The following is a 57,671-nucleotide window of genomic DNA, read 5'->3' on the forward strand; positions in this document are numbered from 1 at the left end:
TGGATCATGCTCCGGTATGTTCACAGCAAACTCCATGAACTGTCTGGCTGAAGCGATGGGACTGGCGATGCCAGGTAACGGAACCATCCTGGCTGTTGCTCCTGAGCGTCGTGAGTTTGTTAAACAATCTGCTAAACAACTGATGGAACTTATCAAAATGGATCTGAAACCACGTGATATCGTTACTGTAGAAGCGATCGATAACGCGTTTGCTCTGGATATGGCGATGGGTGGATCTACGAATACAGTACTGCACACGCTGGCACTGGCTCATGAAGCGGGCATCGAGTACCCAATCGAACGCATCAATGAAGTAGCTAACCGCGTTCCGCATCTTGCTAAACTTGCACCAGCTTCCGATCTTCACATCGAAGACGTTCACAATGCAGGCGGCGTAAGCGCAGTGCTTAACGAATTGCTCAAGAAACCAGGCGCGATTCATGGGGATTGTATTACGGTTACTGGTAAAACGATTCGCGAGAACGTTGAAGGAAAAGAAATCCAGGATACCAATGTCATTCACCACTTGGATAACCCGCATTCCGAAAAAGGCGGCCTGGCTGTATTGTTTGGTAACCTTGCACCACAAGGCGCTATCATCAAAGTTGGTGCGGTTGATGCTTCGGTTGGTGGATACCACAAAGGTCCTGCTATCTGCTTTGACTCCCAGGAGCAAGCGCTCGAAGGCATTGCTAACGGCAAAGTAAAAGAAGGACATGTTGTTGTCATCCGTTATGAAGGACCAAAAGGCGGACCAGGTATGCCTGAGATGTTAGCTCCTACTTCCCAGATCGTTGGTATGGGGCTTGGTGCCAAAGTTGGTCTGATCACCGATGGACGCTTCTCTGGCGCATCCCGCGGAATCAGTATCGGACATATCTCACCAGAAGCAGCTGAAGGTGGTCCAATCGCCTTTGTTGAAGAAGGAGACATCATCGAGCTGGATCTGAACAACCGTATCATCGAATTGCACATCAGTGACGAAGAGTTTGAACGTCGTCGCGCAGGTTGGAAAGGCTTTGAACCGAAAGTAAAAACCGGTTACCTGGCTCGTTATTCCAAACTGGTTACCAATGCAAGCAATGGTGGCGTACTGAGTATCTAATTTACGTATTCCATACTTGACCTATTGGAAACAATCTAATAAATAAAGGGTTGCTCTTCTGCCAAATCTGGCGAAGGGCAACCCTTTTCTTTTGCTGGTTGGTGTAATTAGTCCGTTTAGTTCCGCTCTGGCAATATCTCTTGTTCAATTAACAACGATTCATCTCTGGATTCTTCTATCGTTGCAGCCACCTGTGTCGTATGTTGACCGTAACGTTCCAACAATATATCCAGCGGCATGGCAATCATCTTGGGTACCAATTGTTCTGTACGCTGTTTCAAGCGTTTGGTTCCTGCCGGATGGATCACACTTAAGAGCAGTTTCAGGTATACTTTGGATGCAGCGCTGAACGGTCCAGGGGGCAATTCTTGTATGGTAAATCCAAATTTTTCAGGACCTCTGTTTATCATACTTACACCGTATATGGCTTTGGCAGAGCGTAACTCAGGATCGAGCGCCACCATATGTGCCAAATCCGGCAGTTGCTGTTCCATCGTGCGGATCATACGAATAGCCAAATGCATACTTGAACGCGAAGTCACCCCAAGTTCGAACAACTTCTGATTGTCAAAATGCAATTCAATGACCGGATCTCCGTTTTGGATGACATGGCCATCGCTCATCTCCATTCGTGCTCCGTGATATACACGAGATCGAAAGTGTAACATGGGATCTTCAGGCGAAGCCGTCCGCAGATGATATACCCAGTGGAACAATTTCTCCCAGCCAAGCCATAAGGCAACAACGATCCGCTTCCATAGCTTTAACGTTGTCTGTGGCTGATTCTTGTTCTGAGATTCGCTCACTGTAACACCTCCCATCAACGTATCGACACGTACACTTTGCAGGCCCAGCCTTTCAGCTTCCTGCAATACGACCTCCAGCGCCTGAAGCATCTGCTCCGGCGCGTGTGCATCAGCACCAAGAGTCGTTCCTCGATCATGCAGCAGCATGACCTCTCCGCCTCTTAACTCCTTCAGCATCCGTTCGGTCAGTCGCTGGACACCTACTCGGCTTCTCCAGTCTTCAAACATGGAAGACCACAGTACAATCTTTCGTTCTTTCTTGCTGAAAAAATCAAACAGATTCATAATGCCCCATGGTGGACGATAAAAACAAGTTTTAACACCGGTTACTTCATGGATAATCTGACCTGTTCGCTGAATCTGGTCACGAACCGTACGCGGCCGCATGAGCCAGTTCGTTTTGTGAATATAATTATGAATGCCAATAAGGTGGCCTTCGTCATGTATGCGCTGAATGAGTTCAGGATGACTCGCGGCATGTTCTCCCACGACAAAAAATGTTGCTTTTGCTTGATGCTGACGAAGCAGATCGAGCAATCTCGGCGTATACAGCGGATCTGGCCCATCGTCAAACGTTAATGCAAATTGTGTATCACTTCTCCCCCGTCTAAATACACGAAAACCGAAAAGCCTGCTGATCAAACTTGGAATAAAGGCGTAAAAGGATGAAAGATACAATAACCACAGTAGAATACTCTGAAGTATCGTTGTCATGTTGCAAGCTCCCCACTTCTCCTGCTGAATTACGGTGCGCTATGGCACTATCAAAAATAAACCGCCTTTAATTTTATCATAGTTCAGACTTTTCTTGAATCCTGTTTTCCCAAAAAGATAGCTATCGTGTACAATATATACATTATAATGATCTGCCTGCAAAGGAGCCATGTCCATGCTACCGCTTTACAAAAAATACGGGCGAACTGTCTTTGATATCGCTTTACTCGTATTAACCGTGTACGTCATCATGTACAGTTTTAGCCAATTATATCAAATCGCTGCACCGGTTTTTCTCTCATTTATCGTGTACTGGATGATTGAGCCATTAGCCAAATTTCTACATCGCAAAGGACTGCCCAAGACGCTTGGAGCTGCCATATCCGTCCTGTTATTTCTCGCGATAATTATCGCGGCCTTTTTTGGTGTGGGCTTGATTATTATCTCACAGATATCCAATCTTCAAGATAATTTTCCTGTATACATTGAAATGATACAGCGTGAGTTTACCAATCTGGTGTTATTCATCCAGGACAAGTCAGACGCTCTCCCTGATGGAATTATGGATAAAGCGAATGATTATTTTGCAACACTGACCGGCTTTCTTTCCAAATGGGTAACGAGCGGAGCGCAATTCATTGTAGGTTTCCTCAGTTCATTCTCTTCATTTATTACGAACTTCGGAATTGCGATTATTCTGGCCTTCTTTCTCAGTATCGAGATTGAATCCTGGCGCAAGTTTGCCCGTGCGAAGACGCCCAAAACCTTGAAGTTAGCTATTGAATTCATGCGTAATCACGTGTTCAAGACGATCCGTTCGTATCTGAAGGCACAGATGATCATGATGCTCATTACGTTCGTATTGATTTATGCAGGTTTGTTGATTTTGGGAACCTCTAACGCCTTTACCATTGCAGTCGTCTGTGCAGTTTTTGATCTGGTACCATTGCTAGGGGTTCCTGTTGTATTCATTCCATGGATTATCTACTTGTTCATTATAGGCAATAGCAGCCTGGCCATCGGCCTGATTGTGATTCTTGCAGTGACGATGCTGACACGACAATTGTTGGAACCGAAGATATCGGGTAACTCGATTGGTGTATCTTCGGCGTACTTGATGCTTTCGTTCATGCTAATCTCCCTTTCGATCTTCGGCCTGGCTGGTGTAGTGTTATCTCCAGTGCTGCTGATCCTTTTGAAAGAACTATTACAACAAGGGTACCTGCAAAAGTGGATTCACCTGCCAAAAGATGAATTTGAATCTTCTCCATTGGTTATGGACCCGCCCGTTAGCACGGCCTCAACGAGTTCTGCCGAGTCCGCGATGCATACGCCTGTTCCTGCGAAGGATCACGAGGACCCAGCCAAATAGTCCATGACCTTCCTGAAGAGAGCTGTCGCCTGATGATGGCTGTCTGGAGAGACATTTTGAACAAGCACAGCTACGGCGTACTTGGGTTGTTCTATCGGTCCGTAACCGATGAACCATTGATGATTACGCTTCTCCCCATGTTTCTGTACCTGAGCTGTACCTGATTTCCCTGCAACATGCCACCGCGCACGCTGCAGGGATTTTCCTGTTCCCTCACGGACTACCTTATTCATCCAGGATAACAGTTTATGCGCAGTTGCGGGAGCAATCTGCCCTGCGGCTGAAGGAGAATCATGCAAGGGCATCTCGAGCATGGTGCCACCATCCGCATATCGGATTCTCTTAACGAGACGTGGGGCACTAACCTTTCCATCATGTAACAGTGTCACAATAAGATTGGCGGCTTGCAGCGGTGTGACCAGCACATCTCGCTGACCGATGGCTGTCTGTATTTTCGCACCTTCATCACCAGAAGAAACAGCTTCTGTTCGCACACGCCCGTGATCTTCGTGATCAAAGTGTCGCAAGACGGGCATTCCTGCCATCTTTTTCCCCTCCCAACCAACAGGTCGCGCCAGTCCCAGACGATCTGCCGTGTTCTCCAGTTGCTCCATACTAAGCCTGCGCGCCGTTTCCGCGAATACGATGTTGCAAGACTCCGCAAATCCTTGTTCCAGATTCAGGTTACCATGCCCATGCTCTTTCCAGCAGGACAAACCATACTTTCCATACTCACCACCACAATGAAATTCTTCTCCATGAGAAACCGCATGGTATTCCAGCGCAGCAGCCGCAGTGACAATTTTGAAAATGGAACCCGGGACGGCTCCCTGTACTGCACGATTTCCCCAGGCCGATTGTTTGGGGTCCACATGTTGTGGCTGATAGAATGGACTTGAAATCATGGCGCGAACATCTGCGTTAGCCGCATCTAACACAACAACGGCCCCTTCTTGTAAGCCAGCTTCTTCTGTCAACTGCTCCAATCCACGCTGCAACTTGGCATCCACAGTCGTTTCTACACGTAAAGGATAATGGCCATTGGCCGGTGCAATAACGTGCGGCTGAATTTCAGGGATAATCTTCCCACTACCCGAGACCATACGTGATACAAGCGTAGGACCAATTCCCCTCAACAGGGGTTCAAGTGTCCTCTCCAGTCCAGCTGCCCCTGATTTCATGGAAAATGGCTGTTTTACTTCATCCTGATGCCCAGTTAGAGCTCTGGAGGACTCAGGCTGTTCAGCCAGATAACCCATCCACTGCATTCCCGTATGCCCCTGAAGATACCTTGTCATCATTGGATAGATACCCGCTCCTTGCAGGTGCAGATTACGCAGACACTCCACCTGAGCAGCTGTCAAATGAACAGGCTGAGTTGCACCTGCTGTCCAGAAATGAGGTGCATTTTCCCGATTCCATTCCTTCTTCAATTGATCCAGATCGGTATGTAATATAGCTGCCAACTGCGTCATCTCTGAGCCTTCTAATGCCTCTTGCTTGCGTAGTGTACCTGATGGCACTGCCTGTGGGAAAAGAACCAAGCCCCATTGCAGCTTACCCGTCAATGCCTCACCTTTGTAATCCGTAAATTGTCCACGGCCCGGATCTAACATCACCCCGCGTTCACGCTGCAATACGGACATTTCACGTACCGTTCGGTGAAATCCAGGCATCGTCTGATTCACCTGAACGATCTGGACCCATCCCAATCGCAATATAAGCAATCCAAAGACAAGAGTTAGCATAATACAAGCTATATAGATTCGCCGTTTCGCAAGGAGATGCATCCCAGTCTCACCCTTTGTCGTTTTGACATATTATTGCTAATACAGCTTGGAATTATCCGGTAAACAGCAAGAAGGCCTGTCCCATGTACGGGACAGGCTCCTTAGCAATATTAATCCGCATATTTCACGGATATGCTTTATTTTTTTGTTACACCGTAAAGCGTGACAACGTTTCTTTCAGTTCCGTGGACACATTCTCCAGCTTACCAGACAGATTTACCAGCTGATTACTGATATTTTGCTGTTCACTACTCAAGGAAGCTACTTCTTGGGACGTTGCAGAAGATTCTTCAGCTACAGCGCTAACATTGCTCATGGCTTCAGACAACGTAGCTTGAGATTGGTTTAATTCTCCAATGGAACCTGTCACCATGCCCAGACGCTCCACAAATGCCCCCATCTGTTCCTGCACAGAAGCAAAGATGACGTTGGTATCTTTAACCGCATCCATCTGTTCCTTAAATAACGGATAGGCTTCAGACAAAGCATCCACGGTCTCGTTCATTTCGGTCATGATTTTGTCTGTGATCTCTCCAACCATTTCAATGGATTGTCTGGATTGAGCCGCGAGCTGTCGGACCTCATCAGCCACCACCATGAATCCGCGTCCGGCTGCACCGGCACGTGCTGCTTCAATGGTTGCATTCAGGGAAAGAATATTCGTCTGTTTTGTGATATTTTGCAGCACTTCAAGCACTTTAAGAACAGAGGATGTACTCTCTTTCAGCGAATCTACCTTATTCACCAGTGCACCAATCATTTCTTCTGTCTTCTGAGTTTTGGTCATCAACTGATTCAGATGTTGTGTTCCTGTCTGACTGGACTTCTCTACATGACGAGCAGAATCACCCATCTGTTCATTAGTAGCGATTACACTCTGCATCTGACGAGAGATATTGTCCGTTAATTCATTGCCACGTTCCGCTTCGGTTGCCAAACTGCCTGCACCGCCTGCGATCTCTTCTGTGGCTACGGCAATCTCCGAAGCGGATACAGCCGTTTTCTTGGATGCACTGCTCAGCTCAGACGCCGTATCCAATACTTCCTGCGCAGAACGATTCGTTTGTTCAACCAGCTTCGTAATCTGCTCCATCATCAGATTAAAGGCGGTAGAGAGCTGACCGATTTCATCTTGGGAGCTGTACGGTGTTCGAACTTTAAGATTACCTTTAGCACCTTCCTGCATCAGGTCTTTCAGTTTGCCGAGTGGACGAGCAAACATACGCACCATCCAGACCCCGATCAATACTGCAATCCCCGCATCAACCAGCGCCATCCACAAGGTCAGGGTCAGAATGCCTTTTGCATCCTGAACCAACACAGAGGTAGGTATCATACCAACCAGTTTCCAATTGGATGTATCCATCGTGCTGTATACAGCCAGCATTTCCGTAGATTTTCCATCTACAAGATACTTCGTATTCGTGCTACCTGCTGGTTCGGTCAACTCTTTGACAAATGCAAGATCTGTATCTTGTCCCGTACCATCCGAGATGGAGGATGCGACCACTTTATTATCCGGAGCAATCAGTTGAAGAACAGCTCCTGGCCCCAGATCAAGCGATTTCAATTGTTCCTCCAAAACTTCCAGCTTCAGCTCAATAACCAGAACATACGACTGAGTAGTCCCCTGCAAGTTTTTCATGGAACGTGCAATTTTGAACGTTGGCGTTGAGCCATCTTCCTTGACCTCGGTTGGAAGCCAGCGATAACCGCCCGACTCAATCAACTCAGTGTACCATGCTTCCTGACGAATACCGCCCATGGATGAACTGTTGTTGCCCGTACCCATAACGGACTTTGTTTCGTCTGTAGGCACCAAATAAATCGCTTCCATAGATTTATTTGTAAATGCAACATTGGACAGTTGCTTGTTGATTGAACTTGAATTCACAAATGTATCATACGCAGTCAGATTCTTATCTGACATCTTTTGCAGCAAGGACTGCATTTCCGGATCAAAGAAAATCTGTGTGGATGTATCCACAAATCTCTCCAAAATAATGTCCATTTTTTGTTTGGTCTGATCAATGGTCTCCTGATTGGCACGCGAAGCATTTTTCTCTATCGTACCCTTGGCTTTTGAATAGGATAATAGACCCAAACTCACTACAAAAATCATGATCCCCGCAAAAAAGATCAAGAACAGTTTAACCCCTACGGATTTTACCGGATTTGCCTTCCTAATTTGTTTAAAAGAAGCTCCCCCAAGGTTTTTCCAATCCCGGTTTTTGAATTGTTTCTTTACCCAATCGGTCTTGATCCAGCCCAGCTTCAGTTTACTACGATCAAGCTTAAGTAATTTTTTCCCATTCCCTGTAATTTTACTTTTACCTACTTTTTCTTTCTTCACTTTCTGAACCTGCTCAGGATTAACCTGCTCATCTTTTGTCACTTGCTCTCCACTGTCTTTCTGCTTCTTTTGAACCAATCCCATTCACCTGCCAGTTATTTACTTGTTAGATTTTTGTGTCTCTCCCCTATAATTATGTAGTATTCGACAGCTTTCTTCGTTCACCTTTCATTTCCCAGAAATTTTTTACAACTTTATTCCTATTTTTCTATAAAAAAAAGACCCCCATATGCCGATAACGGAGGTCCTTCCTGTTGATTTCATAACACTATTTTGTTAAATCATAATACTAAATTGGCTCATTGTAGGTATTTGAACCTACTTCTTTTTTCTCATCATGTCAAAATACGAAACCGGCTGATCCACTTTCATTTTAACCAGCTGTAAAGGGTGACGAGCAGCATCTAGAACATTGCCTTCTTCATCCTGTATTTCGCCGACCACCTGTTTGAAAAAGTGACCTCCCGGACCAAAAAATTCGATTTCCTGTCCTGGTTTGAAGTGATTGCGTTGTTGAATGGTTGCCATTCCTGTTTCGGCATCATACCCCATAACCAATCCAGCGAAGTCAAAAGGTACGGCTTTTTCTTCCGGTTCATAGATATGATCTTCATGGTCTGGTGTATCATAGAAAAACCCGGTATTCAGCGGGCGATTCGCCGCTTTGTTCATTTCTTCAACCCACTCAGGTTTCAGAACATAATTCTCCGGATCTGCCATATAGGCATCGATGGCTTGACGATATACGTTAACCACGGTTGCCACGTAGTGAATCGATTTCATACGTCCTTCGATCTTGAAACTGTCCACACCCACATCAATCAACTCGGGAATATGGCCAATCATGCACAGATCCTTTGATCCCATGGAGAATGAATTATCCTGTTCCTGAAACAGGGGAAGCTGGTTCTCACCCAGTTTGAATGGTGCAGGTGTCTTCATCTGCATGTCCTCTTCGCTAACCCACACTGCATCTTCTCTCGCATCCTCAAACAAATCATACTTCCAGCGGCAAGACTGGCAACAGCCGCCCCGGTTGGAGTCGCGATCCGTAAAATGGTTGGAGAGCACGCAACGTCCGGAATACGAGGAACACATTGCCCCGTGAATAAAGGCTTCAATTTCAATATCCACATTTGCCTTGATCTCTTCAATCTCTTCGAAACTGGTCTCACGTCCGAGAACAACCCGTGGAAGTCCTTCATCTTTCCAGAACTTCACAGCCTGCCAGTTGAGTGTGGATTGTTGCGTACTCAGATGTACCTCAAGACCTGGCACAGCACGCAGGGCTACTTCAATAATAGCCGGATCAGCTACGATGATCGCAGAGATTCCAGCATTATAGAGATTTTGCAGGTATGTTTCAATACCCTCAATATCCTCATTATGTGCATAGATGTTCGTCGCTACGAACACTTTGGCTCCATACTTTTTGGCAAACTCCACACCTTCACGCATCTCTTCAAAGCTGAAGTTGTCCGCGTTGGAACGCAGTCCATAGGCCTGTCCACCGATATATACGGCATCTGCACCGTAATGGATTGCAAATTTCAGTTTTTCCAGATTACCCGCCGGAGCTAGCAGCTCCGGTTTGTCCAGACGGTTACGTTTACCCGAGAACTTCCGCTGTACCGCCACTGTTTCCATTCTGTTCACCTCGTCTATTAATACACTTGTTCTTTATAGAAAAATCCAAACGACAATTCACGTTCAGGATCCTGTAACTCCCGTACCTCATCGAGCCACTCTTCGGAGAACGCATATGCGTCAGCATCGGCAACATAACTGTCAATCGCTGTCCGATATGCACGTACAACAGCTTCATTGTAGGCTAGTGATTTTAGGATACCTTCAATTTTGAAACTGTGTACACCCGCCTCCATCAACAGATGAAGATCTTCGAGGATACATATATCCTCCGAACTCATAATATGTGTGCCGTTAATGTCTTCATAGATCGGGAATTTCTCATCCCGGCGTTCAGCCTCGATCAGGAACAATCCACGTTCTTTGCCCAGATGTCCCTCGACTGGCCGTCCTTGATGAGCCATATAACTTTGCACCAGGCTACGCTTGGAGTGATATATATTCGTCATGCCATGTACCTGAACCTGAGCTTCCACCTTGAGAAAAGGAACCATCTCCGTCAACTCGTCCATATTCAACTCACGGGCAAGCACAACGCGACTCGCTCCTTTGGTCCCCCAATAGTTAGCTGTTGCATAGTTCGTCGAAGTCATCTCCGCATTCCAATGCAGCTTCACATGTGGAGCATATTCCTTCATGGTAGCCAGCACGGATGGATCATTAAATTCCACACCGTCAATACCGATTCTGCCAAGTGATTGAACATATTCGGGCAATTCTTTCAACAGCTCGTTGGACATCAGATTCGTCATGGATACATACACCCGCGCCTGATGTTTGGCTGCAATGGCAACCACCTCTGCTGTCTCCTCCACGCTGAAGCTGCCTGGAAGACGCATACCGAATCGATCATCTCCAATGACCAGAGCATCTGCTCCAGCCTGGAGCAGCACTTCTGCCTCTTTCACATTCGCTGCTGTAACGAGCAGTTCATGTTTCTTACTCATATAATCCCCTCCGCTTATTGCGCAGCCTTACTTTTGGCTATATTTTGCTGGTGTTCCTTATACGTTTTGGCAAATAGATGTCCAGACGAGCCGTCCTTTTTTGTCACATAGAACAGATACTCCGATGCTTCCGGATTTAGTGCTGCTTCAATGGACGGAAGACTTGGACTCGCAATTGGACCCGGCGGCAGGCCTTTATTCAGATACGTATTATAAGGACTTTTCACCTTCAGATCCTTGTAATACAATCGCTCCTTTGGCCTGTCGAGCAGATATTGCACGGTAGCATCAATTTCTAGCTTCATATCCTGATTAATCCGATTGTAGATTACCCCTGCAACCAGTGCACGTTCCTCATCCACTACAACTTCTTTCTCCACCAGTGACGCAATGGTCAGCAGCTCGTGCAGGGAAAGATTCTTCTCTTGGAGCTTGGCTTCCAAATCCGGGATAGAATTGATCTTGGTCTGGAATTCTTCCAGCATACGTTGCATCACATCATGCGTGGAACTTCCCTTTTTCAGCTCGTAGGTCTCCGGGAAGAGATACCCTTCCAATACGTAGCGAAGTTCTTCATCCACTGGAATATCTTTGAGGATATCTACATCGAAGGCCGAAGGATCATTGGCCAGCTTGATGAATTCATCCCGATCGAGAACATGCTCATAAGAAAGCTTGCCCGCCATTTGCAGAACATTATAACCCTCTGGAATCGTGAATTTCACCATTTCCTCCGGTACCACTTCACCACTACTCAGCTTGCTAACAATCTCATCATATGTCACGCCAGGATTCATAGAATATGTACCCGCCATGAAATTGGATCCTAGTTTTTTCCACTTTAAATACCCTTTAAAGGTTAACCCGCTTCGAATGAGGCCTTCTTCTTGAAGCTGATCCGCGATTTTTGAAGTTCCCGATCCGCTCTTAATCTCGAATACGACCGGTTCTGTAGAAGCTTCCACAGGACGCATCATACTCCATACGTAAACACCTGCGCCTCCGGCAAGAACTACAATGATAAGCAGTATGACTACTATTGCTTTCCCTTTCAAAAAAGAAACAACTCCTTTACACAACCAAAAAGAGCGGACTTCTCCGCCCTCCCGGTTTCTTCAATTTGAAGCTGATTAATCTTCGTCAATGGGGAGTGTACATTCATCATACAGTTCTGAGATGTTCTCCCACTCATCATCATCGTCGATCGTAACTAACTCTGGCATGATCTGGTTCTCACTTCCAGGTGATACCCGCAGAAGTTCAACCTCGTCATAAGGTCGCAACGAACTGCGGAGCACCGCATATTGCTGACCGTTCACTTCGAACTCAGCCAACAAGTCATACGGTTGTGATTTACCGTTCTCTTCCTCGAGCTCAACATGAGCACCGAATGCCAGACGCAGTGAATCTGTCCATTTCAGGTCTTTGCGGCTATATTCCGTCATTTAGTTCGCTTCCTCTTCATCATCTTCAGCAAGAAATGTATTAAACGTCTCCTCGACGATATCCCACTCGGCATCATCTTGGATAACGAAAAGTTTGATATCGTCGCCCTCTTCTTCATAACGGAATGCATATACATCCGTTTCGCCATCTTCAGGTTCAACCGGAGCAACCATCATATACTTGGCCTCCGAACCGTCTACTTCAAACTTCATGATGACTTCGAATTCCTCTTCATTACCCTCGTCATCCGCAATGTAAATGATTTCCGCTTCTTCTTCCATACCCAGTTGATCTTCAGCCATTGTTGATCCCCCTCACCTTCTACTATTGGCATCCAAATAATTTTGCAAAATCAAGCTTGCGGCCATTTTGTCCACAACTTGCTTGCGTTTTTTCCGACTGACATCCGCTTCGATCAGCGTACGTTCTGCTGCCATGGTTGTCAGCCGTTCATCCCAAAGGTGAACAGGTAAATTCAGTTCATCCCGCAGGCGATCGGCAAAAGCAATGCATATCTCACCGCGCGGTCCTACGGTGCCGTTCATGTTTTTGGGAAGTCCCACTACGATTTCACTAATCTCATGCTCACGCACAAGTTCGGCAATTCGAGCGAACTCGCCTTCATCACGGCGGCGTTCAAGTACTTCCAATCCCTGGGCAGTCCAACCGAAGGCGTCACTCGCGGCAACTCCGATTCTTCGGTCCCCATAGTCCAAACCTAATATTTTCATCCATGCTCTCCCATCCTGGGGCCTGCTCAGGTCGATTCAACATCGCCTTCTCAAGCTTCAGGCTGTATTCTGTCGGTTCATTTCCCGCTGCTTGCATGGCTGCAACACAGCGGAAGCGGCGTACATTACCGGTGATTGGCCAGATAGGAACGTACAAGCTCTTCAATAAGCTCATCGCGCTCCTTTTTACGGACCAGACTACGTGCGTTGTTGTGACGAGGAATGTATGCCGGGTCTCCGGAAATCAGATACCCAACAATCTGGTTGATCGGATTATACTCCTTATCGACCAGTGCATCATATACCGTGAGAAGAATCTCTTTGGATGATGCTTCCTGTTCGTCACCTTTCACATTAAATTTAACCGTCTTATCCATGGAGTCCATTGATGACACCTCGCTCCTGCATGAACATGGGGACCATGTCCTGCCGAATTGATTTCTGTTTATATAATAACATATTCTGACTGCCACAAGTAAACAAAGGATAAGGCAATTGTGTTTTTTGCTTGTCCTTTACTGGCTTCAGCATACTGCATCATTGGATTTCAGTCGTTCTCAGGTACAAAATACAAATGAACAGAACCATTTCGATTTATATTTTGACGATGATAAGCTGCTCAATGGATTATGCAGTATGCCCACTAACCAATGAAACCGCCAGTTTCAGCGCTTCATCCAGCTTGGTAGCATCCTTGCCTCCGGCTTGTGCCATATCTGGACGTCCACCGCCACCGCCGCCGCATACTGCTGCGACTTCTTTGACGATTTTACCTGCGTGCAATCCTTGTTTTACTTGTTCAGCAGGTACCGCTACAACAAAATTCACTTTGCCATCCGCCGGAGCACCCAATACGAGTACTGCATTAGGCAATTTTACTTTCAGCTCATCTGCCACTGTACGCAGTGCATCCATGTTCGGAGCATCTACGCGTGCTGCCAGTAATTGAGTATTTCCTGCTTGTACCACTTGATCGGTCAGTTGACCAGCTTCCATGGCACTCAGCTTACTTTGCAGGGATTCCGTCTCTCTTGCAGCTTCTTTCAGTTGCAGGTTCAGACCTTCAATCCGTTTGGGTACATCAGCCACATTTGCTTTGAGCAGTGCTGCTGATTGCTTGAGCAGTTCCAACTGGCTTTCCACATACAGATATGCGCCACGGCCAGTTACAGCTTCGATCCGACGAACGCCGGAGCCGATTCCGCTCTCGCTTACCAATTTGAAGATTCCAATCTCTGAAGTATTATTTACGTGACAGCCGCCACAAAGTTCCAAACTGTAGTCTCCGACTTGAACAACACGTACAATATCTCCATATTTTTCGCCAAACAGGGCCATCGCACCCATCTCTTTGGCTTCGTCAATAGCTTTCAGTTCGATGTTCACATTCAGACGATTCCAGATCTGTTCGTTCACCTGACGCTCAATCTCAGTCAACTCTTCCGGCGTAATGCTGCCGAAATGAGAGAAGTCAAACCGCAGACGCTGTGGCTCTACGAGCGATCCTGCCTGGTTTACGTGTGTGCCGAGCACATCTTTGAGTGCCTTGTGCAGCAAATGGGTCGCCGTATGGTTTTTGATAATGTCGCCACGTTTGGCTGCATCCACTTCAGCGTTAATCACATCACCTACACGCAGTTCACCGGACTCCACCGTTACCAGATGTACGTGTTGTCCTAGTGGAGCTTTGAACAAGCCTTGTACTTTCGCTGTTACACCAGCACCGCGCAACAAGCCCTGATCACTCACTTGACCGCCACTTTCCGCGTAGAACGGAGTCTTGTCCAGAACAACCTGACACGTTTGTCCTTCGCCTACGGTTTCAACAAGGGCGTCACCAGCGACGATGGCTACCACTTTTGCTTCCGTCAACAGGTCAGTATAACCAACAAACTCGCTTTTAACCTCCAGCTCAGCAAGTGGTCCACCTTGAACTTTCATGCTCTCACTCTCTTGACGCCCAGCACGTCCAAGCTCACGTTGCTTCTGCATGGAAGCATCAAAACCTTCACGGTCCACAGTCAGACCATGCTCTGCAGCATAATCTTCTGTCAGGTCAAACGGGAAACCGTACGTATCATACAGTTTGAAAGCTTCAGGTCCGCTAATAACCGTGCGTCCTTCGGATTTGGCAGTACCGCTAATATCAGCCAGAATCGCCAGACCATCTGTTAGTGTTTCGTGGAAGCGCTCTTCTTCCGTTTTAATCACTTTGGCGATAAACTCTTGTTTGTCTACGACCTCAGGGTAGTACATGCCCATCACTTCACCAACCGTTGTAGTCAGTTCATACAGGAATGGACGGTCGAGTCCAAGCACTTTTCCATAACGAACCGCACGACGGAGCAGGCGGCGGATGACATATCCACGCCCTTCATTACTTGGCAGCACGCCATCACCTACTGCAAAGGCAACGGTACGGATATGATCGGCAATGACTTTCAGTGCAACATCGATTTCGACACTGTCGTTATATTTCACACCCGCAAGAGCGGCTGTTCTTTGAATCATCGGTTGGAACAGGTCTGTGTCAAAGTTGGAATCCACATTTTGCAGAATGGAAGCAAAACGCTCCAAACCTGCACCTGTATCAATGTTTTTGTTAGGAAGCGGTGTGTAGCTGCCGTCCTTGTTATGGTTGAACTGGGAGAATACCAGGTTCCATACTTCCAGATAACGTTCGTTTTCCCCACCTGGATACATTTCAGGATCACTCATGTCGTTTCCGTAAGCTTCGCCGCGGTCATAGAAGATCTCGGTACAAGGACCACATGGACCTTCGCCGATATCCCAGAAGTTTTCATCCAATTTAATGATACGCTCAGCAGGCAGTCCCACTTTTTCGTTCCACAGTTTGAATGCTTCCTCATCTTCCGGATATACCGTTACGGAAAGGCGCTCCGGATCGAAACCGATCCACTCTTTGCTGGTCAGGAACTCCCACGCCCATGTTACGGTCTCTTCCTTGAAGTAATCTCCAATAGAGAAGTTACCGAGCATCTCGAAGAACGTATGGTGACGACGCGTTTTGCCGACATTCTCGATATCATTGGTACGGATACACTTCTGGGAGTTCGCAAGACGCGGGTTCTCCGGCTTCTCACGTCCGTCAAAATAAGGCTTGAGCGGTGCCATACCTGCATTGATCCACAGAAGGGAAGGATCGTTGTGAGGCACGAGCGATGCGCTCGGCTCGATTTTGTGACCTTTACTTGCAAAAAATTCTATCCATTTGGACCGGATTTCACTGGCTTTCATACTGGATGCCCCCATTAAATTATAATAGTCCGTTGCGTATTCGCTCCGGTTGGTCAACATTGTTTTCTGTAAAAATAAACACAAAAAACGCCCCTGAATAATCAGGGACGATGTTATCGCGGTACCACCCTGGTTATTGCTGTTTATCCCTTGCTGCGTAGATAAACAAACAATCTCCTCGTTCATGCGAAATAACGGTCGCTCCCGGCAGGGTTGTCCTGCACTCCGAAATTAGCTTTCTGCCGCTTCATCTTTCAAGACTCTTCCAGCCATCAGTTCAGGTTCACCCTGATCCGAAGAAGTCTATTCTCTGAGGAAAGGAACCCTCGGCGTACTTTATTTCATCATCGATTTCATGTTCTAAACATACACACTCATTATATCGGTAGCACAAGCGGGTGTCAACGCAGGCTAGCTGTTGTTGTAACCCTATTTATCAGTCGATCCTACGTTTGATGTAATAGGCGAAAAAGTGTTGCACAATCACCTTTAGTACGGCAAAAACGGGTACTGCCAGAATTAAACCTACAATGCCTGCCAGTTCGCCTCCGACGAGCAGTGCAAATATAATGGACAGTGGGTGCAAATGCAACGTACGTCCCACAACCTGAGGAGAGATAACGTTACTCTCCAGCACTTGGCACAGGGTGTTCACAATGACCACAAGTAGCACCATTTTAAACGACACGGTTGATGCCATGACCACAGCAGGAGCAGCACCAAGGAACGGCCCCAAGTAAGGCACAATATTAAACACAGCTACAATGCTTGCAAGCAGCAGGGCATATGGCATATCAATGACGATATAACCAATGTAGGCAAAGATGCCAACAATAACACAGACAATAAACTGGCCCCGAATGTAGTTCCCCAGTGCAGTATCGATTTCTTTCATCACGGAGACAATCGCTTTACGGCGTGAACGCGGGAGATATGCCACTATAGTGCGCTCAAACACCTCAAAGTCTTTTAACATATAAAATATCAGAAATGGCACGATGAATACATTGAATAACACATTAATGGTCGCCCCGATATTGTCCATAAGCACGGTAATGCCCTGAGTTAGTCGATCCTCCATCTGAAAGAACCAACTGTTCATGCCTGTTCGCACACTTGGCGGCATTAATTTGTGATCCATATTGTTCATCAGGCTCTGGGCACGCATGGACAGCTCCGGCATATGCTCGTTGAGTTCCTCCAGCTGTTCAATCAATACCGGAATCACATTCATCAGAATGACACCGATGCAGGTCAGGAAAAAGGCATATATGAGCAGTACCGCAATCGTACGCGGCACCTTGCGCCCTCCCAGCATGCTGACAATCGGATTAAGTACATAGGATATGATAAGAGCTACGATAAAGGGTGCCAGCACTGTTTTCAGGAATGCATATATATGAAGCAGTAAAGGCCGCAGCAACCAAATAAAATATAGAATAATTAATCCGAGCAGCAGCCAGATCGCATAACGGAACAGCTTGTTTTTGGTTAATTGCTCCACTTGTATCTCTCCTTTTGGACTGGCTCTGAGAGTCAGTATATGTAGGAAAGGTAAAATTTATTAACACAGCGCAGAAGTGGAAGGAGCAATTCGAACATTTTTTCTTAAACCCAAAAAAACGCCTCCTTCATCAGAGAAGGAAGCGCATTTTGCAGTAAAGGGTAGCATATAATCATACATGTGCAACCCGAACCATTATGTAACCGCATCTATATACATGTGCCATCATATAACGACAGCATCCCATGACATGCATTGTCATGAAACCGCATATAGAGGAAGTTATCCTGCTTATTAAGAAGAAGCGTGAAGATGAGGGAAGTCTTGTGGCAGCTCGTCCCCGAAAAACAGATCATCCAGGGAGCTCAGCGTACCGTCTTCTTCCACTTGATATACAGACATTTTCTCACCGTTTACCGTTAATTCGATAAAGCATCCCCAGCAATAAAACTGGTGGGAACCAATTTTCCCGATATCTTTGGAACTACAGTTTGGACATTTCATATTCATTCACCTATCCATTAACAGAATGAATGGCATTTTCCAAGCGCTGTTCACTCAGAGACGGTACCATAATGGCACTTTCCCCGATAGACATATCGCTTGTACATGGCAGCCATTTGCGGCCCTCGATCAGATCGGACACAAAACCGTCCGTAATTTCAATCCCTATTATTGTATTTCCCAACTCTTGGTCAAAATAAACATCGGAGACACGCCCAAGCAGCAAACCTTCTTCGGTGAGCACGGACATCTCCTTCAATTTAGACCGACCGAGGAGGTACGTGTATTTTATGTCGTCGGCTCCCGTCTTGCGGACAGCCTGTTGATTACGGATCATGACGGCATCTTCGCCGTAGGCAACGATATCTTGCCACTGCACGATTTTGACATGATTGGTAAACAGGCCTTTGTTCTCAAGTTCAATGCCTTCAATCTGCCAATCATCATTCACAATGAAATCCTGGATTTTACCGACCTGCTTCCCGTCCTCCACATCAAAAACGGCAAGTCCGATCATTTCCTGAAGCTTCATCGCTGGGTCCCCCTCATCTTCTTATCATTAAATAGGCGCGGCGCTATTGCTAGGTATGCCCAAAGTTGATGAGTGGCAATCAGACGCCGATCATCAAAACCGCTTCTATCCAACCGATGAAATGGAACTTCTTCCCTCCTTCTGTTCCATGTGTAAAGTTCCCCTTAGGGTCTATTACGCAGTCGTCCAAGAATGGTTCCAATTTTTTCGGCGGTTATCATGATTTCTTCCGTAGTATTACCCAATCCCCAGCTAAAACGAATCGCAGAATGTAAAAATGTTTCAGGCAGTTTCATCGCTTTGAGCACATGAGAGACTTCAAGTGAACCGGAAGTGCAGGCAGAACCGCTTGCAACAGCAATCCCTTCCATATCCAAATTCATTAACATCGTCTCTGTGGACACTTCCGGAAAGCTGATATTCAGGATGTTCGGCAGCGTATGCTCCGCGTGTCCATTCACATGAAAGTGCTCCGTCCCCACATGGATTTCAAGCTGTTCCAACAAAAGTTTGCGCAATTTCAAATCATGCTGACGATGCGTCTCCTTTTGAGCTGATGAAATCTTGAGAGCCTCTGCAAATCCGGTAATACCTGCGATATTTTCCGTACCAGCGCGCCGCTGACGTTCTTGCAACCCACCGTGGGCTCTTGCTTCCAACACGATTCCTCGCCGTACATAGAGTACACCGACACCCTGAGGCCCATTGATTTTATGCGCTGAGAAGCTAATCAGGTCCACAGGAAGTTCCTTACAGGAAATATCCTGGCTACCCAGAGCCTGAACTGCATCAGTATGGAACAGAATATTGTGTTTACGTGCAAGCTCACCGACCTCACGGATCGGCTGAATGGTGCCCACTTCATTGTTGGCAAACATCATGGTAATCAGAACCGTATCCGGCCGGATGGCCTCTTGCAATTCATCCAGATTTATTCGACCGTGACGATCCACAGATAGATAGGTTATTTCATAACCTTGCCGCTCCAATTCCTGACACGTATGCAAAACAGCATGGTGCTCAATTGCGGTCGTAATGACATGTTTCCTCTGATCTTGCCTTGCTGAGACTGCTCCGAAAATCGCCAGATTGTCGCTCTCCGTGCCACCTCCGGTAAACACCAATTCGTCCGGGAAACAGTCCAAAGACGCCGCAATGACATCCCTTGCTCCGCTGACAGTCCGTTTGGCTTCACGCCCAAAGGCATGGATACTTGATGCATTGCCAAATTGTCCTGTCATGACGTTCATCATCGCTTCTGCGACTTGTGGATGCATAGGTGTCGATGCGGCGTGATCCAAATAAATTCGTTTCATTTATTTCCACCCCGTTATATGTTAAATTTCTATCTCATGGCGTACTGTCAAATTGGAAATTGAAATGGATGCTCTATTGTCGCATCTTCGTGTATAATGTTCTATATCCATTTCAAAAAGGAGAGAGAGACATGAGTGATCCCATTCTCGGGCAGATTCTGAATCAACTTCAACAAATGGACAAACGATTCGACAGCATCGACGTACGTCTTGAAAAGATGGAAGACAGACTAATTACCATGGAAAGTAGATTAGACACCATGAATGGTAGATTTGATACCATGGATGGTAGATTGGATACCATGGATAGCAGATTGGACACTATAGAGGAACAAACCAAGAACATCCCACTTCTTCAACAAGCTGTTCTGGAAACATTGACCGTTACGAAACGGCTTGACGCTTCCCACTCCGCCTCTGAACGCAAAGTAACTACCGAATTGAATACCCATCAGCACAGCATTGATATTTTGAATCGCCGTCAGTTACGCATGGAAGCTGATATAGAAACTTTAAAAAGTCGCTGATTCACAAGATATCCCGTTAAACTCACACTTCACCAACTTGTAAATCCGCGGCTGAATACATAGTCCTTACTTCCCTGAAGTGATCTGTAGAAATGGTAGAACAAAGTACCCATTGGTGCGTGTTCAAAGAGTCTGCTTTTCAATACCGAGAAGATCAGACTTCTTGAAATATCTCTATTGGCATGTCTAAAGCCCCCTAGTTGGGGGCTTTAGTGTGTCTTCTGCGATGCGAATAATGACCCTAAATATAGAACATGTAGCTATCTTTTTTCTCTTGATCCTGGAATGTAATCAGGTCTTTCAGTGTTGTGGAATCCAACACTTCCGCAATACCGTCACGGATTCGCAACCATAGATCACGCTTCGCCGGATCATCTTCCTCTGTGAAGTCTACTGGAGAGATTGGCCCTTCCAGTACACGGATGACATCACCTGCAGTTACGGTTGCAGGATCACCTGCAAGGATATAACCGCCGTATGCACCTCTAATGCTCTTCACCAGTCCTGCATTACGTAGTGGAGCAATCAGTTGCTCCAGGTAATGCTCCGAAAGCTGGTTGCGCTCGGCAATGCTCTTAAGTGATGTAGGGCCTTCGCCTGTTCTGGCAGCAAGCTCCATCATGATTGTGAGGCCGTAACGGCCTTTTGTCGATATTTTCAAAGGAGTCACCTCTTTCAATTTTCAGTAACGATTGGAAACTTTATATTGTATCCTGTAGTCCATGACCATTTGTTTCACGATCTGTCCACAGCAGAGATTCATAGAACTCATTTTTAACTTTCTAATTCTCCGTATTCCGATCATAACCCTCAGCTAATGTTAACATATCTGCATGCTTTATGGAAAAGAAAGATTGACGATATTCCAAAATGTGCGTCTGTGGTGGACACTATCCAAAATTGGCCGGGTGTATCGTATCTTGGGTCCGGTTATGCTAGAATAAGAAACGAAACACATTTATATATAGAAATGGTGATAACGATGTCCAAAACAATTGAAAATACACGGGTCGTCGTTGGCATGTCCGGAGGTGTCGATTCTTCTGTTACCGCGTTGCTGCTGAAAGAACAAGGTTACGATGTCATCGGCATTTTCATGAAAAACTGGGATGACACCGACGAGTTCGGCCACTGTACCGCTGAAGAAGATTCAGAGGATGTACGCCGCGTATGCGAACAGATCGGCATTCCTTACTACACTGTCAACTTCGAGAAAGAATATTTTGATAAAGTATTTACCTATTTCCTTGATGAATATAAGTCGGGTCGCACGCCAAATCCGGATGTCATGTGTAATCGTGAGATCAAATTTGGTGAATTCCTGAACAAAGCTCTGGATCTCGGCGCAGATTATGTAGCTACAGGACACTATGCTCGTCTGATTGAAGAAGATGGCACATTCAAACTACTGCGCGGTGTGGACAACAATAAGGACCAGACGTATTTCCTTAACGCACTCAATCAGAACCAGTTGTCCAAAGCCATGTTCCCGATTGGTCACTTGCCCAAACCGGAAGTACGCAAAATTGCAGAAGCGGCTGGCTTGTATACTGCCAAGAAAAAAGACAGCACAGGTGTCTGCTTCATCGGTGAGCGTAATTTCAAAGAGTTCCTGAGTAACTATCTGCCTGCCAAAGGTGGAGACATGGTTGATATCGTGACCGGTGAAGTCAAAGGCCGCCATGATGGTCTGATGTACTACACACTTGGACAGCGCCAAGGTCTTGGCATTGGTGGTTCAGGCAATGGTGAGCCCTGGTTCGTTGCAGACAAGAATCTGGAGAAAAATCAACTGCTTGTTGTTCAGGGCGATGCCCATGCAAGCCTGTACTCCACTGGTCTAACCGCAACGGGTGTGAACTGGATTGCTGGTACAGAGCACATGCCTAATGTGCCATACCGTTGTACTGCCAAATTCCGCTATCGTCAGCCGGATCAAGGTGTTACACTGACCTGGCAGGAAGATGGAAGTGTGGACGTGCAATTTGATCAGCAGCAAAAAGCCATCACGCCAGGACAAGCCGTTGTTTTCTACGACGGAGAAATCTGTCTGGGTGGGGGTACGATCGATCAGGTGCAAAAGGTACCTGTACCCGCAATGCAATAATAGAGCTTGTCCATAAAATGCGGATTATACACAATACCGTGTATCCCTATTAAAAAAGCCGTCTTTCATGTATACCATGAAGGATGGCTTTTTTCCTGCTTTTCTTTGCAAAAAAAATAAAAATAGTTCGTTATGCAGTCAACCAGAATCCTGCCAAGGAGGCCAACACCCCAACTCCAACCGAACTGACGACATAGAGCGCGGCGCTAGCGTATCGTTGACGACCCATAAGTCCTAACGTTTCATAGCCAAAAGTGGAGAATGTGGTGAACGCACCGCAGAATCCGGTTCCCCAGATCACCCAGATTACATCTGAGATCATTACCGATTGATGCCACCCGTATAACAGCCCCAGCAACAATGAACCACTGATGTTAATGATCCATGTCCCCCATGGAAAAGCCGTTCCCAGCAAGCCCGAGACCCATTTTCCCAGACTGAAACGCAGTACAGCCCCCAGTACACCAGCCAAACCAATCCATAAGATCATGAGGCATCACCCTCTTGTCTTGGTGTTCCCAACATACGCTGTCCGATGCTCATTCCCAACGCACAAAGCATTAATCCTGCTAACACACTTGCGATCATATAAAGGACGGCATTCACCCATTCGCCCCCTTCGGATAAACGAACAATATCCAATGTAAACGTGGAGAACGTCGTAAATGCGCCGGTAAAACCTGTGCCAATCGCCAGTCGAAGTTGTGGTGTTATTTTGCCTGGAATAGCGATGGTAAAGAACCACCCTAAAAAAAGACTTCCCATTGCATTGATTAGCAGCACTGCCCAAGGGAACCCCCCATGGACAGTTGGTATCGCTAACTGTATGGCATATCGGGTTAATGTCCCAAGAAATCCACCCGCTCCTATATACATAAGCTCTTTCATGTTGTGTGCATCTCCCGATTGATCTGTCTGTTCTTAAAATTCCCTGCGCCGCTGTTGGTTCAGCCTGATCTTCGATTCGTTGCCTTGTTCCGTTGCCTCATAGAATACTCTACGTGAAAGCTGTTTTGGTAAATATTCCTGCTTCACATAATGCCCCGAGTAATTGTGCGGATATTGATAGCCCTCATGTCCAAGTTTCACGGCACCCGAATAATGCGTATCTCGCAAGTGCAGCGGAACTTCTGCCAATTTCACTTCATCAATGGCGTTCATGGCTTTGGAGATGGCGGTGTATACCGCATTGGATTTTGGACTTTCGACCGCGAACAGAATCGCTTGTGCGATGTTCAGCTTGGCTTCGGGCCAGCCGTTATTCCGGTATGCATCAAGTGCTCCAATGGCCTGGGTCATGGCTTGCGGGTTCGCAAGTCCAATGTCTTCACTGCTCGCTGCAATCAGACGCCGGATGAAGGTCATTGGGTCCATACCGAGCTTCTCCACCGCGTATAAAAACCAGAACAGCGCCGCATCACTAGAACCCCGGATACTCTTGTGAAAAGCAGACAGCACATCATACTGGGTAGATTCATCGGCCTTCACAATAGGGCGCCGAATAGACTCTTCAGCTACACCAAGCGTAATATGAATGGAGCCATCCTTCTCCGGTGGCGTCGTCAACGCAGCCAGTTCAAGTGCGTTAAGCGCACGCCGAATATCCCCATTGGCCATCGTGGCAATATGCTCAAGCGCCTCATCGTCTGCCTGTAATTCCATGAACCCCAGACCTTTGTCCGCATCACTCAATGCTCTGCGCATCGCAATAAGGGAATGATCCTTGTTCAGCGATTCTAGCTGGAACAGAGTTGAACGGCTCATTAGGGCCCCATTGACGTAATGAAAGGGATTCTCTGTCGTCGCGCCGATAAAAATAATCGTGCCCTTCTCTACCGCTGGCAATAACGCATCCTGACGTGAGCTGTTAAACCGATGCACCTCATCGAGGAACAAAATGGTTTTGGTTCCATACAGCTGTTTGTTCGTTTGCGCCTGTTCGATGACTTCACGCACATCCTTGACAGAAGCTTCCACTGCATTCAGGCGAACGAACTGTCCCTGCGTTTGCTGAGAAATAATATGTGCCAGGGTTGTCTTGCCACATCCCGGAGGGCCATATAACAAGATGGACGAAATCTGATCCGCCTCGATGGCGCGCCGTAGTAATTTCCCCGGTCCAATAATATGTTCCTGTCCAATATATTCATCCAGATGCTCTGGCCGCATGCGGTCCGCGAGCAATCTGGCTTGTGGTTTGGAGTCCTGCTGAAACGAAAATAAATCCATTGCTTATCACTTCCTTAACGGATTGCCTTAACATGTGTACATTTACACTTCTGATGTATTACCACTCTCTATCATATCATACTCCCGTGGTAACATAGCTATAAATGCGCCAAGCGCACTGCTGACAAACGCATCCTTGCGTGTAATAAAACGAGTCATCATTCTACTTATGCCAGAAGGGAGCGAATGTTTGCGAAGATTTCCATTTGCGATTTGCTGCCGAATCACAATCTCTGGTAACAGAGAAATCCCCATTCCGGACGTCACTCCACTAATAATCGCCTCCAGCGTTCCAAACTCCATAATCACTGGACGATTTACCCCACTTGAGTTCAACCACTCCTCTAAAATCTGTCGGTAGGAGCATCCCATGCTGTAGACAAGGATCGGCTTACGGGTAAGCTCTTCTTCGGGCCCCACACCCGACGAGACCACAAATAACTCTTCATCAAATACATCGATGGACTCGATATCGGGATGATCACAGGAACAACCAATGAAAGCCCCTTCCATTTCATACCCAATAACTTGATCAATAAGCATCTGCGAATTACCCGTAGCCAGTGACAAGGACACCTCGGGATACTGTTGATAATATTTTGCAAAAAGCTCAGGTAAACGAACTGCTGCTGCCGTCTGAGTAGACCCTATTCGCAACGGACCCGATGGTGTGCTCGTCGCCCGTAGTGCCTTGGAAGCATCATTCAGCAAACCAATAATTTTATCCGCATACGTCAGCAGCATCTCTCCGGCTGGAGATAACGTCATGCCCCGGTTATGACGAATGAACAACGTTGTACCCACTTCTGCTTCCAGATGCCTGATACGTGCCGTTACATTGGATTGAACATACCCCAGTTTAGCAGCAGCTTTGGTCAGATTCCCTTCCTGTGCAACACACTGAAATATTCTAAGATCCCCGCTCTCCATGGTCCCCCCACTCTGACATCATTCAAAATGATATCCACTTCATTACCAATCATTATACTTCATGTGCAAACCGGACTACAATTCATGTAGATCCCTAACCAGTCCTCTGACTGGATGATGATAAGGAGTGTTCAGCATGACATACTGGAAAAATAGAGTTGCTTTGATCACAGGTGGCGGAACAGGCATAGGCCGTGCTGTAAGTCTAATGCTGGCTAAGCGTGGAGCGTTGGTCGCCGTCAACTATTCGCGCTCCAAAGATGCAGCAAGCGAGACTGTTCAACACATTTTGGATACGGGCGGCCATGCATTCGCCGTTCAAGCTAATGTTGCCAATGATCTTGATGTCCGGCGCATGGTCACCACAATAACTGAAACCTATGGCCCAATTACTGCACTTGTAAATAACGCCGGAATCACGCATCACATCCCCATGCACGATCTGGAGTCTGTTACAGATGACGTCTGGAATGAGCTGGTGGATGTGAATGTGAAAGGCATGTTTCATTGCGTGCGTGCAGTGACGGAAGGCATGAGACAGGCTGGTGGGGGTTCCATCGTGAATCTGGGCAGCATTGCAGGCAGTACGGGTTCTGGCTCATCCCTCCCTTACTCCGTCTCCAAAGCGGCAGTTCACGGCCTGACCTTATCCCTTGCGCATGCACTCTCACCACACATTCGGGTGAATGCTATCGTCCCTGGCGCAGTTGCTACAAGGTGGTGGGCTGGAAACGAGGAGCGAATGCATCGTCTCAGTGGAGAAGTATTATTGCAGAAAATTGCCTCGCCTGAGGATATCGCACACATGATATGTGCTGCGCTTGAACAGCAATCCATGACCGGGCAGCTCATTACTGTAGATAGTGGACAAACGTTATGAACTCCAGACATGAAAAAGGTATCCGCACCATCCAACCCTTGAAGTATACAATTTTGATCATTCTGACAACGCTAATCATGGGTACTTCGTTTCCAGTCGGCAAGATCGGTATGTTATATGCTCCACCTTTCCTGCTCATGGGTCTACGTTATGTACTGGCAGGCAGCTTGATGGCCTGGTATCTACGTAAACGCCCATTACCTACCCAGTGGCAGTCTTGGTTGAAAATAATCCTTATTGGCCTGTTCCAATCCGCAGGAGTGATGGGCTGCGCCTACTACAGCATGAACTGGATTACCTCTGGCGAATCGGCCATTATTACATTTACCAATCCGTTGCTGGTCATTATCCTCAGTGCTTTCTTATATAGACTGACCTACCGCTTCAGTCAGTGGATCGGTGTTATGCTCGGTTTCATGGGGATTATGTTAACCTTTGGATGGCAGATGAGTTTTAGTCCTGGCACCTGGATTGGATTCGGTGGTGCGATCTCCTTTGCCGTGTCCACAATGCTTATCAAACGCTGGGGCGATGACTACGATACTTTTGTCTTAACAGCCTATCAGATGCTCGCGGGAGGTGCTGCGCTTCTTCTACTGAGCGTATGGACTGAACATCCTCACTTTATAGTGAATACCACCTCGGTGATCGTACTGCTCTGGTTAACGCTTGTTTGCTCCATCATGCAATTCTCGCTTTGGTTTTATTTGCTGCAACATAGTGATCCGGCTCAAACCAGTTCCTATCTGTTCCTGGCACCATTCTTTGGTGTATTGTCGAGTTGGATCTTGCTGGGAGAACATGTCCAGTGGTTTGCATTGGCAGGTGGTTTACTCATTGCTATCGGCATATTCCTGGTGAACCGTCGCTCGTCCAGAATGGGAAATAGGGTAACATAACCCTAAACTTCCACTGTCGTTCTTTCTCAGAGGTTTAAGCATTCTTGCACAAATGCAGAAAAGGCATGCGCTTATGGGACATTTCCCCATGAACGTCATGCCTTTTAATGTTTAACAGACTTTATTCACCCAAGTTCTGGCCAACCCTGAATAGTTACGGGCTCGCCGCCCGGATTATGTGTTGCGGCCGCGTACTCTGGCAAATCACCATCATGGAAGAGCCACAATTCGTGCAAGGCCCGTGTACACCCCACGTACAGCAGCTTTGCATCACCGGCATTCGGCAGATAATGCTTCTGATCTACGTCTGCCACGATAACGGCATCAAACTCCAACCCTTTGGACAGATAAACAGGTAAAACGGAGTGTCCGCCCGTGTACTGCTTTTTGCCACCGTCGATCAGGTTCAGATCCCAGCCTGCGGCCTGCAGTTCACGATGAAGTTCCTCTGCTTCATGCAGGGTACGGGTCAGGATGGAGACCGTTCGGTAGTCTTTGACCGTTAACACCTTCAAAGCCTGCTCCAGACTCGCCGTCCGCCCATCGCCTCCATAAGCCAATGTCCGAACCGGATCACCACTACGGAAAACAGGGATCGCCGTAATTCCGCTCTTGACACCACGTTCCAGAATCGTATTGGCATAGTCGATAATTTCCATCGTTGAACGATAACTTCGGGTCAATGCAAAGTATGCATTCTGCTCCTCAGGAAACAGAGAACTCATCTCATCCCACGCATGAACACCACGGTACTCATGAATCCCCTGGGACAAGTCACCCAGTATGGTGAAGGAATGCCCTTTGACGAACTGATCCAATAACGCCACATGAAAAGGGGAAAAGTCCTGCGCTTCATCGATTACGACATGATCGAACCGCTCCGAACCCTCAATATCATGAACCAATGTATGGATGTATACCAATGCAGGCAGATCCTCTTCACGGACGATATCCTGCTTCAGATCTGCTGCCGTTTGTTTCATGACCAATTTTGGAATAAGCCCGCTGAGCGAGGTTGGCACTGTGCCACCCTTTGCAGCTTTGAACAGCTGTTTGTATAACGTAAGCGGCTCGTATTGAGGCCATTTTTTGGCATAAGCTTTCTCACGAGTAGATGCTTTTTTCTTGCGTTCTTTACGCACAGCTTCTGGCATCGGTTTCTTAAGTTCCATCTCAATCCAGCGGTGAACCCGCGCCATGACCCGTTCTTTGCGTTTGGCCAGCGGATAATGTTTGTATTCCTCACCAAACCAGTTCTCAATCTCCGTCTTGCTAAGCACCTTACCATCCCATGGGCTGAAATCCATATCCGGTACGGAGTCCGCTTCCATCCCCGACAGCCACTCTCGAATAAGTTCCATGAAACGGATCGATCCTTTATACCGTCCAGGTACATCATCATTCAATTCAGGCCGTGCATCTGGTGTTTCGAACCAGGTGTTGAGCGTATCTGACGTATTCGCCAAAGGCATCTCCAGCCCCAGCAGGTTCATCGCCCAATCCGGGAATGTCCGTTGCTGGATGTCCCCTACTCCGAGTTCCGGGAGCACATCCGAGATGTAATCCAGGAACATGTGGTTGGGTGCAAAAATAACCATTTTCTCCGCAGATACCTGCTCCTTGTACTGATACAGCAAAAAGGCCAGCCGATGCAGGGCAACCGTTGTTTTCCCGGATCCAGCCACACCCTGAATGATCAATGCGGTGTTTCTCGCCGCACGAATGATCAGATCCTGCTCCGCCTGAATCGTAGATACGATGTCACGGAGCTTGTTATCCTTGTTCTCTCCCAGACGATAAACGAGGAATTCATCAGATACCGCTGGCTGGTCGCTGTCACGGTTATATGTATCCGCCACACGTTCCAATATCCGCTGTCGAATGACAACGTTTCGTTTCAGGTACACCAGACCTTCAATTAGCCCTTCTGGGGCTTCATACGTTGCGGAGGCTTCGCCTCCTGTAAATGAGTAAAACAGGCTGGCGACAGGAGCACGCCAGTCGATGACGAGCGGATGCTCTCCCACCTCTTCGCGGTCTACGCCGACTTTGCCAATATACAGCGGTTTCCGTGCACCACTGCCCTGTTCTTCGAAATCCAAGCGTCCGAAATAGGGTTGCTGCGCGCTCTTGGACAAGGCGGTGCGGCGCTCTTCGCGTCCAGCTTCCAGCACTTGTTCTGTGAAGTCGTGGCCGGTATACACCGGAATATTTTGCAGTCGTTGCAACTGACTGTCCACTTCCTCCATCGTTCGCTCTAACCTGTACTCTTCTTCTTGATAGGCACTTTGAAAGCTGTCTGACATGTTTCAGTTACCTCCTAAGAATATGTTTTGCTCTGCATCACCTAGATCTGGAAATACAAAAGGATACTTACTATATCACATAGGGCAATTGAAAGCCACATCCGTTTTGTAGGCTTACTTTTGTAATATATGAGGCTCATCTGAATTGATAATTAATGATGGCACTGACAAGCGCACAACAACCAAACAAAATAAACCACCAGGCCCACTTGTTTCTGGTCTGCCTGTGCCTGCTGTTCAATACGCCGTAAATCCCAATTAGCAATACGATGGTGGAAAAACTAATTCCTACGATCCAACCAGCCATGATATCTGCCCCCATTGTTTTCAGTACACACGATTAGTCTCTTATTTCCTGTGTTTTAAATGAAAAGCTCCTCCTCGAATATCCACTTGGAATTCACTTTTTCCACTTTTGTGTATTAGATTATTGCTGTCCCCGTGAAGGGGAGTCAAATCAAATTCACTTTTAAGTGCTCCTGATCTTTCTTTAAGTATAATTTGGAAACCTTCGTTATCTGGAATGGAGACTACTGCCTGTCCCCCCGTGGATACGGAATACAAGCTCTCCGGCATATTAAGACATTCCATATTTAAACTTCTGCCTGTAATGGTAAATTGCAAGTGACGGAATTCTCCCGAAATGTCGATTTTGGCTGAAGTGGATTGAAGATTGAATTTATCTGCACAAAGATGTTGTCCACTCACTGTGGATGCCACTGCGTACAATTCAAGCTCACCCATCTTCCCTGACAATTCTACACGACCTGAGGTGATCTTACATTGACAGCGAGTGGCCAGAAGTCGATTCAACCGGAGTTGTCCTCCTGTGGAGTTTAGCAAAATACGTTTATAAACCCGAGCTGGTAGATGAATTTTCAATGCTGTTCGACCTATATTTAACCCGATGAGACCTCTCATCTTTCTTCCGTCTACGATGTTTAAGGTTCCTCCACGTATGTCAACTTGCATCAGTCTTCGCTTGGAGAACCACACATCCGCATATTGCGTGACGTGAATCAGTTCATCCACACTCGGAAGAATGCTGATATCTCCTGATAACCAATTTAGCTGTATATCATGAATGGATTGATCAATATCTAGGCTCTTGCATAGGGCAAGCTCACTATTTTTGAACATCGTTCCCATCTCCATTTCAAACAAGCATGTGTGTGTGCTTACTCCGGATTCACATAACCTCCCGTGCTGGCATGCCGATTGGTAATACGTTGAATAAGCTGTTCACTTACGATATCCACTCCCAAAAGCTTCATCATGTGCTGTAGAAACTTGAGTCTTTCCAATGTCTGTGCCTCATCCCGTCCAAAAAGAAGAGGGTTGATCCAGATATTAACGAGTAGCATGAAGATTTCAGCGCATTCCAGCGGATATTCGACAGAGATCGATCCATCACTCTTGCCTTGCTCCATGATATTGGCAATAATTCGTGCGTCTTTTAGAACACCCTTCCTGATTCCACCAAGTACAAACTGTGGATTCTTGATCTGAGTGCTTAGAACCTGATCAATGGAGTTAGACTGAATGCCAGGATCAACAATAATATTTTCCAAAATACTGATGAGCTTCTGTCTGGCATTCGGAGCATGCGTGTTCTGGATGAGTTCCATAAACATGTCTTCTGCCCGCCCAAGCTCCTTCTCCATCACTGCACTAAGGATATCCTCCTTGGACTTGAAATGATGATATATTGCACCTTTGGACATACCTAATTCATCTATAATGTCTTGAATACTGGTCTTTTCATATCCCTTTTCGGTAAACATTTGAGTTGAGACTGCCAGAATCAGGTCCAGTGTCTGCTCAGGGTATTTATTTCTGGCCATAATGCCCTCCTTATACATACCAACGGTCGGTATCTATAATATAGGTTATGTTGGATCTATTGTAAATATGAGGGATCAAATCAAACAAAAAGGATCTCCGTTGAAATACCTCAGGGGTATAACGGAGATCCTGCAATAATGGGAATTACTCTTCGTTTTGTACTGTAGCTGCGTTTCCTTCCTGTGCCACAAACTGTTTCTGCGCTAATTCACGGTATACCGGATGATTGCCAATTAATTCAGCATGAGTTCCTGTTCCGGTCACATGTCCATGCTCTAGTACAACAATCTGATCGGAGTCCACCACTGTAGACAACCGGTGCGCGATCACAATCGTGGTTCTGCCTTCCATAAGGTTGGACAGAGCCTGTTGTACTTCATACTCCGAGGTACTGTCCAGACTGGACGTTGCTTCATCCAACATGAGAATGTCAGGACTTCGTAGCAGCGCCCGTGCAATGGCAATCCGCTGACGTTGTCCCCCGGATAACTTAATTCCCCTCTCGCCTACTTCCGTCTCATATCCCTGTGGCAACTTGTCGATAAAGTCGGCAGAATAGGCCATCTCAGCAGCTTGCCGGATCTCATCCATCGTGACCTCACGATCCAATCCGTACGTGATATTATCTTTGATCGTACCCGCCATAAGCGGACTTTCCTGAGACACATACCCGATCTTGCTGCGCCAGGAGGACAAAGAATATTCCGTTATCGCTTGTCCCCCATACGAAATATGGCCTGAATCGGGCATATAGAACTGCTCCATCAAAGAGAACAGCGTTGATTTACCGCTACCGCTTGGGCCAACAATCGCCGTCACTTTACGTGTAGGTACCGTCAGATTAATTCCGTGCAACACTTCTTCACCTGTGACATAGGAAAAGTGTACATCATGGAACGCAATCGTCTCATTTCCTTTTGGAGCTACCTTGGTGCTATCATGCGGCTCTTCCTCATCAGCAAGAATAGCTTGTATGCGCTCTGTTGCACCTACAACTTTTTGCAAACGGGAGTATAACGTCGTGAACTGCCCCATTGGCATAATGACCTGGAACAACAGCAATATAAAGGCGACCAGTTCACCTGGTGACAGCATACCAGACGCTACACGCATTCCCCCTACACCAAGAATAACGACCAATACTGCCGTCATGACAAATGTAAACAAAGGACCGATCAGCGCAAGGATGCGTGCTTCCTGCAAGCCAAAAGCAAACATTTTACGAATCCGGGAATCCCCGGCTTCTGATTCCTGTTTCTCCGTTCCATAGGCTTTGACCAAGCGAATCTCACCAATAACCTGACTAAGTACGGATGTAAGACCTGCCATCTCATCCTGCTGTTTCTTGGAGATTTTGTACATCTTCCTCCCCACTGGCAACAGGATCAACAGCGTAAGTGGCACCAGACTCAGAATAATGAGTGACATCACCCAATCCAAATAAAAAAGTAACGCCACCCCACCTACAACGGCAACGATGTTCGACACAAAGGAGACCAGATAATCTGCAATCAACGTCATGATCTGGCTTGTATCATTCGTAATCCGGCTCATCGTATCGCCTGTCCGATTGCGATCGAAATATGGCATTCGCAGCGACAATACTTTGTTCCACAGCTTCGTGCGAAGTGTGGCGACCACACGTTGTCCTGCGTAATTTAACATATAAATGCTGATACCCGAGGCAATCGCCTGAATCACAAATGCACCGAGCAACAATAAAATAACCGATTTGTTCAGTGCCGAAGTGGTTAGTCCATCAATCAGACCTTTGGTCATCAGTGGCACAATCAGTCCGGCCGTCGTCTGAATCAAGGTCAGGATGAGGGCCAGGATCAGGATCAGTTTTGGCGGGTTCGTGGAAGCGATCAGCTTGACGAAATCCTTAAATCCTTTTTTTCCTACCTTCGGTTCCTTCTGCCCTGCTTGCTGCTGTTCTTCCATTCCCGTTCCTCCCGTTCTACATCTGCTCACCAGAAATCATACGTATGAACTTATATAACGTTGCCTTTTGTTGTATAACACAACTTTACAAGATGCCGTGCAGCACAAAATTGGCCAAAAAGAGGATGGATATGCCATACATGACCACAGGCACCTGTTTACCCTGACCTGCTGCCAGCTTCGCAAGTGGATAGGCAATAAATCCAAACGCCATCCCGTCCACGATGCTATATGTGAATGGAATCATGACCATGATCAGAAAAGCAGGAAAAGCCTCTGTAAAGTCACCAAAGTCCATATCTTTCACACCTTGCACCATCAGACCGCCAATAATGATCAAAATGGGTGCAATCGCACTGTCTGGAATGTAACCGAGCAGAGGGATGAAGAAAAAGGTTGCCCCAAACAACACGGCTGTAACGAGCGGAGTTAACCCTGTGCGTCCACCTGCGGCAATACCAGCTGTCGTCTCGGCGGCGGCCACTGGAGGACTGCTTCCAAATATGCCTGCCAGCACGGTACTAATCGATAGTGCCCGCAGACTTCCCTTGAAGCGCTTCGGACGACCAATCATCTGTGTCTGAGCTGTAATTAAACCGATATTTTCGAACACCACAATCAGCAGCAACAAAAATACCGCGATCCAGAATGCTACATCAGCCAGCTTCATCAAGGACAATTCACCAAACAAACCGCCATATTGACGTAGCGCATCCATCGCTGATACGGATTCACCCGGATTCACTGCTCCAAGTACATAGGCAAGACCTGTCCCGACCAAAATACTAATTAGAAGTCCGCCTTGCACATTACGGATAAATAAAATCAAGGCCAGCACCAGCGTAACGCAGGCTGTAATGACATTCGGATCATTAAAGTGACCAATCGCGACAAATGTCGTCTGATGCGCGATAACGATTCCACTTTTTTGCAAACCAATAAACGTGAGGAACAAACCAATCCCCACCGTAATACCATGCTGCAGATTTTTGGGAATGGCTTCGCTGATCATTTTGTATAGAGAAGTAAACGCAACAATGGCAAACAATATACCTGTAACGGTTACAACGGCCAGCGCTTCTTGCCAGCTTAATTTCATGGAATGTACGAGTGTATACGTGAAAAATGCATTAATCCCCATTCCGGGTACAACGATAATCGGTGATTTTCCGCCAAATGCCATGAGTAAACAGCCTGCGATCGATGTCAGCAGGGTTCCAACCATAGCTGCCTGCAAAGGCATTCCGGCATCGGAAAGAATTGTAGCATTGACCATAACGATATAGACCACGGCAAAATAGGAAATGGCTCCCGCCACAACTTCCTTCTTCCACTGGTCTCCTGGCTCCATGCCAAGACGTCTGGCCATCCATCCGTGTTTCATTTCGTTCTATTCCCCTCTCTCTCTATAAGCTGAATAACAGAGTATTTACACTCCACCACTACGTTAACAGAACAACCTTCCGATCGCTGTTATCCCCAGATTTTTTGTTTGAATTTTTAAATGTACGAATCCGGTGATAGCGTATGCTTCCGATGTAGCTTTCTTTAAGAAAGCTTTTAGGCGAACGCTCTGCTTCTTCAGGTTTCTTCTGTCCTCTTCGTTCTTGTGTAAACCTTATTCAGCTTATATAGCCGCAAATTCTTTTATGTATGTATCATCATTTCGCGCAGCAGTGAATATCATACACGGTTTTGACGTTGAAGTACATGACGTAACTCTGACATTTCTTCAGGAATGCGGTTCGTCTATCATAGACGTTTGATGTCTCATCCGCTCTATCTTCCGGGGTATAATTATACAAAAAAGCGCAGATGCCTTAAGGGCATCTACGCTTCTTCTGTTGGCAGCAAGTTATTGCTGCTTGTTCTCTGCAATTTCTAACAAATCCTTAATCGCAACACTGACCATAATCAGTCCGGCTACCGGAGGCACGAATGAGTTACTCGCAGGTGGCTGTTTGGCCTTGCGAATTTCCGGAGCATTCTCGGGAACGATTTTTTGGGTTACGTCCTCGCGCGGTTTCATCGGCTTTTCAGTTGAGAAGACCACTTTTACACCTTTTTTAATGCCGTCTTTACGAAGTGTGGTACGCACAACACGGGCAATCGGGTCCATGGTCGTTTTCGAAATATCCGCAACCTGGAATTTCGTTGGATCCATTTTATTCGCCGCACCCATGCTGGAAATCATCGGAATTTTACGTTTCAGGCACTCTTTAATGAGATGGATTTTGTAGATAATCGTGTCGGATGCATCCAGCACATAATCCAGTTCATATTTGAACAGTTCCTCATACGTTTCTTCCGTGTAAAACATATTCAATGCAATGGCATCACATTCCGGATTGATCAGTTTCACCCGTTCCACCATCAGGTCCGCTTTTTTCTGTCCCACTGTTGTGGTCAGCGCATGAATCTGGCGGTTGATGTTGGTAATGTCCACGACATCTTTATCAATCAGAATGATGCGTCCAACGCCGCTACGGGCAAGAGCTTCTACAGCAATTCCACCCACGCCGCCAATACCGAGCACAGCGACTGTACTATTTTTCAATGCGTCCAGACCTTCAGGTCCGATCGCAAGCTCTGTTCTTGAAAATTGATGGAGCATTGAGAATCGATGCCTCCTTTATTTCTTTTCCGCTACCGGTTTACGGGCTACGCGAATATGAAGTTGTTCCAATTGCGAGTCATCCACTTCGGAAGGTGCATTCATCAGCAGATCCGTTGCACTTGCCGTTTTCGGGAAGGCAATCGTTTCACGCAAATTCGTGCGGCCCGCCAGCAACATCACCAAACGGTCAAGACCAAAAGCAATTCCGCCATGCGGTGGAGTTCCATATTCGAATGCTTCCAGCAGATAGCCGAATTTCTCATTCGCTACTTCTGGAGAGAGTCCAAGGGCAGCAAACATTTTCTCCTGAACGTCACGTTTGTAGATACGCATCGAACCGCCACCTACTTCATAACCATTGAGAACAAGGTCATAGGCTTGAGCACGAATAGCACCCGGATCTGTGTCGAACAGATGTACATCTTCGTCTTTTGGACGTGTGAACGGATGGTGTTCTGCCACATAACGTTTGGCGTCTTCATCATATCCAAGGAGTGGGAAGTCCACAACCCAAGCAAATTTGAATTTGCTGTCATCGATCAGGCCGAGTTGACGGCCGATTTTCAGACGCAATGCGCCCAGTACGTCAGCAACCACTTTTTTCGTGTCTGCGGAGAAGAGCAACAAGTCGCCATCCTCAGCACCAGTACGTTCTTTGACAGCTTCGATCTCTTCAGGCGTGAAGAACTTCACGATTGGCCCTTTGAACTCGCCGTCTTTTACTTGAATCCAAGCCAGACCTTTCGCACCGTAACGTGCAGCAAATGGTCCGAGATCATCGATCTCTTTACGACTCCATGTGCCACAGCCTTTAGCGTTGAGCACTTTCACTTCTCCACCTTTTTCGATGACGGAAGCAAATACTTTCACACCACTGTTTGCTACGATATCGTTCATTTCAACCAGTTCCATACCGAAGCGCAGATCTGGTTTGTCTGAACCGTATTTACCCATTGCATCTGCATACGTAATCCGTTGGAAAGGCAGTTCCAGCTCAATGCCTTTGGTTTCACGCAACAATTTGGCCATCAGTTCTTCCATCATTGGCAGCAAGTCATCCTGTTGCAGGAAGGAAGTCTCGATGTCGACTTGCGTGAATTCGGGTTGACGGTCTGCACGCAGATCCTCATCCCGGAAACAGCGAGCGATCTGATAATAACGCTCAAGTCCACCCACCATCAGCAACTGTTTGTAGATTTGTGGGGATTGTGGCAAAGCGAAGAATTCACCTTCATGCACACGGCTCGGTACGAGATAATCACGCGCACCTTCCGGGGAGCTCTTCGTCAGGATTGGTGTTTCCACTTCAACGAACTCTTCTCCGTCCAGGTAGTCACGGAACACTTTGGATGCTTTGGAACGCAGTTTCAGTGTTTCGAACATTTCCGGACGACGCAGGTCCAGGTAACGATATTTCAAACGAAGGGATTCATCCACTTCTACACCATCTTCGATGAAGAATGGAGGTGTTTTGGCTGCATTCAGCACTTCGATTTCAGTGATTTGAACTTCAATTTCGCCAGTAGGCAGATTTTTGTTCACTGTTTCTGCATCACGTTTAACGACTTTACCTGTTACAGCGATAACATACTCGCTACGTACACGATCTGCAATTTGCAGAGCTTCGCCGGAATAAGCCGGGTTAAAGACAACTTGTACAATCCCGCTGCGATCACGCAGATCGATGAAGAGTACGCCCCCCAAGTCACGACGGGTTTGAACCCAACCGTTCAATGTTACTGTCTCACCGATGTGTGCGGGTGTTAATGCGCCGCAATGATGACTTCTTTTCATAACCAAACTCCTCATTATGTGAATTTCCGTTCTGCATGGGCAGGTGGTACCTGCTCTTCAACAGTCCGGTTACGTGTAGATCATGTATTCGAAAAGGCTTGTTACCTCTGGCTCACCAGCTCCCAATTCGTTGGAAACGTTGATGAACCTCAGTAATTTTGCCGGATCAATGTGTTAATGGAACGTTTTAATCTCCATTTTACAGTTCGTGCTTATTTACTTTCGCGAATGGCTGCTACCAGATCATCAAGCTTCACGGTTTGTTGCTCTCCCGTATCCATCGACTTGAGGGCGATCTCACCACGCTCCAGCTCGTCATCACCAAGGATGGCGGTATAGCGGGATTTGAAACGGTCAGCCGATTTCATCTGGGCTTTCATCTTGCGGCCCAGATAATCACGTTCCCCAGACAGTCCAGACTGACGAATTTTGAACAACAGTCGGTTCACTTCACGATCAGCGGCCTCTCCCAGAGCAACAAAGTACACATCCAGTGGAGCGAGCGTAGTCACCTCAATATTTTGGTGCTCCAGGATCAGTTGAATACGCTCCAGACCAATACCGAAGCCGATGCCCGGCTGATCAGGTCCGCCGATATCTCCAACGAGACCATTGTACCGGCCACCGCCACCAACCGTATCAATTGCTCCAATCCCTTGGGCTTTTAATTCAAACGCAGTCAGCGTGTAATAATCCAAGCCCCGTACCAGACGATTGTTCACAGCATAATCTACTCCGAAATCATCCAGGTATGCCTGCAGCTTGGCAAAGTGATTCAAAGACTCTTCATCCAGGCTATCCAGTATGGAAGGCGCCCCTACGAATTTGTCCTGATCGACTTTGCAGTCGAGTACACGCAGCGGATTGCGCTCCATGCGAGACTGGCAGTCCTTGCACAGGCTGTCTTTCATCGGTCTGAGGAACCCAAGTAATGTCTCGCGGTATTCTGCACGGCTAGTCGAGTTGCCAACGGAGTTGATCTCCACTTTAACATCCTTCAAGCCGAGCTCTACACACAATTGGTAGCCCAGTGCGATGACTTCGGCATCAATCGCCGGGTCCAGTGCACCGATGGCTTCTACACCAAACTGGTGGAACTGACGCTGACGACCTGCCTGCGGACGCTCATACCGGAACATCGGACCGATGTAATACAACTTGCTCACATCCGGTTCGCCGTAGATTTTATTCTCTACATACGCACGGACAACACCGGCTGTTCCCTCTGGACGAAGAGTCATGCTGCGATTGCCTTTGTCATCAAAGGTATACATTTCTTTCTCAACGATATCGGTAGTCTCTCCTACACCACGTACAAATAAAGAAGTCTGTTCGAAGATCGGTGTACGAATCTCGCGGTAATTAAACCGTCGACACAGATCTCGTGCTTTTTCTTCTACGTACTGCCATTTCTCGACAACTCCAGGAAGTAAGTCCTGCGTCCCCGTCGGTTTTTGAAAAGCCATCTTGATCCCTCCAGCATTGATTTTTTTCTCTACAGTTAAAAATTCTACACGTGATCACTGCGCTGGCAGATCAACCTTACAATCGCTGTTATCCCCAGATTTTTTAAATTTTCATTCTAAATGTGAAAATCCGGTGATAGCATATGCTTCCGATGCAGCTTTCTTTCAGAAAGCTTTCAGGCGAACGCTTCGCTTTTACAGGTTTTTTCTGCCCTCTCCGTTTTCGTGTATTTCTTTTAAATCAACTTATATAACAAAAAAATCCCTCGCCCTGTCGCTGTATATACAGCAAACAAAGGGACGAGAGATTGTGTAATATACATTCACCCGTGGTACCACCCACATTTCGGAAACCTGACACTTTAGCCGTTCAGGTGATCTCTGATGATTCAGGATTGCCTATTGCACCCTGATCAAGCAGATATTCCGCTCTACGTGTAACGCACGTCCTGCGCAGGCCGGCTACTGGTCAACAGATCATGTCTGCCATGTTCGCCGTCTGTTCTCGGGGAAGTCATTCGTCCGCTCATCAAGAGAATCCTTACAGCCTGGGGATTCCTCTCTGGTCATGTGGGCACGGAGTACTTGGTCCCGTCATCAAATCAGTAATATAGTTCAAAAATCGACTTGTATTGACTATAGTCAACGTATTATTTTCTGATTGTAATGAACCGCAGTGCTAAAGTCAAGGGTTAACATGAAAAGATAGCATTAAAAAAATTCTAAGCACACGCCGTACTGGATAGAAAGTACACTCCAATTATGGCGGATAGAAGCTGGATTCCTCAAACGAATTCCAACTCCAATCCCTACATAACTCTATTGTTTCAGCATCCACTTCAGCAGATCAGGCATGCTCGCCCATAGACGGGAGTGCATAATGACATATTCAATCGCTTCATTGGAATCGCCCATTCCGACAAAATCAGGGAGGTTATGCGGCAGGCGTTTCAAACCCAGCAGGTAATCCGGCACATGTTTGTTCATCCCCCGAGCCACACGGTACAGCTTTTCGAGCTGCGAGGTGATTCCATTTTTCTTATACTCCAGAATGATCTGGTCATAGGCAAAGGCCGTTGAGGCGCCACCTTTTCCATACTTCGCCATCAATTGTTCTGCCTGCTTCAATTGGTTGCTGTACAGATACACAGCAGCGAGCAGGTAACGTGCTCCGGTATTGTCTTCCGTATTAAGTTCCAGCAACCGCTCCAGGGTTTGTGCCGCTTCTTGGGTATCCCCACCAAACCAGCAAGATTCCGCGTAGCTTTTGCATACCCGGATATATGGACGAGTCTCTTGAAGCCCCCAGAAGTGCCCTTTGTTCTTCTCAAAAAACAGGTCACCCAGTTCGCGTTCTCCAGCAGCAATTCCGGCCTTGAGGTAAGCCCGTGCATCTGACTCGTTGTCCGATTCCTCAGCCAGTATAAGATATGCATCCGAGCTGTCAGGATATACCTCCAGCACCGTTTTCGCCAGTTGTATTTTGCGTTTGGCAGAACTGGCTTCCCTCGCCTTATGTAGCAGAGCCTCCGCTTTGTCCTTTGGTGTACCTGGACCGTTCAGCACCATTAGCTCGTCCGTTTCGCCGCCCATTCCGTATTCTTCAATGTAACTGAACATCTCATTGACCTTCCGGGAGATCGTACCTGTCGTTACCTCATATTTAGTGGCCATATCAGGTTTTGAGACATTGAAGCCGTATTCCTCGGACAGCAAATATTCAATTGCAGCACAGAAGGAACCTGTCTTCTTCACAGTGGGGCGCGTCTGGCGGGAATAACCGTTCCATAACATCAGAGCTTCCGAAATCAGCTCACCCTCGTATTGGTTCCGCATGTTCTCAATCAGCTCCAGGGCCAACTGTTCGTGAGAAGGATGTTCCCATTTCAGCTCTTGCGTTACCATCCTTTTCAGTTTGGTTGGAGTCAGCTTGCTCTCAGGCTGAACTGTAGCTTCTTGGACAGGCTGCTCCGTTGATATCAGGCGCAGTATAGATTCTGCGGGTGAGGACTCCTTATTCAAACAGCACTTCTTATATTTTTTCCCACTTCCACATGGGCATAACTCATTTCTTCCAACCTTACTCAAAACTAATTCCCCCTTAAATCTGTCACTAGCCAGTTGTATGAGAACACAGTTGCATTAACATTTAGGTGCCGTTTCTCGTACGAGGCATTCTATATGATTTGCAGTTTCCAGCGAGCAAGCAGAACGGCTACCCCGCCCTTGTATAAGGACGGGGGGCGTTTCTGCGAGTATTAGAAGGATTAGAGACAACCCGAAACTCCTTTTATACTGTTCATGTGCAATAAGGCGGTTCTCTCTGTCGATGTGTTCCTCATACACACTGTCGTTGAATTGCATTCGCCTGAGCCCAAATGCTAAATGCTTGCTTGATGCTTGATATACCATCCGATGAAGCTAAACTATGAAACAACTGGCTTTAATATATTCGAATCCATTCCTCTATTCTAGCAAAAATTATATAAAGGGGTAAGCTTTACACAAAACATATACATTTTCATTCCAAAAAAATAGCCTGCACACGGTGTGCAGGCTCAAAAGATATATAAAAAAAGGGGGTCATGTGTGTTATTATAAGCCCACTATGTTAAAGGCTTATGTAACTAATATTACAGTAATATTACAAAAATGATAGCGCTTTATTTCTTTAAAAAGTATAGACATAATTAAAAGCCCTTGCACATTACTCGACTCTGTAGTCAAGCAGTGCAAGGGCAAAAGGGATCTACACGTTAATTCAGTTCTTCCACATAGGCATGGTTGGAACGAAGCTTATGAACAATTTCGTCATAATCCTCATCCCTTACTTTGGCAGACAGAACATAGTGCAGATCATCATAATCGGCCGAAGACACGTCCGCAGCATCCAGCATGTCTCCATCCTCATTCACTCTGTCACGAGAGTCCCGTTCTGCATCACGATCCACATTGGATACCACAGGGATCACATTTTCGCTAGCTGGAACACCGGGAGCGGCACCAACACCCATTGCTCCGTTCGTGCCTACACCACCCGCAGTATTATATGGTACCAGTGGTACCATAACACGCGTGTCTCTACCTATCGCACTATCGAGTTGACCTACTTCCAAATGCTCTGTACGGAACGTCTGAAGTGAAGTTCTTGCTCCCTCCGCCTCGTCTTCGGTTCGAAAATACGCCTGAATATGTTTTGTCATGTCAAACCCTCCTTTTTCGGAATGAAATGCAAACGTGAAGTTTGTATAAGTCACGATGTAACGTAGTTACAATACTTCAATGTATGTCAGTTAAAACTGGTGAAGTTAAATCACTTTTAGCAGTTCACGCACAAATGCTGGCTCATCTTCAGGCGTTCGGGATGTAATATAGTTTCCATCCACAACAGCCTCATGATCCTTGAACTCTGCTCCTGCGTTTACCATGTCATCCTTGAGCGGTGGATAAGATGTAATCGTACGGCCTTTCAACAGATCGGCACTAGCCAAAATCTGCGGACCATGGCATATCGCCGCGATTGGTTTCTTCGCACTGTTGATCTCGGTGACAAACTTCAAGATGTGCGCATCACTTCGCAAATTCTCAGGGGATGATCCACCAGGAATCACGACTGCATCATACTCTGAAGCGGATGCGTCAGCAATCGCCTTATCTGTCGTATAGGAGGCTTTTCCTCCTTTACCTTTAAGGGTCTCACCAGCTTTTAAACCGATAATCTCCACTTCGTGTCCAGCTTTTTTTACTTCGTCATACGGCACCTGCATCTCCGAATCTTCAAAGTCATTCGCCAATAAAAAAGCAACTTTACTCATAATGTATGTTCTCCTTTCCGTGTTCGAACTTTCTTTATGAATCGGGCCTTGCAGTACAATGGCACTTCGTTGTGCCTCGTTTTGTTATTACCCTCACCAGAGCAATTTATAACAATCCGATGTAATTTCATTTTCTAGGAAAATCGACTAACGAGTATTTTATAAAAATCAACTCATGACAAAAAGACCTGATTCGGTGAGGAATCAGGTCTTTTTCAAAATCTGTATAATCCAAATTTCAGATGTTTATACAAGTGTGGACAATCAAGATCGCGGAAGATGACTCTGTTTCCCTTTGTCGGAATCCTCAAGTGCCCAGATCGTTGCAACACACTCAGCAGCCGCACGGGCAAGATGCAATGATTCATACAGGTTGCCAGGGAGTAACAAAGGTTCTGTACGGATACGTGTTTCTTTCGCAGATTGGCGCATAATTGGCTGGATACTCCTTTGATCATAAAATAGTCATCAACGAATTATCCTTCATTATGGCCTGAACCCGAAGAAATTATGCACGTGGTTCCTGTCGAACCGGACTCTCAAGCATCAAAGTCACGGGTCCCCAGTTGGTAAATGTTACATCCATCATCGCTCCGAAACGACCGGTTTCAACCTGAATCCCTTTATCCCGCAAAAGTTGATTAAACGTCTCATATAAACGTTCTGCCGCTTCAGGTCGGGCCGCAGCTGCAAAGCTAGGACGCTTTCCTTTGCGACAATCTCCGTACAGGGTGAACTGGGAAACGGATAGTACAGCACCCCCTACATCAAGCAGGCTGAGGTTCATCTTCTCCTGATCATCCTCAAATATCCGTAACCCGCTAATTTTGTCAGCCAGATACTGAGCATCCTTCTCCGTGTCCTCATGGGTAATACCTACGAGCAACATTAATCCGGATTCGATCTTACCCGTCAGTTCGTCTCCCACAGTCACCTGAGCCTCTTTACAGCGTTGAACAAGCACCCTCATCTTACAGGCTCCTTACTGCATAATCCGATGCACCGAATAGACATCTTTCACCCGTTTGATCCGATCTACAACGGATTGCAGATGATCCGTATTACGAATCAGAATTGTGACGTGCACCAATGCTAATTTATTTTTATCTGTCCGTCCGGTAACGGCAGAAATATTGGTTTTACTTTCAGATACAGCCTGAAGTACCTCGTTAAGCAAACCATTCCGATCATGGCCTGTAATCTCAATATCCACACTGTAACTCGCTTCGATATTCTCTTCCCACTCAACCTCGATCACACGTGCTGCTTCTTCTCCGTCTGCACTTGTTGGAATATTCGGACAGTCACTACGGTGCACGGAAACGCCGCGTCCGCGTGTAACGTATCCGATAATGTCATCCCCAGGCACAGGATTACAGCATCGTGCAAATCGAACAAGCAGATTATCGATGCCCTTGACACGAATGCCGTTGGTTGGTCGATTTCTCCGTTCAGGTGCAGGTTTCAGCTCGCGCATCTCGGAATTTAATTCCAGCAAACTGGACTCTTCCTGCTCTTTACGCAGCTTTTCAGTTGCTTTGGTTACGATCTGTGCAGCAGTAATTCCACCGAAGCCAACAGCTGCAAGCATGTCCTCAATATCATTAAACGCATATTTTTTGGCAGCTTCCATCAACTTGTCATCCGTCATCCACGCAGAAGGATCAAGCCCCATGCGTTTCAGTTCACGCTCACAGCTCTCTCGCCCTTTTTCAACGTTTTCTTCACGGCGTTCCTTCTTAAACCATTGTTTGATCTTCGCTCGTGCATGAGAAGATTTCGCAATTTTCAACCAGTCCTGGCTAGGTCCGTAAGAATGTTTGGACGTCAAAATCTCGATGATATCACCTGTCTTCAGATGATAGTCCAGCGGAACAATTCGACCGTTCACTTTGGCACCGATGGTCCGATTACCAACCTCCGTATGGATTCGATAAGCAAAATCCAAAGGAACAGACCCAATTGGCAATTCAATGACTTCTCCTTTTGGCGTAAATACAAATACCAGATCCGAGAAGAAATCCATTTTGAGCGATTCTACGAATTCTGACGCGTCCTGTGCTTCATTTTGGAGTTCAAGAATTTCGCGGAAGAACGTAATTTTATCTTCAAATTGCGGACCTGCCGCTGCGCCTTCCTTATATGCCCAGTGAGCAGCGATACCAAATTCAGCAGTCCGGTGCATATCCCATGTCCGAATCTGTACCTCGGTTGGTTCGCCATTGGGACCGACTACCGTTGTATGGAGCGATTGATACATATTCGCCTTCGGCATTGCAATGTAGTCTTTAAAGCGTCCAGGCATCGGTTTCCATAACGTGTGTATAATTCCCAGGGTAGCATAACAATCCTTGATATTATCCACAATAATACGAATAGCAAGCAGATCATAAATTTCATTAAACTGCTTGTTTTTGGTCGTCATTTTCTTGAACACGCTGTAGATATGCTTCGGACGGCCAGAAAGGTCTGCCTGAATGCCCATCTCATCAAGCTTGTTCGTAATTCCGTCCATAACCGTATCGATATATTGCTCACGTTCGGCACGCTTTTTGTGCATCAGGTTCGCAATACGGTAATATTGCTGCGGATTCAAATAACGGAGGGCGATGTCCTCCATTTCCCATTTGATCGCAGAGATCCCCAGACGGTTCGCAATCGGACAGAAAATTTCCAGCGTCTCATATGAAATCCGGCGCTGGCTTTCTTCCGATTGAAACTTGAGTGTCCGCATATTATGCAGACGGTCAGCCAATTTGATCACGATGACACGGATGTCCTGCGCCATGGCGATGAACATTTTGCGGTAGTTCTCGTTCTGCTGTTCTTCCTTGGAGCGGAACTTAATACGTTCCAGCTTCGTCAAGCCGTCAACAAGCATGGCACACGTATTGCCGAAATGATTGCGGATCTCTTCAAGTGAGACCGTAGTATCCTCTACTACATCATGAAGAAGCGCTGCTATTATGGAGATGGTGTCCATCTGCATGTTCACAACAATGTCGGCAACCGCAAGCGGATGCAGAATATACGGTTCTCCCGATTTTCGCGTCTGTCCATGGTGGGCCTGATCAGCAAATTCGTAAGCTTCTCGTATGCGCACCAGATCGGGTTCTTTGATATATGCCCCGGCCTTCTCGAGTAATTGCTCTATGCCCATTCTGATCTGTTCCGTGTCCTTTCTATACCAAATGGAACCCGTGACATTGCTGCAACACAGGTTCCCCGTAAAAGTAATTTCCTATAATTATGACGCTTCGCCCGTTTCCCGTCAACTGCTGACGAATAAGAGCGCTTATCCATTTTTTATATTGGTGCTTTGTATTACTTTTAACAAGTTTCCCTATGACTCACAAGGGATTGAATGCATTTCTTATTTCTTATGTATTATTGCCGTTATTTGCTGAAATAGAAGGAAAATTCATGAAAATATAAATTCCATCGCTCTGCTGCGTCAAAAATGTTATTGCTTAATTAAGAGAAACTCTGTAATCTATTGAAAGTTTGTGTTTCGGAAAAGGAGATGAAATTCATTGCAACGCGAAATTCAGGTTAATCAAAAGATGCCACTTGGCTCAGGTTCACTGCTTAGCCTTCAGCATTTGTTCGCTATGTTTGGCAGTACGGTGCTTGTACCAAACCTGTTCGGTGTCGATCCAAGTATGATCCTGCTGATGAACGGAATTGGAACACTGTTGTACATACTGATGTGTAAAGGAAAGATACCCGCATATCTTGGTTCCAGTTTTGCCTTTATCGCACCTGTCACAATGGTATTAAAACAACATCCAGAGAACGGCTACTCCATGGCACTTGGAGCTTTTATCATAACAGGACTTGTTTTCTGTCTCGTGGCCCTCATTATTAAATTTGCGGGTACCGGATGGATTAACGTAGTCTTCCCACCAGCGGTTATGGGCGCGATCGTTGCTCTGATTGGTCTGGAGCTTGTACCTGTTGCAGCTGGTATGGCTGGATTGATTAATTCTGATCCCGTGGCTAACCCCAATTGGGTGCCTCAAGCCAAACCCATTATTTTATCCTTGGCTACGCTTGGCATCACAGTAATTGGTGCCGTAACGTTCCGTGGATTTCCCAAAATCATTCATATTTTAATCGGAATTGTATCCGGTTATGTATTGGGTAGTTTAATGGGTCTGGTTGATAAACAAGCTATCGGAAACGCAGATTTCATCTCACTGCCAACCGTAACCACTCCTACATTTGACTGGTCCGTTATTTTCACCATTTTACCTGTAGCGCTTGTCGTTATCGTAGAGCATATCGGACATTTGCTTGTAACGAGCAGCATTGTGGGCAAGGATCTTTCGAAAGACCCGGGCCTTCATCGTTCCCTTCTTGGTAACGGGGTCTCCACCATCCTTTCCGGGTTTGTAGGATCTACTCCCAATACAACTTATGGTGAGAACATCGGTGTTATGGCACTGACTCGCGTCTACTCCACATATGTCATTGGTGGGGCAGCAGTTATTGCCATCGTGCTCTCCTTCTCAGGAACATTCTCGGCGCTTGTAGCCAACATTCCTGTACCTGTAATGGGTGGAGTATCCCTGCTTCTCTTCGGGGTTATTGCAGCATCGGGTCTGCGTATTTTGGTTGAACAGAAAGTCGACTTTGCCAAGCCAACCAATCTGCTGCTTACCACACTTGTACTGGTCATTGGACTGAGTGGTACTGAGGTTGTCTTCTACGGCGTTCATCTGAAAGGGATGGCACTGGCAACCATCGTCGGAATCCTGATGAGCTTGTTATTTAAACTGTTTGAAGTAATGGGTTGGTTGAATGACGATTCGCAAAAACAGCCTATCACTGAAAAAACGCCTGATTAATTTCACCGTATCGTATATAAATCAAAAAAGCCTGTTCTATCCAACCTCAATGGTTGGATAGAACAGGCTTTTTTATAATCATTAATGCTGTATATTATTTCCCGGGAAAAGGGAAAAGCAATTCAGGTTTTAATCACAACACTCCAAGTGGAGATTTAAACTTAGTAGTTCATCAATGTGAATACATCGATTTTTTCAGGCAATTTAGCACGACCATTCAAATCAGTCAGCTCGATCAGGAATGCAGCACCGACAACGTTCCCACCCAATTGTTCAATCAAATTGATGGAAGTTGCAATCGTTCCCCCCGTTGCGAGCAGATCATCTGCGATAAGGACATTTTGACCTTTCTCAATCGCATCTGTGTGCATAGCGAGTGTATCCTTGCCATACTCGAGATCATAACCGACTTCAATCGTCTCTCCAGGCAGTTTTCCACTTTTGCGAATCGGAGCAAAACCGACACCAAGAGCGTACGCCAGAGGGGCGCCCACAACGAAACCACGTGCTTCAGGTCCAGCAATGACGTCAATTTTGAGATCAGAAACCATCACTTTCAATTCATTGATCGCATTGCGGTACATTTCTCCATCTTTCAACAATGTCGTAATGTCCTTAAAGCTGATTCCCGGTTGTGGAAAGTCAGGAATGACACGAATATAATCTTTAAAATCCAAAATAATCTCCTCCTAAAATAAATACACAAACTTCCATCTAAGATACGCCCTTCATCCGGGATATCATCCATTGTGTCAGTTGCGGTGTGGCTGCATCCAGCATCACCTGTTCTATCTCGGCCATGTTTTCGAGCGCCTGATAGTGACGAGAAGCGGTTAGTTCACGCTTAGGCGGGTTATCCACAAACGCAATTTTGCCGTTATCACGGGTAATGAAGGAAAGCTCTTCGAATACATCCAACATCATCGTAATCATGCGCGGCGAACAACCACACTGACGACTGAGCACAGGAGTAATCTCTTGTTCCTCCACGGGTTCAGCTTTCCATTTCAACACCTGCATATAAATACGCTTAAAGAGATCTCTGGAAGGCATCTGAAGGCGATCTCGGCGGTTGCCTGATCCGTGCAGAAGGATGATATTCTCAGCTCCACTGAACAAAGCCAGCATGGCATCAAGTTGTTCCGGGGTTTCCGGCGTATCAAACACAAATAACGTCCGGACTTCTTCCTGTCCATAATGCTGTGCAGCAGCATTACACGGAAATAACCCGACCTTTCTATCATATACCCAAAGGCAAGGTTCATACAATGAATTTCCCTCGGAAACGTCTGTTTCTTTCCGAACAATAGCACCAACAGAACCTGATTTGTATCGCAGATGCACCTCAAGTGAGCTCAAAAATTGCTTCATCGCATTCAATGGCTCGGCATTACCGCGCATATCAAACACTTGAACCTGAGGAACATGAATGTCCTGAAGCATCAGTTGCGGTTTTCTCATCCCATTCCATTCATTAATGGACAGTTCTCCCATCACATCAATAACGGAACCTGGGAGAAGGAACTCCGCTAACGCCCCCTTGCCAAAAGCGACAGTTTCCAGTTGCTGACCATCCTGTTCCAGAACCAGTTTCAAATGGCGTTTCTCTCGTCCCATCGTTCTGGTTTCCTTCACAGTCACGCTTCTCAGTACGAATCTAGGCGAAGGATTGCTCATCCCGAAAGGCTGCAATCTGTCGATCTCCTGGATCACTTTCAGCGGAACATCACTGATTCTGCATTCATCATCTGCAAGACGCTGAGGTACAAAGTCCTCTTCAGTCAATACAGATGCAGCAAACTCATTCAAGCCATCCTCAAGTTCTTTCAGCTGATCGCGATGCAAGGTCATACCTGCTGCAGCAGGATGGCCCCCATAATGGTCCAGACTGTGTTTATTAACTGTGAGCGCCTCATAGATATCCAAGCCCTCAATGGAGCGCGCAGAGCCCTTACACACACCGCTCTCTGGATCAATTCCAAGAATAAGAGTAGGTCGGTAATAACGCTCCAGCAACTTGGAAGCCACAATACCCACCACTCCAACATTCCAGCCTTCACCAGCCAATACGATAACATCCGGAACAGCTCCTGAACGTAGCTGTATCTTTTGTTCCAGCTGCGCAGTTGCTTCTTGTAGTATGCCCTCTACGACTTGCTGCCGCTCTCTGTTCAGTAGATCAAGTTGACCCGCAAGCGTATGAGCTTCATCCAGGTTCTCCGTGGTGAGAAGTGATACCGCTCTCCCAGCATGATCCAAACGTCCACTGGCATTAATACGAGGAGCCATGGCAAAGGCAATATTAATTGAAGTCACCTGACTTTGATCCACTCCACTGATTTCCAGTAATGCCCCCACACCTAGAAGACGTGAACCACGCATCGACTCTATTCCATAACTGACGATAACCCGGTTCTCCCCTTCCAAAGGCATCAGATCGGCCACGGTACCGATGGCAGCAATCTCCATCCATTCACCGGGCACTTCCCCGATCAGTGCCTGGGCAAGTTTCAGGGCTACTCCCGCTCCGGCCAAACCTTTAAAGGGATACGGACATCCCGGAAGTTTGGGATTAATAAGGGTAAAGGCTTCTGGCAAAATTTCAGGCGGCTCGTGATGGTCTGTCACAATGACTTCGATACCCAGTGTTGCCGCATAGGCAATCTGTTCAACAGCGCTGATTCCGGTATCCACGGTAATAATCAACGAAACACCTTGTTGATGGGCCCAATCCAATGCATGGTTGTGCAATCCATACCCTTCATTCGAGCGATGAGGGATATAGATATCGTACGAGGCACCAAGATGACGCATCAAATGGATCATGAGCGATGTGCTGGATACGCCATCGGCGTCATAATCACCATAGATCAAAATATGTTCTTCGCGCTCCAAAGCCAATTTGATGCGAGGCACAGCTTCATTCATGCCGAGTAGCAGATAGGGATCATGCATTTGATTCAGATCAGGATGCAGAAAACGTTCGGCCTCCTTCTCATTGTGCACGCCTCGACTCACAAGCAAACGTCCAACAAGTGGGGAAACGGAAAGCGCCTGCGAGAGTCCCGCAGCCGCCTCCAAATCGATATTCGGTGTATTCCACCGGTATTGCGAATAAAGCAAAGATAACGCTCCTTTCCTGATCTACTGGACCCGCGCTTCACTACTGAATTAATGTCGCTTCGTGATCGGGCAGTTCATGATTGGATTTATAGGGATAGCCTGGATCATAAGGCACCGCTTGAATCTGTACCTCTTTCACATGACTGAACCGGGTAAGCAATAGTGTCTTGGCCCGATTTGCAATTTCCTGTGCTTCCAGTATGGAGATTCTCGGATTCACACTAACGACCAACTCAATCGTAACGTCATGTTCCTGTTCCCGAGCAACCAAGTGCTCAATGGTAATAATGCCGTATACGCGCTGTACAGTCTCTTTGAAATCGGACGCATCCTCCTGCTCCAGTTCCTGAACAAGTGAACCATATACTGTGTCCACAATCATTCGGTAACCCTTATGAAGTACAAAACAGGAAGCAATCAATGCAGCCGTAGGGTCCAGGTAGAGCAGCATGCTCAAACCTGTCTCTTCACCAGCCATAGATCCTATAATGCCGATTAACACGGTTAGAGAACAATAGAGCGCACGACGATGTTGCTGTGCATAGGCTAAAGCCTGAGACTGGTTTCGTTTGCGAAAATATCTGTACTGAAATTGAAAAATCGCTTCTTTTACAGCCAGAGCTGCAACAGCCACCAAAAGTACCGACTTGCCGGGTGCTTCCGGTTCACTTCCGGAGAGACTACCCAATGCGGAGATGGCAAGCTGTAATCCACCCATGAGGATCAGCACAGATAACAATACGGAGACTCCCGGTCTGGCAACACGTGAGTGTTCTTTAAACCGCTCCCTGCGAGCCTTACTCTTATCACGTACAGACTTGGAGGGAAAGAGACCTGCCAGGGCAGAACCAGCTTCAGAAGCAGAATACAAGCCGTCAGCGAGCAATGATTTGCTGTTTGCCATATAACCGACTCCCGCTTTGATTACCGCAAGTCCCATATTACCAGCAATACCACTCCATGTGGCAGCCTGAGCAGATGGGATATGTTCTCTGGTCATGAATATTCCCCCTTATTTCTGTACATAAAGTTGCAAAACCGCGCCTGGCAGACGCGGCTTCACAATAAGATGTTTAGTTAGATTCTTTAGCCACTGTTTTTGGCTTGTTAACTTGTTTACCTTTGAGCGTGAGCCATAATGGTGCCGCAATAAAGATTGAAGAGTAAGCGCCGAACAATGTTCCGATCACCATTGCAAGTGAGAACATGCGAATGGATTCTCCGCCAAAAATAAACAAACAAAGTGAAGCAACAAAAACCGTAAATGTTGTATTTAATGAACGAGTCATTGTTTGAGACAAACTGTGATTAACTACTTCACGCAAGTCTGCTTTAGAAGACTTTTTAGCAAATCTCAAGTTCTCACGAATTCGGTCAAAGATAACGATGGTATCGTTAATTGAGAACCCGACAATGGTCAACACTGCAGTAATAAAGGTCAGATCTACCTCCAAGCGGAAGATCGAAAATACACTTATGACGACAAATGCATCATGGAACAATGAAACCACTGCTGCCACAGCAAAGCGCCATTCAAACCGAATCGCAACATAGATCATGATCCCGATACTTGCAATGAGTACCGCGTAGATCGCATTGCGCTCCAATTCTTTGGCCATCTCCGGATCAACAGTATTCACTTCATAGGAAGCCGATGCATCCAGTTTGGTAAATTCCTGTTTGAATTTACTCTCTTGGGTCTCATCCAATTCATTGGAGAAACGAACATTTACACGATCAGCACCCGGTGTAATGGTAACATCACCCTCATCAACACCGATGTCCTTAACAATAGGTTTAATCTGCTCCGCTGTAATCGCCTTGGATACCGTAATATCCACATTCGATCCAGCACGGAAATCAACCGCGTAATTCAAACCCAATGCCAGAATGCTGATGATACCAGTAATCGTCAAAATAATTGAGAAGATATAGGCAATCTTACTGCCTTTAACATAATCAAAATTCCAATTAAAGCGCACGAATTTCACTCTCCTTCACTCCGAAGTACTTAGGCTTCTTCAACACGTTACCCCGTACAAGCAGGGTCAACAGGAAGCGGGAGAAGAAAATATTCGTGATAATACTGGTGACAATATCAAAAATCAGCACGAGTGCAAACCCTTTAACCGCACCTGTACCCAAGAAGAACATAACAGCCGCAGCAATAATGGTTGTGATGTTGGAGTCAATGATTGTTCGGAAGGAATGTTTACCACCCGCTTTAACCGAAGACAAGATCGACTTACCACTGCGCATTTCCTCTTTAATCCGTTCGTACGTGATGATATTGGCATCCACCGCCATTCCTATACCCAGGATAAACGCCGCAATACCTGGAAGGGTGAGCACGAATTCTCCTAAATAGAAGATTGCAAGTACCAGCCACGTATGTGTAATCAAGGCAAAACTCGCGATAATGCCAGGAATACGATAAAGCCCGATCATGAACACTAGAATAATAACGGAACCAATCAATCCCGCTTTAATCGTCTGATCCAGAGAAAGCTTACCGAGTGTTGCACCCACACTTTGTGAATACTTCTCTGTAAGTTTCAGTGGCAATGCACCCAGGTTAATGGTGTCACGAAGCTGATTTGCTTCATCACGAGTATAGGCACCCGAGATCTGAGCGGAACCATCTGTCAACTGTTGTCTAACGGTTGGAGCAGAGAGCAGCTCATCGTCCAAATAAATAGCGAGAGGTTGTCCGATCAAGCGTTTGGTAATCTCGGAAAATTTGGCTTTGTCTTTCACTTGAATGTCAATCATCGGCTCATTCAATTGAGTGAATACAACTTTGGCTGCATTCTCAACAAATTCATTTCCGCGAAGTTCAATTTTGGTGTATTCGCCTTCCTTATCATTCTCAGCTTTACTACGGAAGGTCAGAACAGCCGGTTCTTTCATTTTGGCTCTAACTTCAGCCTCATCCGTAACCCCTGCCAACTTCAATCGAATCCGGTTGCTTCCTTCAGTGGTTACCTCCGGTTCGCTTGTTCCGAGCGCATTGGCGCGGCTTTCAAGACTTTTGGCCGTTTGCACCAAAGATGCTTTGGTGACTTGTTGTCCTGCTTCGAGCGGCTCTGCTTCATATAAGATCTCGTAGCCTCCCTTTAAATCAAGGCCCAAGCGTATATTTTTGAGCAGTTCCGGGCTTGTTCCCACCATTACCCCTGTGGTGACAAGCACGACCAGAATGAAACTGATAATTCTTTTCATGCCGTTCCTAGATCCCCTTTCGTTCTCAATATTCCTATTATAGCGATGCCGTAAAAAGCAGTCAATTTTCAACAAAAAAGATCCCTTTCGTCTAGAAAGAGGACCCCCGGTATGCAGACACGGTCATAAAGTTCATAAAGCTTGTTGCTTTCAGTGACAAAATGTCGTTCACCAGCTGGTGAAGCGGTGGAATGCCCTGTTTTTCATATTTATGACTGACGCAATTCCAGACATCTTTGCTGGTGACATATTCGTAACCGACAAGCCTTAATTCCTCCGCCTTGCTTCGGCAGAGCATCTCTATTGACTGTTCCAACTCCACATCATTCATTTCTTCCAACGGGGAGCCTCCCTTCGTACATCCAAGCCTTTATGCGGCATCAATATTACATCATTCGACTTCGCCTGATCATATTCCTTCTTGCTGGTTATGGTTCTTTTTGTTAATCGTGTCCAAGTTGTCATGAGAAGATGAAGGACTGGCATAGGATGAAGAACAACGGCTTTGTCCCGTTTATGATGATAACCTGTACTTTCAACCGGGAAAGAGGGGTAGTCTTGAAGAAACAGACATTTATCCAGGGAGCCATGATCCTGCTCGCGGCAGGCATAATTAATCGAATACTTGGTTTCATCCCGCGTATTGCGCTGCCACGAGTCATCGGTGCAGAAGGTGTTGGCATCTACCAATTGAGCTATCCCTTTTTTATCGTACTGGTGACATTAATTACGGGTGGTATTCCGCTGGCCGTAGCCAAGCTCGTAGCCGAAGCTGACACTGGCGCCAATCGTTATTCCCCCCAGCGAATCCTGCAAGTAAGCTTAAGCTTTACGTTAACCTTGGGTGTAGTCTTCATGTTTTTGTGCATCCTATTTGCACCCTGGGTTACCAAGTATGTGCTCACGGATGAGCGGGTGTATCATACGTTCGTCAGTATGAGCCCCATGATTGCCATTATCGCCGTATCAGCCGTCTACAGAGGGTACTTCCAAGGCAAGCAAAACATGATGCCTACTGCCATTTCATCCATTGTTGAAACGATTATTCGCATCGTCTGTGTCATTTGGTTTGCCTGGCTTCTCCTCCCCCACGGTATTGCACAAGCTGCTGCTGGTGCCATGCTCGGAGCCCTTGTTGGAGAATTTGGCGGTATGCTTGTACTCTTGTGGAAGTATAACAGGCAGAAGAAAGAGTTACCGCTCGTTATGCAACAGAACATGTCCAATCTAACAACCAAACCTTCAGCCAAAGCTTTAAACCCAATTCCTTCAGTTATGAAAGAAACCACTACTCCACAGCCCGGTTTAATCCGGCGATTGCTTGCAATCTCGATTCCCGTTACAGCAGGCCGATTGGTTGGTTCTCTATCCTATCTGGCCGAAACTATCGTTACTGCCCAGAGTCTGGCTCTGGCAGGCATATCCAAAGGAATCGCTACAGCACAATATGGTGCACTACAAGGTATGATTATTCCTTTGCTGCTGTTGCCGGGGGCACTGACTTCATCGCTTGCGACATCACTTGTGCCTTCACTGTCAGAAGCTTCTGCTCAGGGAGATCGCGCGCTGATTCACAAAAGAATGCATCAGGCATTACGTTTGGCGCTCGTGACTGGTGCTCCGTTTTCTGTGTTTATGTATGTGCTTGCCGAACCGATGTGTCTTGTTCTGTATAATGATGCATCGATCGGAAGCATGCTGAAGCTAATGGCTCCTTTTGCTTTGTTCATTTATATTCAAGCTCCTCTTCAAGCTGCGTTGCAAGCCCTTGATCGTCCAGGTAAAGCACTGCTAAATACATTCATCGGTGCTGTTATCAAAATCACGTTAATTTTGACGCTCGCTTCCCGTCCTGAATATGGGATTTTCGGTGCAGTCATCGCCATCTGTGTGAATTCTACTGTCGTTACCTTGTTACACGCCCAAAGCGTTCGTAGTCTGCTACAGTTCCGCTTCAAGATTATGGATTGGGTCAAAACGGGGGCCGGAATGTTTATTATGGGAGCAGCGACCCTACTCGTATACGAAGAGACTGCCATGATCTTGCCTTTCTGGCTCCGCATGATTCTCGCTCCTTGTGTCGGGCTTATTGTGTATTTCATCGTCATGGGCTGGACCAAAATGATTGACTTCCATGATCTGTCCCGTGCTCCTTTGATAGGTGCATGGTTCAAGCGTCGGTCAGGCAAATGAATTTCATTTTTTATCATCTTTTGGACTTACATAAATCTTACCATTATGGTCGATGGAGCATATAAATACATCTTTGAAATCCAGAATTCCGTTATGTTGAATTTGATTTTTCAGCCAAAATCTTGTTTTCTGGATGATTTCCAGATTCTGATCCTGAACTTTACCGTCCATAATGAGGGGCAGCGGCAGACCTTCGTATTTGATATTTGTCAGCCCATCAATCTGATTTTTCTCTGCTTTGGATTTACTGGAAGAAGTCCCTCCCGAATCAGAGCCTGAAGAATTGCTGTCGTTGGAAGCATTCTGATCCTTGGGAAAGACGGTCAACTTACCCGTAGTCTCCAAAATGGCATAATCCACCTCACCGATACTGTCAACATTCTGTTCGCGGAGTTGCTGCAATAGATCATCCAGATTATATCGTTGCTTCCGCATCTCATCTCGGTGAAGAACGCCTTTGGAGATCAAAACCGTAGGTTTGCCATCAATCATCAGGCGAAGACGCCGACTTTTAAGACCTATAAACGCCATTCCGATCTGTACGATGATCAAGGTAAGCATGGGGGCAATCCCATGAGAAAGCGGTTTATCGATATCTTCAATGACAAAAGCAGCCATCTCGGCAAGCATAATGGACACGACAAGATCAAACATGGATAGCTTACCAATCTCACGTTTACCCATAACCCTCATTGCACAATACACCAGAAAGTACATGAGAATGGTTCGAAAGATATGTGATCCAACATCTGGGAAGTTCACAACAGGGGTCCTCCTTCGAAACTGAGTTATTAACAGTAGCTGAGTAGTGCAATCCATATTTTGACCTGAACCTCACAGGCTCATGCAGAAATAATCCGTTCATTTAATGGAAATCAGTTCATAAGTCAGAGGGCTTG

50 protein-coding genes (1 of these 50 only partly in view) are annotated in these 57,671 nt (G+C 46.5%); 8 read left to right on the forward strand and 42 right to left on the reverse strand.

Annotated features, from left to right (window positions below; translation table 11 throughout):
• Nucleotides 1-1,105, forward strand: the 3' portion of a protein-coding gene (ilvD, locus tag MKY85_RS23140) for a dihydroxy-acid dehydratase (protein WP_074096200.1). 581 nt of this gene lie to the left of the window's left edge; the window shows 1,105 of its 1,686 coding nt (coding positions 582-1,686); its start codon lies beyond the left edge, outside the window; it ends in the stop codon at nucleotides 1,103-1,105.
• A 116-nt stretch (nucleotides 1,106-1,221) separates the two neighbouring features.
• Here ilvD and MKY85_RS23145 read toward each other — a convergent pair whose 3' ends face one another.
• A complete protein-coding gene (locus MKY85_RS23145; protein ID WP_342570868.1) occupies nucleotides 1,222-2,625 on the reverse strand; it encodes a polysaccharide deacetylase family protein in 1,404 nt (467 codons plus the stop codon).
• A gap of 175 nt (nucleotides 2,626-2,800) precedes the next feature.
• Between MKY85_RS23145 and MKY85_RS23150 the strand changes: the two genes are divergently transcribed.
• Nucleotides 2,801-3,997, forward strand: a complete 1,197-nt coding sequence (locus MKY85_RS23150; RefSeq protein WP_339236939.1) for an AI-2E family transporter — start codon at nucleotides 2,801-2,803, stop codon at nucleotides 3,995-3,997.
• On the opposite strand, the gene MKY85_RS23155 is transcribed toward MKY85_RS23150, so the two are convergent.
• The 14 genes from MKY85_RS23155 to MKY85_RS23220 form a co-directional block, all read right to left on the reverse strand.
• Nucleotides 3,976-5,787 (reverse strand): penicillin-binding protein 2, encoded by a 1,812-nt coding sequence (locus tag MKY85_RS23155; RefSeq protein ID WP_342570869.1) that lies wholly within the window; start codon nucleotides 5,785-5,787, stop codon nucleotides 3,976-3,978. The genes MKY85_RS23150 and MKY85_RS23155 overlap by 22 nt on opposite strands.
• Before the next feature lie 148 nt (nucleotides 5,788-5,935).
• Entirely contained in the window at nucleotides 5,936-8,218 is a 2,283-nt protein-coding gene (locus tag MKY85_RS23160; protein WP_339256970.1) for a methyl-accepting chemotaxis protein, read from the reverse strand.
• Nucleotides 8,219-8,458: 240 nt separating this feature from the next.
• Nucleotides 8,459-9,787, reverse strand: a complete 1,329-nt coding sequence (locus tag MKY85_RS23165; protein ID WP_339306070.1) for a U32 family peptidase — start codon at nucleotides 9,785-9,787, stop codon at nucleotides 8,459-8,461.
• 17 nt (nucleotides 9,788-9,804) lie between these two features.
• Nucleotides 9,805-10,734: a peptidase U32 family protein gene (locus tag MKY85_RS23170; protein ID WP_339236949.1), complete on the reverse strand. Its 930-nt coding sequence runs from the start codon at nucleotides 10,732-10,734 to the stop codon at nucleotides 9,805-9,807.
• Between the two features lie 14 nt (nucleotides 10,735-10,748).
• Nucleotides 10,749-11,789 carry an endolytic transglycosylase MltG gene (gene mltG / locus MKY85_RS23175; protein ID WP_342570870.1) on the reverse strand — a complete coding sequence of 347 codons (1,041 nt, stop codon included), beginning with the start codon at nucleotides 11,787-11,789 and terminating at the stop codon, nucleotides 10,749-10,751.
• 75 nt (nucleotides 11,790-11,864) lie between these two features.
• The gene (locus MKY85_RS23180) at nucleotides 11,865-12,179 is read right to left on the reverse strand and encodes a DUF1292 domain-containing protein (RefSeq protein WP_339236954.1); all 315 of its coding nucleotides are present in this window, start codon (nucleotides 12,177-12,179) and stop codon (nucleotides 11,865-11,867) included.
• A complete protein-coding gene (locus tag MKY85_RS23185; RefSeq protein ID WP_278298550.1) occupies nucleotides 12,180-12,482 on the reverse strand; it encodes a DUF1292 domain-containing protein in 303 nt (100 codons plus the stop codon). It abuts the gene before it with no gap.
• Nucleotides 12,483-12,494: 12 nt separating this feature from the next.
• Nucleotides 12,495-12,911, reverse strand: a complete 417-nt coding sequence (gene ruvX / locus MKY85_RS23190; protein WP_036616953.1) for a Holliday junction resolvase RuvX — start codon at nucleotides 12,909-12,911, stop codon at nucleotides 12,495-12,497.
• 125 nt (nucleotides 12,912-13,036) lie between these two features.
• Nucleotides 13,037-13,297 (reverse strand): IreB family regulatory phosphoprotein, encoded by a 261-nt coding sequence (locus MKY85_RS23195; protein ID WP_036616950.1) that lies wholly within the window; start codon nucleotides 13,295-13,297, stop codon nucleotides 13,037-13,039.
• A gap of 241 nt (nucleotides 13,298-13,538) precedes the next feature.
• A complete protein-coding gene (gene alaS, locus MKY85_RS23200; RefSeq protein ID WP_342570871.1) occupies nucleotides 13,539-16,169 on the reverse strand; it encodes an alanine--tRNA ligase in 2,631 nt (876 codons plus the stop codon).
• 436 nt (nucleotides 16,170-16,605) lie between these two features.
• Nucleotides 16,606-17,673, reverse strand: a complete 1,068-nt coding sequence (locus MKY85_RS23205) for an AI-2E family transporter (protein WP_253440170.1) — start codon at nucleotides 17,671-17,673, stop codon at nucleotides 16,606-16,608.
• A 294-nt stretch (nucleotides 17,674-17,967) separates the two neighbouring features.
• Nucleotides 17,968-18,177: a hypothetical protein gene (locus tag MKY85_RS23210; protein WP_017686815.1), complete on the reverse strand. Its 210-nt coding sequence runs from the start codon at nucleotides 18,175-18,177 to the stop codon at nucleotides 17,968-17,970.
• A gap of 10 nt (nucleotides 18,178-18,187) precedes the next feature.
• The gene (locus tag MKY85_RS23215; RefSeq protein WP_339236963.1) at nucleotides 18,188-18,709 is read right to left on the reverse strand and encodes a PRC-barrel domain-containing protein; all 522 of its coding nucleotides are present in this window, start codon (nucleotides 18,707-18,709) and stop codon (nucleotides 18,188-18,190) included.
• A gap of 164 nt (nucleotides 18,710-18,873) precedes the next feature.
• Entirely contained in the window at nucleotides 18,874-20,025 is a 1,152-nt protein-coding gene (locus MKY85_RS23220; RefSeq protein WP_342570872.1) for a cysteine desulfurase family protein, read from the reverse strand.
• A gap of 131 nt (nucleotides 20,026-20,156) precedes the next feature.
• Here MKY85_RS23220 and MKY85_RS23225 point away from each other — a divergent pair, with 131 nt between their 5' ends.
• The gene (locus MKY85_RS23225) at nucleotides 20,157-20,552 is read left to right on the forward strand and encodes a hypothetical protein (protein ID WP_342570873.1); all 396 of its coding nucleotides are present in this window, start codon (nucleotides 20,157-20,159) and stop codon (nucleotides 20,550-20,552) included.
• Between the two features lie 241 nt (nucleotides 20,553-20,793).
• Here MKY85_RS23225 and MKY85_RS23230 read toward each other — a convergent pair whose 3' ends face one another.
• Complete coding sequence (locus MKY85_RS23230) at nucleotides 20,794-21,213, reverse strand: Rrf2 family transcriptional regulator (protein ID WP_062835876.1); 420 nt, start codon at nucleotides 21,211-21,213, stop codon at nucleotides 20,794-20,796.
• Between the two features lie 321 nt (nucleotides 21,214-21,534).
• Between MKY85_RS23230 and mnmA the strand changes: the two genes are divergently transcribed.
• Nucleotides 21,535-22,659 (forward strand): tRNA 2-thiouridine(34) synthase MnmA, encoded by a 1,125-nt coding sequence (gene mnmA / locus MKY85_RS23235; protein WP_150364602.1) that lies wholly within the window; start codon nucleotides 21,535-21,537, stop codon nucleotides 22,657-22,659.
• 130 nt (nucleotides 22,660-22,789) lie between these two features.
• Here the strand turns inward: mnmA and crcB (MKY85_RS23240) are convergent, their stop codons facing one another.
• From crcB (MKY85_RS23240) to MKY85_RS23255, 4 genes are read right to left on the reverse strand one after another with little or no spacing between them, the layout of a single operon-like run.
• A complete protein-coding gene (gene crcB, locus MKY85_RS23240) occupies nucleotides 22,790-23,149 on the reverse strand; it encodes a fluoride efflux transporter CrcB (protein WP_342570874.1) in 360 nt (119 codons plus the stop codon).
• Entirely contained in the window at nucleotides 23,146-23,547 is a 402-nt protein-coding gene (crcB, locus tag MKY85_RS23245; RefSeq protein WP_342570875.1) for a fluoride efflux transporter CrcB, read from the reverse strand. Before crcB (MKY85_RS23245) ends, crcB (MKY85_RS23240) begins: the two co-directional genes overlap by 4 nt.
• A 33-nt stretch (nucleotides 23,548-23,580) precedes the next feature.
• Complete coding sequence (locus MKY85_RS23250) at nucleotides 23,581-24,888, reverse strand: replication-associated recombination protein A (RefSeq protein WP_342570876.1); 1,308 nt, start codon at nucleotides 24,886-24,888, stop codon at nucleotides 23,581-23,583.
• A 42-nt stretch (nucleotides 24,889-24,930) separates the two neighbouring features.
• A complete protein-coding gene (locus tag MKY85_RS23255) occupies nucleotides 24,931-25,818 on the reverse strand; it encodes a LysR family transcriptional regulator (protein WP_342570877.1) in 888 nt (295 codons plus the stop codon).
• Nucleotides 25,819-25,954: 136 nt separating this feature from the next.
• On the opposite strand from MKY85_RS23255, the gene MKY85_RS23260 reads away from it, so the two are divergent.
• Both MKY85_RS23260 and MKY85_RS23265 read left to right on the forward strand, forming a co-directional pair.
• Nucleotides 25,955-26,698 (forward strand): SDR family NAD(P)-dependent oxidoreductase, encoded by a 744-nt coding sequence (locus MKY85_RS23260; protein WP_342570878.1) that lies wholly within the window; start codon nucleotides 25,955-25,957, stop codon nucleotides 26,696-26,698.
• Nucleotides 26,695-27,597 carry an EamA family transporter gene (locus MKY85_RS23265; RefSeq protein ID WP_342570879.1) on the forward strand — a complete coding sequence of 301 codons (903 nt, stop codon included), beginning with the start codon at nucleotides 26,695-26,697 and terminating at the stop codon, nucleotides 27,595-27,597. Before MKY85_RS23260 ends, MKY85_RS23265 begins: the two co-directional genes overlap by 4 nt.
• A gap of 125 nt (nucleotides 27,598-27,722) precedes the next feature.
• On the opposite strand, the gene MKY85_RS23270 is transcribed toward MKY85_RS23265, so the two are convergent.
• The 15 genes from MKY85_RS23270 to MKY85_RS23340 all read right to left on the reverse strand — a co-directional run bounded on the left by MKY85_RS23270 (nucleotide 27,723) and on the right by MKY85_RS23340 (nucleotide 46,544).
• Nucleotides 27,723-29,903 (reverse strand): UvrD-helicase domain-containing protein, encoded by a 2,181-nt coding sequence (locus MKY85_RS23270; RefSeq protein WP_339236986.1) that lies wholly within the window; start codon nucleotides 29,901-29,903, stop codon nucleotides 27,723-27,725.
• Between the two features lie 136 nt (nucleotides 29,904-30,039).
• Nucleotides 30,040-30,210 carry a hypothetical protein gene (locus MKY85_RS23275; protein WP_339236988.1) on the reverse strand — a complete coding sequence of 57 codons (171 nt, stop codon included), beginning with the start codon at nucleotides 30,208-30,210 and terminating at the stop codon, nucleotides 30,040-30,042.
• 41 nt (nucleotides 30,211-30,251) lie between these two features.
• Nucleotides 30,252-31,043, reverse strand: a complete 792-nt coding sequence (locus MKY85_RS23280; protein WP_339236990.1) for a DUF4097 family beta strand repeat-containing protein — start codon at nucleotides 31,041-31,043, stop codon at nucleotides 30,252-30,254.
• 38 nt (nucleotides 31,044-31,081) lie between these two features.
• On the reverse strand, nucleotides 31,082-31,747 hold the full coding sequence (locus MKY85_RS23285) for a TetR/AcrR family transcriptional regulator (protein ID WP_339236992.1): 666 nt from the start codon (nucleotides 31,745-31,747) through the stop codon (nucleotides 31,082-31,084).
• A gap of 145 nt (nucleotides 31,748-31,892) precedes the next feature.
• A complete protein-coding gene (locus MKY85_RS23290) occupies nucleotides 31,893-33,692 on the reverse strand; it encodes an ABC transporter ATP-binding protein (RefSeq protein ID WP_339236995.1) in 1,800 nt (599 codons plus the stop codon).
• Nucleotides 33,693-33,777: 85 nt separating this feature from the next.
• On the reverse strand, nucleotides 33,778-35,076 hold the full coding sequence (locus tag MKY85_RS23295) for an NCS2 family permease (protein ID WP_339236997.1): 1,299 nt from the start codon (nucleotides 35,074-35,076) through the stop codon (nucleotides 33,778-33,780).
• A gap of 471 nt (nucleotides 35,077-35,547) precedes the next feature.
• Nucleotides 35,548-36,306, reverse strand: a complete 759-nt coding sequence (locus MKY85_RS23300) for a tRNA threonylcarbamoyladenosine dehydratase (protein ID WP_091020457.1) — start codon at nucleotides 36,304-36,306, stop codon at nucleotides 35,548-35,550.
• 18 nt (nucleotides 36,307-36,324) lie between these two features.
• The gene (gene aspS / locus MKY85_RS23305; RefSeq protein WP_091027644.1) at nucleotides 36,325-38,103 is read right to left on the reverse strand and encodes an aspartate--tRNA ligase; all 1,779 of its coding nucleotides are present in this window, start codon (nucleotides 38,101-38,103) and stop codon (nucleotides 36,325-36,327) included.
• 212 nt (nucleotides 38,104-38,315) lie between these two features.
• Entirely contained in the window at nucleotides 38,316-39,569 is a 1,254-nt protein-coding gene (gene hisS, locus MKY85_RS23310) for a histidine--tRNA ligase (RefSeq protein WP_339237003.1), read from the reverse strand.
• Nucleotides 39,570-40,388: 819 nt separating this feature from the next.
• On the reverse strand, nucleotides 40,389-41,657 hold the full coding sequence (locus tag MKY85_RS23315; RefSeq protein ID WP_342570880.1) for an SEC-C metal-binding domain-containing protein: 1,269 nt from the start codon (nucleotides 41,655-41,657) through the stop codon (nucleotides 40,389-40,391).
• Nucleotides 41,658-42,325: 668 nt separating this feature from the next.
• Entirely contained in the window at nucleotides 42,326-42,772 is a 447-nt protein-coding gene (locus tag MKY85_RS23320) for a hypothetical protein (protein ID WP_215074538.1), read from the reverse strand.
• A gap of 105 nt (nucleotides 42,773-42,877) precedes the next feature.
• Complete coding sequence (locus MKY85_RS23325; protein ID WP_339237008.1) at nucleotides 42,878-43,384, reverse strand: type 1 glutamine amidotransferase domain-containing protein; 507 nt, start codon at nucleotides 43,382-43,384, stop codon at nucleotides 42,878-42,880.
• Between the two features lie 264 nt (nucleotides 43,385-43,648).
• Complete coding sequence (locus MKY85_RS23330) at nucleotides 43,649-43,816, reverse strand: hypothetical protein (RefSeq protein WP_253440218.1); 168 nt, start codon at nucleotides 43,814-43,816, stop codon at nucleotides 43,649-43,651.
• Nucleotides 43,817-43,892: 76 nt separating this feature from the next.
• Nucleotides 43,893-44,354: a D-aminoacyl-tRNA deacylase gene (gene dtd, locus MKY85_RS23335; protein ID WP_342570881.1), complete on the reverse strand. Its 462-nt coding sequence runs from the start codon at nucleotides 44,352-44,354 to the stop codon at nucleotides 43,893-43,895.
• Nucleotides 44,355-44,366: 12 nt separating this feature from the next.
• Nucleotides 44,367-46,544: a bifunctional (p)ppGpp synthetase/guanosine-3',5'-bis(diphosphate) 3'-pyrophosphohydrolase gene (locus MKY85_RS23340; protein ID WP_339237014.1), complete on the reverse strand. Its 2,178-nt coding sequence runs from the start codon at nucleotides 46,542-46,544 to the stop codon at nucleotides 44,367-44,369.
• A gap of 373 nt (nucleotides 46,545-46,917) precedes the next feature.
• On the opposite strand from MKY85_RS23340, the gene uraA reads away from it, so the two are divergent.
• Nucleotides 46,918-48,234 (forward strand): uracil permease, encoded by a 1,317-nt coding sequence (uraA, locus tag MKY85_RS23345; protein ID WP_342570882.1) that lies wholly within the window; start codon nucleotides 46,918-46,920, stop codon nucleotides 48,232-48,234.
• Between the two features lie 161 nt (nucleotides 48,235-48,395).
• Here the strand turns inward: uraA and MKY85_RS23350 are convergent, their stop codons facing one another.
• The 6 genes from MKY85_RS23350 to MKY85_RS23375 form a co-directional block, all read right to left on the reverse strand.
• Nucleotides 48,396-48,911: an adenine phosphoribosyltransferase gene (locus tag MKY85_RS23350; RefSeq protein WP_124115601.1), complete on the reverse strand. Its 516-nt coding sequence runs from the start codon at nucleotides 48,909-48,911 to the stop codon at nucleotides 48,396-48,398.
• Between the two features lie 37 nt (nucleotides 48,912-48,948).
• On the reverse strand, nucleotides 48,949-51,357 hold the full coding sequence (gene recJ / locus MKY85_RS23355; RefSeq protein WP_342570883.1) for a single-stranded-DNA-specific exonuclease RecJ: 2,409 nt from the start codon (nucleotides 51,355-51,357) through the stop codon (nucleotides 48,949-48,951).
• 40 nt (nucleotides 51,358-51,397) lie between these two features.
• Nucleotides 51,398-52,357: a cation diffusion facilitator family transporter gene (locus MKY85_RS23360; protein WP_342570884.1), complete on the reverse strand. Its 960-nt coding sequence runs from the start codon at nucleotides 52,355-52,357 to the stop codon at nucleotides 51,398-51,400.
• Nucleotides 52,358-52,430: 73 nt separating this feature from the next.
• Nucleotides 52,431-53,339 (reverse strand): protein translocase subunit SecF, encoded by a 909-nt coding sequence (gene secF / locus MKY85_RS23365; RefSeq protein ID WP_342570885.1) that lies wholly within the window; start codon nucleotides 53,337-53,339, stop codon nucleotides 52,431-52,433.
• Nucleotides 53,329-54,579, reverse strand: a complete 1,251-nt coding sequence (gene secD, locus MKY85_RS23370; RefSeq protein ID WP_051447453.1) for a protein translocase subunit SecD — start codon at nucleotides 54,577-54,579, stop codon at nucleotides 53,329-53,331. The genes secF and secD overlap by 11 nt, the downstream gene beginning before the upstream one ends.
• A gap of 91 nt (nucleotides 54,580-54,670) precedes the next feature.
• Complete coding sequence (locus tag MKY85_RS23375) at nucleotides 54,671-54,910, reverse strand: post-transcriptional regulator (protein WP_036617497.1); 240 nt, start codon at nucleotides 54,908-54,910, stop codon at nucleotides 54,671-54,673.
• 227 nt (nucleotides 54,911-55,137) lie between these two features.
• On the opposite strand from MKY85_RS23375, the gene spoVB reads away from it, so the two are divergent.
• On the forward strand, nucleotides 55,138-56,772 hold the full coding sequence (gene spoVB / locus MKY85_RS23380; RefSeq protein WP_342570886.1) for a stage V sporulation protein B: 1,635 nt from the start codon (nucleotides 55,138-55,140) through the stop codon (nucleotides 56,770-56,772).
• 3 nt (nucleotides 56,773-56,775) lie between these two features.
• Here spoVB and MKY85_RS23385 read toward each other — a convergent pair whose 3' ends face one another.
• Nucleotides 56,776-57,534, reverse strand: a complete 759-nt coding sequence (locus tag MKY85_RS23385) for a DUF421 domain-containing protein (protein WP_339237033.1) — start codon at nucleotides 57,532-57,534, stop codon at nucleotides 56,776-56,778.
• Nucleotides 57,535-57,671: the final 137 nt, after the last annotated feature.

The sequence above is a fragment of the Paenibacillus sp. FSL R5-0749 genome (assembly GCF_038595085.1).
Lineage (GTDB): Bacteria > Bacillota > Bacilli > Paenibacillales > Paenibacillaceae > Paenibacillus.

What these genes read in the sequence shown, in the direction of transcription:
- MKY85_RS23145 (WP_342570868.1), bottom strand. Translation starts at nt 2,625, where the DNA reads ATGACAACGATACTTCAGAGTATTCTACTGTGGTTATTGTATCTTTCA.
- MKY85_RS23150 (WP_339236939.1), top strand. Translation starts at nt 2,801, where the DNA reads ATGCTACCGCTTTACAAAAAATACGGGCGAACTGTCTTTGATATCGCT.
- MKY85_RS23155 (WP_342570869.1), bottom strand. Translation starts at nt 5,787, where the DNA reads ATGCATCTCCTTGCGAAACGGCGAATCTATATAGCTTGTATTATGCTA.
- MKY85_RS23165 (WP_339306070.1), bottom strand. Translation starts at nt 9,787, where the DNA reads ATGGAAACAGTGGCGGTACAGCGGAAGTTCTCGGGTAAACGTAACCGT.
- MKY85_RS23170 (WP_339236949.1), bottom strand. Translation starts at nt 10,734, where the DNA reads ATGAGTAAGAAACATGAACTGCTCGTTACAGCAGCGAATGTGAAAGAG.
- MKY85_RS23180 (WP_339236954.1), bottom strand. Translation starts at nt 12,179, where the DNA reads ATGACGGAATATAGCCGCAAAGACCTGAAATGGACAGATTCACTGCGT.
- MKY85_RS23185 (WP_278298550.1), bottom strand. Translation starts at nt 12,482, where the DNA reads ATGGCTGAAGATCAACTGGGTATGGAAGAAGAAGCGGAAATCATTTAC.
- ruvX (WP_036616953.1), bottom strand. Translation starts at nt 12,911, where the DNA reads ATGAAAATATTAGGTTTGGACTATGGGGACCGAAGAATCGGAGTTGCC.
- MKY85_RS23195 (WP_036616950.1), bottom strand. Translation starts at nt 13,297, where the DNA reads ATGGACTCCATGGATAAGACGGTTAAATTTAATGTGAAAGGTGACGAA.
- alaS (WP_342570871.1), bottom strand. Translation starts at nt 16,169, where the DNA reads ATGAAAGCCAGTGAAATCCGGTCCAAATGGATAGAATTTTTTGCAAGT.
- MKY85_RS23210 (WP_017686815.1), bottom strand. Translation starts at nt 18,177, where the DNA reads ATGAAATGTCCAAACTGTAGTTCCAAAGATATCGGGAAAATTGGTTCC.
- MKY85_RS23215 (WP_339236963.1), bottom strand. Translation starts at nt 18,709, where the DNA reads ATGAAGCTTCAGGAAATGATCGGACTTGCCGTTTTTGATGTGGAGGAC.
- MKY85_RS23220 (WP_342570872.1), bottom strand. Translation starts at nt 20,025, where the DNA reads ATGAAACGAATTTATTTGGATCACGCCGCATCGACACCTATGCATCCA.
- MKY85_RS23225 (WP_342570873.1), top strand. Translation starts at nt 20,157, where the DNA reads ATGAGTGATCCCATTCTCGGGCAGATTCTGAATCAACTTCAACAAATG.
- mnmA (WP_150364602.1), top strand. Translation starts at nt 21,535, where the DNA reads ATGTCCAAAACAATTGAAAATACACGGGTCGTCGTTGGCATGTCCGGA.
- crcB (WP_342570874.1), bottom strand. Translation starts at nt 23,149, where the DNA reads ATGATCTTATGGATTGGTTTGGCTGGTGTACTGGGGGCTGTACTGCGT.
- crcB (WP_342570875.1), bottom strand. Translation starts at nt 23,547, where the DNA reads ATGAAAGAGCTTATGTATATAGGAGCGGGTGGATTTCTTGGGACATTA.
- MKY85_RS23250 (WP_342570876.1), bottom strand. Translation starts at nt 24,888, where the DNA reads ATGGATTTATTTTCGTTTCAGCAGGACTCCAAACCACAAGCCAGATTG.
- MKY85_RS23255 (WP_342570877.1), bottom strand. Translation starts at nt 25,818, where the DNA reads ATGGAGAGCGGGGATCTTAGAATATTTCAGTGTGTTGCACAGGAAGGG.
- MKY85_RS23260 (WP_342570878.1), top strand. Translation starts at nt 25,955, where the DNA reads ATGACATACTGGAAAAATAGAGTTGCTTTGATCACAGGTGGCGGAACA.
- MKY85_RS23265 (WP_342570879.1), top strand. Translation starts at nt 26,695, where the DNA reads ATGAACTCCAGACATGAAAAAGGTATCCGCACCATCCAACCCTTGAAG.
- MKY85_RS23270 (WP_339236986.1), bottom strand. Translation starts at nt 29,903, where the DNA reads ATGTCAGACAGCTTTCAAAGTGCCTATCAAGAAGAAGAGTACAGGTTA.
- MKY85_RS23275 (WP_339236988.1), bottom strand. Translation starts at nt 30,210, where the DNA reads ATGGCTGGTTGGATCGTAGGAATTAGTTTTTCCACCATCGTATTGCTA.
- MKY85_RS23280 (WP_339236990.1), bottom strand. Translation starts at nt 31,043, where the DNA reads ATGTTCAAAAATAGTGAGCTTGCCCTATGCAAGAGCCTAGATATTGAT.
- MKY85_RS23285 (WP_339236992.1), bottom strand. Translation starts at nt 31,747, where the DNA reads ATGGCCAGAAATAAATACCCTGAGCAGACACTGGACCTGATTCTGGCA.
- MKY85_RS23290 (WP_339236995.1), bottom strand. Translation starts at nt 33,692, where the DNA reads ATGGAAGAACAGCAGCAAGCAGGGCAGAAGGAACCGAAGGTAGGAAAA.
- MKY85_RS23295 (WP_339236997.1), bottom strand. Translation starts at nt 35,076, where the DNA reads ATGAAACACGGATGGATGGCCAGACGTCTTGGCATGGAGCCAGGAGAC.
- MKY85_RS23300 (WP_091020457.1), bottom strand. Translation starts at nt 36,306, where the DNA reads ATGCTCCATCAATTTTCAAGAACAGAGCTTGCGATCGGACCTGAAGGT.
- aspS (WP_091027644.1), bottom strand. Translation starts at nt 38,103, where the DNA reads ATGAAAAGAAGTCATCATTGCGGCGCATTAACACCCGCACACATCGGT.
- hisS (WP_339237003.1), bottom strand. Translation starts at nt 39,569, where the DNA reads ATGGCTTTTCAAAAACCGACGGGGACGCAGGACTTACTTCCTGGAGTT.
- MKY85_RS23320 (WP_215074538.1), bottom strand. Translation starts at nt 42,772, where the DNA reads ATGACAAAACATATTCAGGCGTATTTTCGAACCGAAGACGAGGCGGAG.
- MKY85_RS23325 (WP_339237008.1), bottom strand. Translation starts at nt 43,384, where the DNA reads ATGAGTAAAGTTGCTTTTTTATTGGCGAATGACTTTGAAGATTCGGAG.
- MKY85_RS23330 (WP_253440218.1), bottom strand. Translation starts at nt 43,816, where the DNA reads ATGCGCCAATCTGCGAAAGAAACACGTATCCGTACAGAACCTTTGTTA.
- dtd (WP_342570881.1), bottom strand. Translation starts at nt 44,354, where the DNA reads ATGAGGGTGCTTGTTCAACGCTGTAAAGAGGCTCAGGTGACTGTGGGA.
- MKY85_RS23340 (WP_339237014.1), bottom strand. Translation starts at nt 46,544, where the DNA reads ATGGGCATAGAGCAATTACTCGAGAAGGCCGGGGCATATATCAAAGAA.
- MKY85_RS23360 (WP_342570884.1), bottom strand. Translation starts at nt 52,357, where the DNA reads ATGACCAGAGAACATATCCCATCTGCTCAGGCTGCCACATGGAGTGGT.
- secD (WP_051447453.1), bottom strand. Translation starts at nt 54,579, where the DNA reads ATGAAAAGAATTATCAGTTTCATTCTGGTCGTGCTTGTCACCACAGGG.
- MKY85_RS23375 (WP_036617497.1), bottom strand. Translation starts at nt 54,910, where the DNA reads ATGAATGATGTGGAGTTGGAACAGTCAATAGAGATGCTCTGCCGAAGC.